The organism is Streptomyces gardneri (genome assembly GCF_006539185.1).
Lineage (GTDB): Bacteria > Actinomycetota > Actinomycetes > Streptomycetales > Streptomycetaceae > Streptomyces > Streptomyces gardneri.
Window position 1 is genome coordinate 111,904 of the sequence record NZ_BJMN01000027.1, and the last position, 45,400, is coordinate 157,303.

Here is a 45,400-nt window from a genome sequence, read left to right on the forward strand (position 1 = left end):
CTTGGCGCCGAGGGCGTCCAGCTCGTCGAGGAAGACGACGCACGGGGCCTGGCGGCGGGCCGTCTCGAAGATGTCGTGGATGTTCTTCTCGGAGGCCCCGATCCACATGTCGAGGACGTCGGAGAGCGAGACGGTGAGGAAGTTCGCGCCGAGCTCGCCCGCGACGGCCCGGGCGATGAAGGTCTTGCCGCAGCCGGGCGGACCGTACAGGAGCAGACCGCCGCGCAGCGACTTGCCGTACAGCCTGCGCAGTTCGGGATTGCGCATGGGGGCGAGGAAGGCGGCCTCCAGGCGGTCCCTGACCTCCTCCATGCCGCCGACGTCGGCGAGCCGTACGGCACCGGGGGCGTCCACGTCCCAGGCCGCGGCGTCCCCGGCGGCGCCCTCGCCGCCCTCGGCCTGCGGGTCCTCCAGGAAGCGGGGCCCTACGAGGTCCTGGACCTGCTGCTCGGCGGCGGCCCAGTCGAAGGCGGGGGCGGGGTCGGACGGGGCGGGGGCCTCGGTCGGGGCGGGGGCCTGGGTCGGGGCCTCGGGCTTCTCGACCACAGGCGGCTGCACCGGCGCGGGGCCCGGCTCCGGAGTTGATGTCGAAGGCACGCCCATCGCCCGCATCATCAGCGCGCGGGCGGCCGCGTCCCCGGGCGCGTGCTGGAGGGCGACGGCCGCCTCCGCGACGGCCTCCTCGTTGCGCCCCTCGGAAAGGAGCAGCTCGGCGAAGTGGAGGCGCAGGGGTACGTCACCGGGCGCGGCGGCAACGGCGGTGCGCAGACTGCTGATCAGAGGGGACTCGTCGGCCATGCGGCCACCCTATGAAGGACCCGGGGGCGGCCGTCCACCGGGTTCCGGCAAAAATCGGCGTCCCCCGACATCGCCGTCCACCGAGATCGCCGTCCACCGAGATCTCCGTCCGTACACTGCGCCGGATGAGACGGGACGGCGCACTGCGCCAACTGACGGTGGACGGCACGGTGTGGCTCTGGAACGTCCGCCACCGCCACCCCGACTGCCGGACGGTCCTCACCCTGCGCCGCGCGGAGACCCGGCACGCCCAGCTCCGGCTGGTCTTCCGGGACGGCCCCGGCCGCATCGTGGCCGGATACCCCTTCGGCCTGGGTGACGTGGCGTCGACCGGCGGCGACATCCTGAACCTCAACAAGCCGGGCGTCGTACGCCGCTTCCTGGAGGAGGCCGGAGCCCGCGGCCTCCTCCCCACTGCCCACGGCATCCGGGAGGAGGACGCCTGGCCGCTCTACGACACGCTGGCGGAGCCGGCCGAGACCTAGCCCCAGCGGCCGTCAGCTCCAGCGGCCGGTGCGCGCCAGGACGAGGGCCGTCGCCGCCGTACCCGCCGTGGAGGTGCGCAGGACGCTGCGGCCCAGCCGGTACGGCTTCGCCCCGGCCGCCTCGAAGGCCGCGAGCTCGTCCGGGGAGACACCGCCCTCGGGGCCGACGACCAGCACGATCGAGCCCTTCGCGGGCAGTTCGACGGTGGCCAGCGCGTCACTGCCGTGCTCGCGGTCCTCGTGCAGGACGCCGGCGAAGTCGGCGCCCGCGAGGAGAGCGGCGACCTGCTTGGTCGTCATCAGCTCGGCGACCTCGGGGAAACGGGTGCGGCGCGACTGCTTGCCCGACTCGCGGGCGGTGGAGCGCCACTTGGCGAGCGCCTTGAGACCCCGGTCGCCCTTCCACTGGGTGATGCAGCGGGAGGCGGCCCAGGGCACGATCGCGTCGACACCGGTCTCCGTCATGGTCTCGACGGCGAGTTCGCCCCGATCGCCCTTGGGCAGCGCCTGGACGACGGTGACGTGCGGCTCCTCCGCGGGGTCCTCGTACACGGTGGAGAGCTCCACCGTCAGCCGGTCCTTGCCCTCCACGGCCGACACGACGCAGTCGGCCCAGCGGCCCCGGCCGTCGGTCAGGACGACGTCCTCCCCCGGGTTCAGCCGCTTCACGGAGACGGCGTGCCGGCCCTCGGGCCCGTCCAGGACGAAGAGAGGGGTGTCGGGGATCGTGTCGACGACGAAGACGGGTGCGGTCATGAGGCGCTCCTGTGAGCCAGGTCGGAGAGTGCGGTGTCGAGTTCGGCGGCCAGGACCTCGACGAGCTGCCCGGCGGGGAGTTCGCGGGCGAGACGGTGACCCTGCCCGGCCCACAGGGCCATGCCCTGGGCGTCGCCGGAGGCGGCGGCGGCCTTGCGGAGCGGGGTGGTGAGGTGGTGGACCTCGGGGTAGGCGGCGGGGGCGTACGGCCCGTGCTCGCGCACGAAGCGGTTGACGAGCCCGCGCGCCGGACGTCCGGAGAAGGCCCGGGTGAAGGCGGTCCGGGTGAAGAGCGGATCGGTCAGGGCCCGCTTGTGCAGCGGGTGCGCGCCGGACTCGGGGCAGCCGAGGAAGGCGGTGCCGAGCTGGGCGGCGTCGGCCCCGGCGGCGAGGGCCGCGGCGATCTGCGCGCCCCGCATGATCCCGCCCGTGGCGACGATCGGCAGCGCGACGCTCTCGCGGACCTGGGTGACGAGGGCGAGGAGCCCGGTCCCCGGGGTGCCGTCGTCGGCCGGGTCGTCGCGGTACGTGCTCTGGTGGCCACCGGCCTCGACGCCCTGGACGCAGACGGCGTCGGCACCGGCCTGCTCGGCGGCGACGGCGTCCTCGGCGGAGGTGACGGTGACGAGCGTGAACGTTCCGGCACGGGCGAAGGCGGCGAGCGTCTCGGGGGTCGGGCAGCCGAAGGTGAAGGAGACGACGCGGACCGGGTCCTCCAGGAGGATCGCCAGTTTGGCGTCGTAGCCGTCGTCGCGGCAGTCGTCGGCCTCGCCGAGGGAGGTCTCGTACCAGGTCGCCTCGCCCGCGAGCTGGTGCCGGTAGACCTCGACGGCGGCGGGGTCGGCGTGCGGGCCGCCCTGCGGCATGAAGAGGTTGACGCCGAAGGGCCGCGAGGTGAGCCCGCGTACCCGCTTGATCTCCTGGTACAGGCCTCCGGCGGTCTTGTACCCGCCGGCCAGGAAGCCGAGCGCACCGGCCTTGCAGACGGCTCCGACGAGCTCGGGACAGGAAGCGCCACCCGCCATGGGGGCCTGCACGATCGGAAACCGAAAGAGATCGTTCAGTGCGGTGGTGGACATACGGGCATCGTTTCATGACCGTGTCGGCGGGCCGAATCGGTAGGCGGGACGGGGAAAGGGCGGTACCCGCGAATCACGGATACCGCCCTTGTCCACCGGCTGGGAGCCGAGCGCCTACCGCCCGTTGAAGGCATCCTTCAGACGCGAGAACAGCCCCTGCTGCCCCGGCTGGAACTGCCCGGTGGGGCGCTCCTCGCCGCGCAGCTTGGCGAGCTCGCGCAGGAGCCGCTCCTGCTCCGCGTCGAGCTTGCCCGGGGTCTGCACCTCGACGTGCACGATCAGGTCGCCCCGGCCGTTGCCCCGCAGGTGCGTGACGCCGCGGCCGTGCAGCGGGACCGACTGGCCGGACTGCGTGCCCGGGCGGATGTCGATCTCCTCGATGCCGTCGAGGGTCTGCAGCGGCACCTTCGTGCCGAGCGCGCCCGCCGTCATCGGGATGGTCACCGTGCAGTGCAGGTCGTCGCCGCGCCGCTGGAACGTCTCGTGCGGGATCTCGTGGATCTCGACGTACAGGTCGCCGGCGGGGCCGCCGCCGGGGCCGACCTCGCCCTCGCCCGCGAGCTGGATCCGGGTGCCGTTGTCGACACCGGCCGGGATCTTGACGGTGAGCGTGCGACGGGACCGGACCCGGCCGTCGCCCGCGCACTCGGGGCACGGGGTCGGGACGACGGTGCCGAAGCCCTGGCACTGCGGGCAGGGCCGGGAAGTCATGACCTGGCCCAGGAAGGACCGCGTGACCTGGGAGACCTCGCCGCGGCCGCGGCACATGTCACAGGTCTGCGCGGAGGTGCCGGGCGCGGCGCCCTCACCCGAACAGGTGGTGCAGACGACGGCCGTGTCGACCTGGATGTCCTTGGTGGTGCCGAAGGCCGCCTCGTTGAGGTCGATCTCCAGGCGGATCATGGCGTCCTGGCCGCGGCGCGTCCGCGAGCGCGGTCCGCGCTGCGAGGCCGTGCCGAAGAAGGCGTCCATGATGTCGGAGAAGTTGCCGAAGCCACCCGCGCCGAAGCCACCCGCGCCACCGCCGCCGGAGGCCGAGAGCGGGTCGCCGCCGAGGTCGTAGACCTGCTTCTTCTGCGGGTCCGAGAGGACCTCGTAGGCGGCGTTGATCTCCTTGAAGCGTTCCTGCGTCTTCGGATCGGGATTGACGTCCGGGTGCAGCTCGCGCGCGAGCCTCCGGAAGGCCTTCTTGATCTCGTCCTGGGAAGCGTCGCGGCGCACGCCGAGTACGGCGTAGTAGTCCGTGGCCACTTACGACTCCGCCAGGATCTGTCCGACGTAACGTGCCACTGCGCGTACCGCTCCCATCGTTCCGGGGTAGTCCATGCGGGTCGGTCCGACCACGCCGAGTTTGGCGACTGCTTCGCCGCCCGAACCGTAGCCGACCGAGACGACCGAGGTGGAGCTCAGCCCCTCGTGGGCGTTCTCGTGCCCGATGCGTACGGTCATGCCCGATTCCTTGGCCTCGCCGAGCAGCTTGAGGAGCACGACCTGCTCCTCGAGGGCTTCCAGGACGGGCCTGATCATCAGGGGGAAGTCGTGTCCGAAGCGGGTGAGATTGGCGGTGCCGCCGATCATCAGCCGCTCCTCGTGCTCCTCCACGAGCGTTTCGAGGAGGGTCGCGAGCACGGTCGAGACCGTGGCGCGGTCCTCGATCTCCTCGAAGGACTCGGGGAGGTCCTGCACCAGCTGCGGCACGTCGGCGAACCGGCGGCCGACGACCCGGCTGTTGAGCCGGGCCCGCAGGTCGGCGAGGGAGGTCTCGCCGAAGGGCGCGGGGCAGTCGATGACGCGCTGCTCGACCCGGCCGGTGTCCGTGATGAGCACGAGCATCAGGCGGGCCGGGGCCAGCGCGAGCAGCTCCACGTGCCGGACGGTCGAACGGGTCAGCGAGGGGTACTGGACGACGGCGACCTGACGGGTCAGCTGCGCGAGCAGCCGCACCGTACGGCCGACGACGTCGTCGAGGTCGACCGCGCCGTCGAGGAAGTTGTGGATGGCCCGCCGCTCGGGCGTCGACAGCGGCTTGACGCCGGCCAGCCGGTCGACGAAGAGCCGGTAGCCCTTGTCGGTCGGGATGCGCCCGGCGCTGGTGTGGGGCTGGGCGATGTACCCCTCCTCCTCCAGCACCGCCATGTCGTTGCGGACGGTGGCGGGCGAGACGCCGAGCTTGTGGCGCTCGGTGAGCGCCTTCGAGCCGACGGGCTCCTCCGTCCCGACGTAGTCCTGGACGATGGCGCGCAGGACCTCGAGTCTGCGTTCGCTGAGCATTCGTGCGCACCTCCAGCTGTCGTCGTCGTTCCGGTTGCTCCGCTTTTGGCACTCACCCTGCCCGAGTGCCAGCAATCCCCCGGCCAGTGTACGGCGGCGGACAACGCTCCTGGCAAGGAGGCGGGCGCGCACCGGTTAGCGTCGCCCCATGGACGTCGATTGGGAAGCGTACGGGTGGGAGCGGCTGGCGCGCGGAGTCGGGAGGCTCCGACTGCCCGGCTGGGACGCCACGGTGGGCCTGGTTCTGGGCGAGGAGGCGCTGCTGCTGTACGACACGGGCTCGTCGCTCGCGGAGGGCGCCGAGCTCCGGGCACGGATCTCGGCCTTGACGGACGGCCGAAGAGTGACGCACATCGCACTCAGCCACCCGCACTTCGACCACGTCTTCGGCACGGCGGCGTTCGCGGGCGCGGAGGTCTTCGGCGCGGTGGGATCGGACGACCTCCTGGCCCGGGCGCGGGACCGGGAGGCGCTGCGCGCGGACGCGGTACGCCACGGGCTCGACGCCGCGGCGGCGGCGGAGGCGGTGGACGTCCTGGTGGCCCCGCGGCACGTGGTCTCCGGCGAGTGGACGCTCGACCTGGGCGGCCGACAGGTGCTCCTGGCGAACCTCGGCCCCGGCCACACGGGCCACGACCTGGCGCTCTTCGTCCCCGGGGAGCGGGAGGTCGTCTTCTGCGGCGACCTGGTGGAGGAGTCGGGCGAGCCGCAGGCGGGCCCGGACGCGATCCCGTCCCGCTGGCCGGACGCGCTGGACCGGCTCCTCTCCCTGGGCGGCGAGGACGCGGTGTACGTGCCGGGCCACGGGGCGGTGGTGGACGCCACGTTCGTCCGGACACAGCGCGAGGAGCTGGCACGGCGCTTCGCGGTGTCATAACGTCGCCCGAATGCGCAGCTACAACCCGGACCTGACGCCGCCTTGGAAGAAATCGGCCCCCGTCCCGGAGATCCCGGCGGACCCCGACCTGGTCGTGGAGGAGGTGTCGACGGGCTTCTGCGGGGCGGTGATCCGCTGCGAGGCGGGCACGGTGACCCTGGAGGACCGCTTCGGCAAGCACCGGGTCTTCCCGATGGAGCCGCGGGGCTTCCTCCTGGAGGGCAGGGTCGTGACCCTGGTCCGCCCGACCTCGGCGGCCCCGGTACGCCCCACCCGTACGGCCTCCGGTTCGGTCGCCGTCCCGGGCGCGCGGGCGCGCGTGGCGCGGGCGGGCCGGATCTACGTGGAGGGCCGGCACGACGCCGAACTCGTCGAGCGGGTCTGGGGCGACGACCTGCGGATCGAGGGCGTGGTCGTCGAGTACCTGGAAGGCATCGACGACCTTCCGTCGATCGTGGCGGAGTTCGGCCCGGCACCGGACGCCCGGCTGGGCGTCCTGGTCGACCACCTGGTCCCGGGCTCGAAGGAGTCCAGGATCGCCGCGCAGGTGACGTCCCCGGACGTCCTGGTGGTCGGCCACCCCTACATCGACGTCTGGGAAGCGGTGAAGCCGTCCTCCGTCGGCATCAGGGCCTGGCCGACGGTCCCACGCGGCCAGGACTGGAAGACGGGCGTGTGCCGGTCCCTGGGCTGGCCGGAGAACACGGGCGCGGCCTGGCAGCACATCCTGTCGAAGGTCACGTCCTACAAGGACCTGGAACCGGAGCTCCTGGGCCGAGTAGAAGAACTGATCGACTTCGTGACGGCCCCGTAGCGCCCTCTCTGGGGGAGGCTGGGCACACGGGACGCCTCCCGGGCCCGGACCTCAGTCCACCAGGTCCCGCACCACCGCGTCGGCCAGCAGCCGACCCCGCAGGGTCAGAACCGCGCGCCCGGCCTCGTAGGACGCGGGGTCGAGGAGCCCGTCCCCCAGGGCCTTCCGTGAGGCCGCAAGCCCCGCCGGCTTGAGGATCGACAGCTCGACCCCCTCCCGCAGCCGCAGCTCCAGCAGGATCCGCTCGACCCGCCGGTCCTCCTCGGCAAGGAGCTCCCGCCCGGCACCGGGCGACTTCCCGGCCCCCAGCGCCGCCGCGTACGCCCCCGGATGCTTCACGTTCCACCACCGCACCCCGCCCACGTGCGAGTGCGCACCCGGCCCGGCGCCCCACCAGTCGGCGCCGCGCCAGTACAGCTCGTTGTGGAGGCAGCGCCCGGCCTCGGAGGTGGCCCAGTTGGACACCTCGTACCAGGAGAACCCGGCCTCCTCGAAGGCCGCGTCCGCGATCAGGTACCGGTCGGCGTGCACGTCGTCGTCGGTCATCGGCACCTCGCCACGCCGGATGCGGCGCGCGAGCTGCGTCCCCTCCTCGACGATCAGGGCGTACGCGCTGACGTGGTCGGGCCCGGCGCCGATGGCCGCGTCGAGGGACGCCCGCCAGTCGTCGTCGGTCTCCCCGGGCGTGCCGTAGATCAGGTCGAGGTTGACGTGCTCGAAGCCGGCGGCCCGCGCCTCGGCGACGCAGGCCTCGGGGCGACCGGGGGTGTGGGTCCGGTCGAGGATCTTCAGGACGTGCTGCTTGGCGCTCTGCATGCCGAAGGAGATCCGGTTGAACCCGCCCTCCCGCAGCTCGGCCAGATACGCCGGGTTCACCGACTCCGGGTTCGCCTCCGTCGTCACCTCGGCGTCGTCCGCGAGCCCGAACTCGTCGCGGACGGCCCCCAGCATCCGTACGAGGTCGCCGGCGTCGAGCAGCGTGGGCGTACCGCCGCCGACGAAGACCGTCCGCACCGGCCTGGGGTCGTCCCCGAGCACCTTCCGGGCGAGCCGGATCTCCTCGGCGACCTGATCGGCGTAGTTGTCCCGGGAGGCGAGCACGCCACCGGCACCGCGCAGCTCGCTGGCGGTGTACGTGTTGAAGTCGCAGTAGCCGCAGCGCGTCGCGCAGTACGGCACGTGCAGGTAGAACCCGAGGGGCCGGTCCCCCGCCCCCTCCAGGGCGTGCGGGGGCAGAGCCCCGTCGTCGGGGACGTTCTCACCATCGGGCAGTACGGAAGGCATGAGCCCATTGTCCCGTACCGCCCGAGGTGAACCTCCGGCCTGTGGAAAACCACCGCCACCACCGCGACCGCCACCGTCACCACAGCCGTGCGACGACGACGGCAACGGCGGCGGTCACCGCGGCTACGCCTCGCGCGAGCCCTCGTACATCGCGTCGATCAGGTGCTGGTACGTGCGCTCCACGACCGGCCGCTTCATCTTCAGCGACGGGGTCAGCTCGCCGTGCTCGACGTCGAGGTCGCGCGGCAGCAGACGGAACTTCTTGATCGTCTGCCAGCGCTGGAGACCCTCGTTGAGGCGGTCGACGTAGCCCTGGACCAGCTTCTCGGTCTCCGGCGCGGCGACGACCTCCGCGTACGTCTTGCCTGCGAGGCCCTGCTCGGCGGCCCAGCCGAGGATGGCGGGCTCGTCGAGGGCGATGAGCGCGGAGCAGTAGTTCCGGTCGGCGCCGAGCACCACGATGTTGGAGACGAACGGGCAGACGGCCTTGAACTGGCCCTCGACCTCGGTCGGGGCGATGTACTTGCCGCCGGAGGTCTTGAACAGGTCCTTCTTGCGGTCGGTGATCCGCAGGTACCCGTCGGCGGACAGTTCACCGATGTCGCCGGTGTGGAACCAGCCGTCCGGCTCCAGGACCTCGGCCGTCTTCTCCGGCAGGCGGTGGTAGCCCTCCATGATGCCGGGGCCGCGCAGCAGGATCTCGCCGTCGTCGGCGATCCGGACCTCGGTGCCGGGGAGCGGCTTGCCGACGGTGCCGGTGCGGTAGGCCTCGCCCGGGTTGACGAAGGAGGCGGCGCTGGACTCCGTGAGGCCGTAGCCCTCCAGGATGTGGATGCCGGCGCCGGAGAAGAAGTAGCCGATGTCGGGCGCCAGGGCGACGGAGCCGGAGACGGCGGCGCGCAGGCGCCCGCCGAAGGCCTCGCGGAGCTTCTTGTAGACCAGCGCGTCGGCGACCTTGTGCTTGGCCGTGAGGCCGAAGGGGGCCGAGGCCGTGCCGGTGCGGCGGAAGTTGTCCTGGGTGACCTTGGCGTAGTCGCGGGCGACTCCGGCCGACCACTGGAAGATCTTGTACTTGGCGCCGCCGGCCTCGCGGGCCTTGGCGGCGACCCCGTTGTAGACCTTCTCGAAGATCCGCGGGACGGCCGCCATGTAGGTCGGCTGGACGATCGGCAGGTTCACGATGATCTTGTCGATCCGCCCGTCGAGGGCCGTGACGTGTCCGACCTCGATCTGGCCGGAGGTCAGTACCTTGCCGAAGACGTGGGCGAGCGGCAGCCACAGGTACTGGACGTCGTCCTTGGTGACCAGGCCGGTGGCGGCGATGGCCTTGGCCATGTACGACCAGTTGTCGTGCGGGAGGCGGACGCCCTTGGGGCGGCCCGTGGTGCCCGAGGTGTAGATGAGGGTGGCGAGCTGCTCGGCGGTGATCGCCGCGACCCGCTCCTTGACGGCCTCGGCGTTCTTCTCCAGGTACGCCTTGCCGCGCGCCTCCAGGTCGGCGAGCGTGAGGACCCAGTCGTCGGTCTCGACGCCCGCGGGGTCGAGGACCACGACGTGGTGGAGGTCGGGCAGCTCGGCACGGCGCTCGCGGGCCTTGGCCACCTGTGCCGCGTCCTCCGCGATCAGGACCTTGGACTCGGAGTCCGAAAGGATGAACGCCGACTCCTCGGCGTTCGTCTGCGGGTAGATGGTGGTCGTCGCGGCACCCGCGCACATCACACCGAGGTCGGCGAGGACCCACTCGACCCGGGTGGAGGAGGCGAGCGCGACCCGCTCCTCGGGCAGCACGCCGAGGTCGATCAGGCCGGCGGCGATCGCGTAGACCCGCTCGGCGGCCTGCCCCCAACTGAGCGACTTCCAGTCGTCGGGACCGGCACCGGACGCGGCGGGGACCGGGTACCGGTAGGCCTCCGCGTCGGGAGTCCGCTCGACGCGCTCAAGGAAGAGGGTCGCCACGGAGGGCGGCCGGTTCTCGATCAGGGTCTGTGTGTCGCTCACGACGTCCTCCGGGCGGCGGCGGTGCCTGCTGGCGGTGCGTAACTACGTAACTAACTGGCGAGTAACCTTCAAGTCGGGATCAGAGTAAAGGGCCGAGGACTGGCGCGTAAGGGCTTGCAAGCCGCCGCTTCATAACGAACGGGTCCACGCGCCATCGGCACGTGGACCCGTTCGATGCACAAGGCACCTACCTCTGACGTTCCCGGCTACTTCTTCTTGCCGGAGGACTCGTCGCTCGAGAGGACGGCGATGAAGGCCTCCTGCGGCACCTCGACCGAGCCGACCATCTTCATGCGCTTCTTGCCTTCCTTCTGCTTCTCCAGCAGCTTCCGCTTACGGGAGATGTCACCGCCGTAGCACTTGGCGAGGACGTCCTTGCGGATGGCGCGGATGGTCTCGCGGGCGATGACGCGGGAGCCGATCGCGGCCTGGATCGGCACCTCGAAGGCCTGGCGCGGGATGAGCTCGCGCAGCTTGGCGACGAGCCGCACACCGTAGGCGTAGGCGGCGTCCTTGTGGGTGACGGCGGAGAAGGCGTCGACCTTGTCGCCGTGCAGCAGGATGTCGACCTTGACGAGGCTGGAGGCCTGCTCGCCCGTGGGCTCGTAGTCGAGCGAGGCGTAACCGCGCGTCTTGGACTTCAGCTGGTCGAAGAAGTCGAAGACGATCTCGGCGAGGGGCAGGGTGTAGCGGATCTCGACCCGGTCCTCGGAGAGGTAGTCCATGCCGATCAGCGTGCCGCGACGGGTCTGGCACAGCTCCATGATCGCGCCGATGAACTCGCTGGGGGCGAGGATCGTGGCGCGCACGACGGGCTCGTACACGTCGTCGATCTTGCCCTCGGGGAACTCGCTCGGGTTCGTGACCGTGTGCTCGCTGCCGTCCTCCATGACCACGCGGTAGACCACGTTGGGGGCGGTGGCGATGAGGTCGAGCCCGAACTCGCGCTCGAGCCGCTCACGAATGACGTCGAGGTGGAGAAGACCCAGGAAGCCCACGCGGAAGCCGAAGCCGAGCGCGGCGGAGGTCTCCGGCTCGTAGACGAGCGCGGCGTCGTTGAGCTGGAGCTTGTCGAGGGCCTCGCGGAGGTCCGGGTACTCCGAGCCGTCCAGCGGGTAGAGACCCGAGAACACCATCGGCTTGGGGTCCTTGTAACCGCCGAGCGCCTCGGTCGCGCCCTTGTTCAGGGAGGTGATCGTGTCACCGACCTTGGACTGACGGACGTCCTTCACACCGGTGATGAGGTAGCCCACCTCACCGACGCCGAGCCCGTCGGACGCGGTCATCTCGGGAGACGAGACGCCGATCTCCAGCAGCTCGTGGGTGGCGCCCGTCGACATCATCTTGATGCGCTCACGCTTGTTGAGCTGCCCGTCGACGACACGGACGTACGTCACGACACCGCGGTACGAGTCGTAGACGGAGTCGAAGATCATCGCGCGGGCGGGCGCGTCGGCGACACCGACCGGCGCCGGGACGTCCCGGACGACGCGGTCGAGCAGCGCCTCGACGCCCATGCCGGTCTTCGCGGAGACCTTGAGGACGTCCTCCGGCTGGCAGCCGATGAGGTTGGCCAGCTCCTCGGAGAACTTCTCCGGCTGGGCGGCCGGCAGGTCGATCTTGTTCAGTACCGGAACGATCGTGAGGTCGTTCTCCATCGCCAGGTAGAGGTTGGCGAGGGTCTGCGCCTCGATGCCCTGCGCCGCGTCGACCAGCAGGACCGTGCCCTCACAGGCCGCCAGCGAGCGCGAGACCTCGTACGTGAAGTCGACGTGCCCGGGCGTGTCGATCATGTTCAGGATGTGCGTCCTGCCCTCACCCTGCCCGTCGGTGGGCGCCCACGGCAGTCGGACCGCCTGGGACTTGATCGTGATGCCGCGCTCCCGCTCGATGTCCATCCGGTCGAGATACTGGGCACGCATCTGCCGCTGGTCGACCACACCGGTGAGCTGGAGCATCCGGTCGGCGAGCGTGGACTTGCCGTGGTCGATGTGCGCGATGATGCAGAAGTTGCGGATCAGAGCCGGGTCGGTACGGCTCGGCTCGGGCACGTTGGTAGGAGTCGCGGGCACGCAGGGTCTCGTCTCGGGGCGATGTCGGATCGATACGTAGGCTCCATGGTCCCATGCCCGCCGCCCTGCGCCCGGTTTGGGCGGCCCCGAGGGTGACTGATACTGTGGACAGCTGTGCCTCGTGTGCCCTCTCAGCTGCGAGTCACACTCCAGAAGGAACATCGAACCTGTAAAGGCTCTTTTCGTGGCGAACATCAAGTCCCAGATCAAGCGGAACAAGACCAACGAGAAGGCGCGCCTGCGTAACAAGGCCGTCAAGTCGTCGCTCAAGACCGCGATCCGCAAGGCCCGTGAGGCTGTCGCCGCCGGCGACCTCGAGAAGGCCACCGTTGCCACTCGCGCCGCCTCGCGTCAGCTCGACAAGGCTGTCTCGAAGGGTGTCATCCACAAGAACGCCGCCGCCAACAAGAAGTCGGCGCTGGCCACCAAGGTTGCCACCCTCCAGGGCTGAGCTCTGATGTAACCGGTCGCACGGGACCCAGCGGGCCCTCTCTCCCGCTCCCGCCCGACCACCAGGACTCGCACGCGGACGCGTTCGCCACGCGGGTGCGAGCCCACCAAGCTGTAACGCCGAAGGCCCCGCCGCCTCCTACCCCAGGAGCCGCCGGGGCCTTCGCCGCGTCCACGCCCTGCCCGGGCCGGCACGAGGGACTGCCCAGGGGCTGGGCACCCCGTACGCACGGGGCCGGGGGACCCGTACGCACACGGGGGCAGGGCGACCCGTACGCACACGGGGGCAGGGCGACCCGGCAGGGGTGTGGTGCTGCCGGAGAGGGCTCGGTGCAGCGCCCGGGCCGCCGCGGGGTCGGGCGCAGCCCGATGGGGTGGGCCCGGCCGAGCCGCTGCGGGGGTCGGGGCGACGCCCCGATCCGGCATGGCGACGCCGTCACAGGGGGCGCAGCCCAGCGGGGTGCAGGCCCCTGGGGTCCGCTCCGCCCCCGGCGGGGTTTCGGGAAGGGGTGGGGTGGGGGAACCGACCGCCCCGGCCCACTACCGCCGCAGCCGCGCCGCCCGAGCCACCGCCACCACTGCCTTCTCCAGGGCGTACTCCGGGTCGTCGCCCCCGCCCTTCACCCCCGCGTCCGCCTCCGCGATCGCCCGCAGCGCGAGGGACACCCCGTCCGGGGTCCAGCCCCGCATCTGCTGGCGCACGCGGTCGATCTTCCAGGGCGGCATGCCCAGCTCCCGGGCCAGATCCGCCGGCCGCCCGCCCCGCGCGGAAGAGAGCTTGCCGATCGCCCGTACGCCCTGCGCCAGCGCGCTGGTGATGAGCACCGGCGCCACCCCGGTCGAGAGCGACCAGCGCAGCGCCTCCAGGGCCTCCGCCGCGCGCCCCTCCACGGCCCTGTCGGCCACGTTGAAGGACGAGGCCTCCGCGCGGCCGGTGTAGTAGCGCCCGACGACCGCCTCGTCGATCGTTCCGTCGACGTCCGCCGTCAGCTGCGCGCACGCGGACGCCAGCTCCCGCAGGTCGCTGCCGATCGAGTCCACCAGCGCCTGGCACGCCTCCGGAGTCGCCGCGCGCCCGAGCGCCCGGAACTCCTGCCGGACGAAGGTCAGCCGCTCCGCCGGCTTCGTCGTCTTCGGGCAGGCCACCTCCCGCGCGCCCGCCTTCCGCGCCGCGTCGAGCAGGCCCTTGCCCTTCGCGCCGCCGGCGTGGAGCAGGACGAGCGAGATGTCCTCGATCGGGTCGTCGAGGTAGGCCTTGACGTCCTTGATCGTGTCGGCGGAGAGGTCCTGCGCGTTCCGCACGACCAGGACCTTGCGCTCGGCGAAGAGCGAGGGGCTGGTCAGCTCCGCCAGCGACCCGGGCTGGAGCTGGTCGGAGGTGAGGTCGCGCACGTCCGTGTCGGCGTCGGCAGCCCTGGCGGCCGCCACCACCTCCTGGACGACGCGGTCGAGGAGCAGGTCCTCCTGCCCCACGGCAAGCGTCACGGGGCCGAGGAGGTCTTCGGGGGAAGTCTTTCTGGTGGCCATCGCGATCCAGCATCCCACGGGCCACTGACAGCCGTGCCCGACAGCCATGCCCGAGAATGACCGGGTGAGCGAACGACGACATGTACTGGTACTCCCCGACCGCGACGCCGCCGAGGAGGTCGCCGAGGAACTCCCCGACCGATTCGGCGTGGCCGAGACACCGCAGCTCTTCCGGGACGCCCTGGCCGGCGAGGACGACGCCGAGGACGCCCAGTGGCTGGTGGTCGTCGAGGACCCGGACGGAAGGCTCGACGCGGCGGCGCTCGACGAGTTCGCCGCCGAGCACGAGGGCTGGCTGGAGGCCCCGTAACCCGTCCCGCCCGCCTCAGCCCAGTCCAAGCCCAGCCCGGCCCAGCCCAGCCCGGCCCAGCCCGGCCCAGCCCAGCCCAGCCCTACCCCTACGCGGTCTTGCGGACGATCTGGATGTCGAGGTCGATGCTGATGCTGGACCCGACGGCCGCGATCCCGCGCGCGAGCAGCGTCTGCCACGTGAGGGTGAAGTCCTCCCGGTGCAGCTCGGTGGTGGCCCGGCAGGCCCCCCGCGTCTCGCCCTCGAGCCCGCTCCCGATGCCCAGGTACTGGGTGTCGAGCGTCACCGTGCGGCTGACCCCGTGGAGGGTGAGCGCACCGGTGACGGCCCAGCGGCTGCCGCCCCGGTGGACGAAGCGCTCGCTGTAGAACTCCAGCGTCGGGTACGCGCCGACGTCGAGGAAGTCCCCCGAGCACAGGTGGTCGTCGCGCATCCGCACCCCGGTGTCGATGGAGGCCGCGTCGATGACGACGTGCATCGCCGACTGCTCCATGCGGTCGGCGATGCGCACCGCGCCGGCGAAGCTGTTGAACCGGCCGTGGATGCGTGCGAGCCCGATGTGGCGGGCGGTGAAGCCGATCTGCGAGTGCGTCGGGTCGATCTCCCAGTCGCCCGGCTCCGGGAGCTGGGGCTGCGGCGCGATCTGGAGCAGGACGTCGCCGACGCCCGCGTGTCCGCCCTCGGTGACGACGACACTGCCGTGGTGCGGCGTGTACCCCTCGGCGGTGACGGCGAGCCGGTACTCCCCCGCCGGCACCGTCGCGAGCGCCGTGCCGTACGGGTCGGTCTCCCCGCCCAGCACCTTGCGGCCCGCCGCGTCACTGAGCACGAACTCGGCCTGTCGGACCGGTTCGTGTACGGGGTCGATGACCCGACAGGTCAGCACCCCGGCCGAGGCGGGCACCGCGAGACCGGCGAGCGGGCCGCCCCGCGCCGCGCCCGCCGCCCTCTTCCCGAAGAGTCGATCGAACATTCTTCACGCACCCCCGCATGACTCGTTCACTATGCAACGAAGATGCATTCGATCACTGGTGAGGCGTTCGAGGCAAACGAACCAAGTGTTACCGGGAGTCCGAATTGAGGATTCCGCTCAGCGGCTCACCGGTTCCTCTCGACGGCGTCGTGCGCGACGACCGGCAGCTCGTCGAGCACGATGCCGAACAGCTCCCGGTACGCGCCGCGCACCTCCTCGTCCCCGTCGAGCACCCGCTCGACGCGCTCCCCGTGGGTGCGGGTGATCAGCTTCCGGCCGCTGAGGGTGATCCGCCCCTCCTCGGTGAGCAGGGAGCAGATGAGGGAGCGCGGAAAGTGCGAGTCGGGCGAGGTCCGGTGGTACCAGGCACCGGCCGTGAAGTCCGCGAGCCCACGGGGCCGCACCTCCAGCCGGTACTGCGGCTTCCCGTCCCGCAGCACCTCGAGATCGCCGTCGGCGAGCTCCTGGACACGGAAGCGGCCGCCCGGGTCCTCCTGGTCCCCGCGCTCGTCGAGGGCGAGCGGGTAGTGGCTGTGGTCGCCGAAGCCGACGTCGGCCAGCCACCGCTCCTCGTCGGCCGTCTCCACGAGCAGCGCCATGTGGTCGTACGGGATCCCGAGCCTCCCCTCCGGGTCGACGACGCGCGCCTGGAGCAGCGACACCCGGTAGCCGAGCGCCCGCAGCAGGACCGCGAACGTGGTGTTGATCTCGTAGCAGAAGCCACCTCTGCGGTCGCCGACCACCTTGTCGACCAGCGCCTTCTCGTCCAGGACGATGTCCTCGCCGAGATGGATCGAGAGGTTCTCGAAGGGCACGCTCAGCAGGTGCCGCACATGCAGCTCACGCAAGGCGGCGGCGTCCGCGCGCACGGGCCGCCGCGCGCCGATCCGCGCCAGGTAGGCATCGACATCCGGGAGGAAGGGCGCCGCCGGGGCGGAATCCGTCGGGTCGGAATCCGTCGGGTCGGGTGCATCCATCACATCGTCACTCATGCGGGAAGTCTCCCTCTTCTCGGTCGGTCACGACGCCCCGACGGGGGTCGACTCCTCTTCCCTCGTGGGCAGTTCACGCATGCGCGGCAGCGGCGAGGGCAGCAGCCAGAGCACGGCGAGGACGGCTCCGCCGGTGGCGATCCACAGCGTCGGGCGCAGCCCGATCGCCGTGCCGAGCAGGCCTCCGGCGAGCGCGCCGAGAGGGCGGAAGCCGTGGTTGAGCGTGCGGTAAGCGCCCATGACCCGGGCCCGTACGGCGTCGGGGATCACCGCCATCTGGAACGATCCCGCGGCGATGTCCGCGATCATCACGCCGACGCAGGAGAGGAACTCGGCCGCGAACATCACGGCCACCACCAGCGGAAGCGGCCCGTCGGCCAGGGGTATCAGGAGCAGGGGCAGCGTGAACCCGAGGAAGCCGAGGACGAGCGACGCGCCGACGCCGATCCGCCGGACGACGGCCCCGCTGCACGCGGCGCCGATGAGACCGCCCACCGCTCCGGCTCCGAGGATCAGGCCGAGCAGCCCGGCGCTGATGCCGAGTTCAGCGGTCGCGTAGAGCACGAAGAGCGTGTGGAACATGTAGTTGAACAGCTGGATCGTGCCGGAGGCGGCGAAGAGCGCGCGCATGGACGGGTCGCGGACCACCCAGCGCAGCCCTTCGGTGAAGTGCCCCTTGGCCACGGGGGCCGGCGGGGGTTCGACCGCCTTGATCCGGGCCAGGTACCCGGCCGACACCACATAGGTGAGGGCGTCGGCGACCAGGGCGAAGGGCGCGGTGAGGACCTGCACGAGGACGCCTCCGATGCCGGGGCCCGCGAGCCAGGACATCGAACGGCTGCCGTTGACCAGTGCGTTCGCCTGTATGTACCGGTCGGTGGGGACGAGCGCGACGAGGAGCGTGGTGTTGCAGACCTCGAAGAGCACGGTGAGCGCGCCGATCCCGAAGGCCACCGCGTACAACTGGCCGAGCGTCAGCGCGTCGAGCGCGTAGGCCACGGGGAGCGTCAGCATGAGCGCGGCCCTCCCGAGGTCCGCCGCGATCATGGCGTGTCTGCGGCGGGCGTGCCGGTCGGCCCAGGCGCCGAGCGGCAGGTTGAGCAGGAGGGCGGGGAGGAGTTCGGCGGTCTTGAGCCAGCCCATCTCGGCGGCGTCGGCGCCGAGGATCAGGACGGCGGCGAGCGGGATGGCGATGAGCGAGATCTGGTCCCCGACGAGCGAGACGGTCTGCCCGGTCCAGTAGCGGCGGAAGGTCCGCTCGCGCAGCAGTTCCGGTACGCGTTCCACGAGGGCCATCTCGCTTACTCCGCTTCTTTGTTGTGGGGGATGTCCTGTTCCAGATAGGCGATCCGCAGGACGCTGACGGCCCGGGCGCCCTCGGGCGCGAGGGAAGGGTCGGATTCGCGCCCCTCGAAGGGGCGGAGCAGGGCGCCCATCTGCTCGCCGAGGCCGGTCAACTCCTCGGGGGTGAGGAAGAGCAGGGAGTCGCTGAACTGCTCGGCCTCCCGCCACTTCCTCGGGAGCGTGTGCCGGCGCTCCATGGCCCGGGTGACCCGCTCGAAGTAGCGCTCGGCGATGGCGGCCATCAACGCGTCGGCGGCCTCCGCGACCGTCGCGTCCTCGCTGTACTCCGGCCACTCGGTGTACCGGGCGGTGGCCCGCCAGGGCTTCTCCCGGCCCTTGCCGCCCGGCGCCTCCTCCACGAGGCCGTACTTGGCGAGTATCCGCAGGTGGTACGAGCAGCTGGCCACGGACTCGCCGGTCAGCTCGGCAGCCTTGGTGGCGGTGAAGGGGCCGCTGCTGCGCAGCAGTCCCACCAGGGACATCCGCAGGGGGTGAGCGTAGGCCCGCAGAGCGCGCGGGTCGGTGAGGCGGATACTGCGGGGCTGCTCACCCTCGGGTCGCGGTTCGCTGATCTCCGGCATGATGAAAAGGTATCTTTAGAAAGACTTCTTTACAAGGGTTTCTTTACATCGACTCGCCCCTTCACCCCTTCGGCTCACCCTCCCCTCGCCACGGCCATGAGCCCGCGCCCCGCACCCACCACCGCGACGGCCCCGTCCAGATCGGTCCGCAGCACCCGCGCCCCACCCGCCCGCAACGCCTCCACGGTCCGGGGCGACGGGTGTCCGTACGGGTTGTCACGTCCCGCCGACACCAGCGCGAGACGCGGCCGCACCGCCTGTATCAGCCCCGGATCCTGGTGCGCGGACCCGTGGTGGGCGACCTTGAGCACGTCCACCGGACCCAGCTCCGGACCGCTCCTCAGGAGCGCGCGCTGAGCCGGTGGTTCGAGGTCGCCCAGGAGCAGCAGACTCAGCCCACCGGCGGCCCGGACGAGGAGGGTGACACTGGCGTCGTTCGCCCCTCCGGCAGACCCGCTGACCACGCCGCCGACCGACCCGCCCGGACCGGCCGGCGGCCACACCACCCGCCACTCCAGCGCCCCGACCCTCCGATGCTCCCCCGCCCCCGCCCGGACCAGCGGCACCCCAGCGGCGGCCGCCGTCCGCCGCACGAACGCGGCCTGGGCGGGCGGTTCTTCGAGACCCGTGGTCTGGATCGCCCCCACCGACCGCCCCCGCAGCACCCCCGCCAGCCCGGCCACATGGTCGGCATGGAAGTGCGTGAGCACCAGCAACGGCACCCGCCGCACCCCGAGCTCCCGCAGACAACGATCCACCGGTGCGGGGTCGGGGCCGGCGTCCACCACGACGGCCGCGTCGCCGCCCGCCGCGAGCACCGTCGCGTCCCCCTGCCCCACCTGGCACATCGCGAACACCCAGCCCGGCGGCGGCCACCCGGTCGCCCACCGCGTCAACGGCACCGGCCGAACGGCCACGAGGAGAAGCAGCGCGGCGACGAACCCGGCGATCCACCCCCGGTACGGCAGCCTGCGCGCCCCGAGGACCACGAGACCCGTGAGCAGCGCGAGGACCAGTCCACCCCACCACCCGCCGGGCCAGGCCAGCTGGGCCCCCGGCAGCTCCCCACCCGCACGGGCCACCCCCGCGATCCACCCGGCCGGCCACCCCGCCACCCACGCGACCCCCGCCGCGGCCGGCTCCCACACCTGCGCCAGGGCGAGCGCGGCGAAGCCGAGCACCGTCGCGGGCGCGACCGCCAGTTCGGCGAAGAGGTTCGCCGGGATCGCGACCAGACTCACCCGGCCGGCGAAGACCACCACGACCGGCGCGCACACCGCCTGCGCCGCGAGGGCCGCCGCCAGCGCCTCCGCGAGCCGCCCAGGCACCCGACGCCGCCGCAGCACCTCGCTCCACCGCGGGGCGACCGTCAGCAGGGCCCCGGTGGCGAGCACCGAGAGCAGGAACCCGTAACTCCGCGCCAGCCAGGGGTCGTAGAGCACCAGGAGCAGGACGGCGGTCGCCAGCGCGGGGATCAGCGATCTCCGGCGCCCGGTGCCGATCGCCAGAAGGACGACGAGCCCGCAGGCCGCGGCGCGCAGCACACTCGGATCGGGCCGGCAGACGACCACGAAGGCCAGCGTCAACGCTCCCCCGGCCACCGCGGTCGCCCGCAGCGACAGCCCGAGCCGGGGAGCGAGCCCGCCCCGCTCCACCTGATGCGCCCTCCCGGGACGCCCGATGAGCAGGAGCAGGACGACGGAGAGGTTGCTGCCGGAGACCGCGAGGAGATGCGTGAGGTCGGTGGCCTCGAAGGCGTCCCGCAGTTCGGGACCGATCCTGGAGGTGTCCCCGACGACCAGCCCCGGCAGCAGGGCCCGCGCGTCCGGCGCCAGCCCCTCGGTCGCTCTCCGCAGCCCGGCGCGCAGCTCGCCCGCCGTGCACTGCGGCGCGCTCGGCGGACCGACGATCCGTGGTGGACCCGCCCCGTCGACCTTGAGGACCGCGGCGAAAGGCTCACCGGAACGCAGCGGCAGCGCCAGCCGAGCTCCGACCCGCAGCCGGGTCGAGGGCAGGAGCCGCAGCCACTCCTCCCTGCCCTCCCCCGGCGGCACGATCAGCAGCACCGGCGCTCGCGTCCGGTGCGCCGCGCCGCCCGGCCGCTCGACGCGGGTCACCTCTCCGTCGAGGACGACCGAGACAGGCGCCATGGCGTTGCCCCGCACCTGGGGCCGGGTGAGCCGTGGATCGGAGGTGACCGTGACCTCCATCTGCGCCCGGACGTACTCCCGGGCAAGCGCCGGTACGGGACCGCGCCGCAGGTCCGCCGCGTGCAGCCCCGCCGAGGCCGCCCCGGCCGCCGCGCACAGCAGGACCCCCGCGCACGCGGTCGCCCGCAACCGCCACCCCGGCGTCGCCGGAGAGGCCACCGGCGCGTCCGGTCCCCCTCCCTCGGCGTCCCGGGACCCGTCCGCGCCGCCGAGCCGCCGGGCCAGGACCGGAGCCAGCAGAGCGAACGCCCCGACCAGGCAGACCATGACACCGGCCACCGTCCACCACCCGGTGACGCCCACCGCCCAGGCCGCCGCCGCCCAGGCCGCCAGCGCGAGAGGGACGAGCCGCAGGTCGACCGGCCCCTCCTCCGTCCCCCCGACCCGGTTCACGGCCGGACCAGCGGTTCGAGGTCGGCGAACCGGCGCTCCCCGATGCCGTTGACCTCCCGCAGCTCGGCCACCGACCGGAAGCCGCCCTGCTCCGCGCGATGGTCGACGATGTGCCGCGCAAGGACCGGGCCGACGCCCGGCAGGGTGTCGAGCTGTTCCACCGTGGCCGCGTTGAGACTCAGCGGAGCCCCCAGCCCACCGGCCCCGGCGCCGCCTCCAGGACCGGAGCCGACGACCGGCACCCCCGGCAGCCCGACCAGGACCTGCTCGCCGTCCATGAGCACACGGGCCCGGTTGATCCCGGTCAGATCGGCCCCTGGTTCCGCCCCGCCCGCGGCCCGCAGGGCGTCCGCCACCCGCGAGCCCCCGGGCAGGGTCAGCACCCCGGGCCGGCGCACCTTGCCGCCGACGTCGACGACCACCTTCGCCCCACCCGCCCCGGGCGCCGGCCCCTGTTCGCTCCCCGGCCCGGCCCGAGGAACGGATGCGGCGGGCGTGGCCGCCACAGGGGCGGAACGGACGATCTCGGGGGCCCGTACCGGCTCAGGCCGCCCCGTCCAGAAGTACCCGCCCGCGAGGCCGGCGGCCACGAGCAGAATCACGGTCAACGCGGCCAGCGCCCGAGGTTCGAGCCCGCACCGCGTCTGCACCCATAGCGGGGTCCGCTCCCGCAAAGCCGCCGCCAGCCGCCCCCGCGCGGTCTGCGTCGGAGAGCCCCGCTCCGGCGCCTCAGGCGCCTCCGCTGTCTCGGGCTCCGTCGGCGGGAACAGTGCGTCGCCCCGTCGCCGCACACCGGCCCCGGCTACCTCGGAGACCCGGCGCACCCGGGTGCGCCTCCGCGCCCGCCCAGGAGGCGCACCGCGCCCTCCCGGGCGGCTGCGTCCGTCCGAACCCGGCGCCCTGCCGGGCCCGCTCGTCGGAGCCCCCGGCCTGTCCTCGACTCCGGTGGTGATCGATGCGATACGTGTACGAAGTGCCATGCTCGTGACGGTAGAGATCACGACGGCCCTGTGCGGGACTCACCCAAGTCCCGTGGAAAAGACTCCGGTTGTGGATAACTCCGTCACTCGTAAGGGGAAGGTGGCGGCACTCAGCGCGGCGAGACGACGACCGCGAGGAGCCCCGGTCCCGTGTGCGCGCCGATGACCGCCCCCACCTCGCTGACGTGCAGTTCCTCGATGCCCGGGATCCGCTCCCTGAGCCGGTCGGCGAGCACGGCGGCCCGTTCCGGTGCGGAGAGGTGGTGCACGGCGATGTCGACGGCGCCGGAGCCGGCCCGCTCCACGGCGATCTCCTCCAGCCGCGCGATGGCCTTCGAAGCCGTCCGCACCTTCTCCCGCAGCTCGATGCGCCCGCCGTCGAGTTCGAGGAGCGGCTTCACCGCGAGCGCGGAGCCGAGCAGCGCCTGCGCGGCGCCGATGCGCCCGCCCCTGCGCAGATAGTCGAGCGTGTCGACGTAGAAGTAGGCGGAGGTTCCCGCGACGCGCTTCTCCGCCGCCGCGACCACCTCGTCGAGAGAGCCGCCCGCCTCCGCGACCTCCGCCGCGGCCAGCGCGCAGAAGCCCAGCGCCATGCCGACCATGCGGGTGTCCACCACGCGCACCGGCACAGGGGCGTCCTTCGCCGCGAGCACGGCGGCGTCGTACGTGCCGGAGACCTCGGCGGACAGATGGAGCGAGACGATTCCCCGCGCCCCCGCCTCCGCCGCCTCGCGGTAGGCGGCGGCGAAGATCTCGGGGCTCGGCCGCGAGGTGGTGACGGGCCGCCGCTTCTGCAGGGCCTCGGCCAGGGACTTGGCCGAGATCTCCGTACCCTCCTCCAACGCGCGGTCACCGATGACGACGGTCAGCGGGACCGTCGTGATGGCGTGCCGCTCCCTCGTCTGGGGTGGCAGGTAGGCCGTGGAATCGGTGACGATCGCGACATGCCGGGACATGAGCGGGAGGTTACCTGCCACAGCCGCGGCGCTGCAGCCCGGCCCCCCGCCCGACGCCTCTGACGTCCCTTCCCGCACCACCAGGCACCACAAGCACTCCGGGCCAAGCCAAGCGCCAAGCCAAGCCAAGCCGCGTCGGGTCGGGTCGGGTCGGGTCGGGTCAGGTCAGGTCAGGTCAGGTCAGGTCAGGTCGTGGTCTCCGGGCGGGCCGACTTCTCCCACGGATAGGCGGTCCGCCGGGGATCAGGCGCCGTGATCGCGGGCGGCTCGTCCCCGGCCGCCGGACCCGCCGTCCCGGTGGGGCTCCCCCACGCGTCCGCCGCCGTCGGATCCGGCGCCGTCTCCGGGCTGTCCCAGTGGCGCAGGGCGCCCGCCTCGACGTCGATCTGAGCGCTCAGCGAGGACAGATCGTCCTCCGCGAACTTCAGCGCCCGGTCCCGGGCCGCCCGGCGCAGCGCCTCGGCCGACCCCGTGATCTGCTCCGTCCGCCGCGTGAGCTCGGGAAGCTGTCCGGCCACCCACGCCTTGTCCGGCTCCCGCTCCATGCGCTTGAGGTCCTCGTCCAGTTCGAGCCCGTGCGCACTGAGCCGGTGGAACAGGTCGAGCGACTCCTTCAGCGAGGCGTCCTCGGCGACGCCCGCCCTCAACGCCTCCTGCGTGGCCCGCATCGAGGTGCGCAGCGAGAGCCGCAGCCGGGCCAGCTCGCCCGCGACCCCGGCCTGGCCGAAGCTCTTGGCACGCAGCGTGGTGTCCTCCACCGTGCGCCGGGCCTGGTCCAGGGTGCGGTCCACCCCGCGCTTGGCCGCCTTGGCCACCTTCACGGTGGCGTAGACCCCGAGCGCCACGAAGGCCAAGAAGAGCAGCGCCATGATCGTGATAATCGCGGCTTCCATGTCCGCCCCTCCGGCATCCGTCGAGTCCCCACGGCTGTGGTCCCTCCACCGTAAACGGAACAGGCAGGCCGGGGGTTCCATCAGAACCCCCAACCTGCCCGTAGGGGAAACCCCCCATGCCTCCGTCGGCATCCGACAATCGACAACCGACAGTTGTCAGCCGTCAGTCAGTTGCCAGCCGTCAGCTGTCAGCTGTCATTCGTCAGCCGGCGACGATGTTGACCAGCTTCGGCGCGCGCACGATCACCTTGCGGATCTCCGCGCCGCCCAGCGCCCCGACCACGTGCGGGTCGGCCAGTGCCAGCGTCTCCAGCTCCGCGTCCGTGATCGACGGGGAGACCTCCAGGCGGGCCTTGACCTTGCCCTTGATCTGCACGACGCAGGTCACGGTCTCGTCGACGACGTACGCCGGATCGGCGACCGGGAAGCCCTGGTGGACGACCGACTCGGTGTGGCCCAGCTTGCGCCACAGCTCCTCGGCGATGTGCGGGGCCAGCGGGGCGACCAGCAGCACCAGCTGCTCGGCGACCTGCCGGGACAGCGCGCCACCGGTCTTCGTCAGGTGGTTGTTCAGCTCGGTGACCTTGGCGATGGCCGTGTTGAAGCGCATCGCCGCCATGTCCTGCGCGACACCGTCGATCGCCTTGTGCAGGGCACGCAGCGTGTCCTCGTCGGCCGCAGTGTCGACGACGGAGACCTCGCCGGTCGCCTCGTCGACGATGTTGCGCCACAGCCGCTGCAGCAGCCGGTACTGGCCGACCACGGCGCGCGTGTCCCAGGGTCGCGAGACGTCCAGCGGGCCCATCGCCATCTCGTACAGGCGCAGGGTGTCGGCGCCGTACTCGGAGCAGATCTCGTCCGGCGTCACCGCGTTCTTCAGGGACTTGCCCATCTTGCCCAGGACGCGGCTGACCTTCTCGCCCTCGTACCAGAAGGCGCCGTCCCGCTCCTCGACCTCGGCCGCCGGCACGGCGATGCCGCGGGCGTCCCGGTAGACGAAGGCCTGGATCATGCCCTGGTTGTACAGCTTGTGGAACGGCTCGGCCGACGAGACGTGGCCCAGGTCGAACAGCATCTTGGACCAGAAGCGCGCGTACAGCAGGTGCAGCACGGCGTGCTCGGCACCGCCGACGTACAGGTCGACGCCACCGGTGGGCATGCCCTCGCGCGGGCCCATCCAGTACTGCTCGACGGCCGGGTCGACCAGCTTCTCGGAGTTGCGCGGGTCCAGGTAGCGCAGCTCGTACCAGCAGGAGCCGGCCCAGTTGGGCATGGTGTTGGTCTCGCGGCGGTAGCTCCGCGGACCCGCGCCGTCGCCCAGGTCCAGGGTGACGTTGACCCAGTCCTCGTTGCGGGACAGCGGGGTCTCCGGCTGGGTGTCCGCGTCGTCCGGGTCGAAGGTGCGCGGCGAGTAGTCCTCGACCTCCGGCAGCTCCAGCGGCAGCATCGACTCGGGCAGCGAGTGCGCGACGCCGTCCTCGTCGTAGACGATCGGGAAGGGCTCGCCCCAGTAGCGCTGACGGCTGAACAGCCAGTCGCGCAGCCGGAAGTTGACGGTGCCCTCGCCGATGCCGCGGTCGGCCAGCCAGGAGGTGATCTTCGCCTTGGCGTCGACGACGCCCAGACCGTCCAGCGAGATCTCGTCGTTGGCGGAGTTGACCAGCTTCGCCTCGTAGGAGCCGAAGGCGTCGTCCCACGTGGCCGGGTCGGTGCCGCGGTCGTCCGACGGCTCGACGACGCAGCGCATCGGCAGCTCGAAGGCGCGCGCGAAGGCGAAGTCGCGGGTGTCGTGCGCCGGGACGGCCATGATGGCGCCGGTGCCGTAGCCCATCAGGACGTAGTCGGCGATGAAGACGGGGACCTGCTCGCCGCTGACGGGGTTGGTCGCGTACGCGCCGGTGAAGACGCCGGTCTTGTCCTTGGCCTCGGCCTGCCGCTCGACGTCGGACTTGGAGGCGGCCTGCTTGCGGTAGGCGTCGACGGCCTCGGACGGCGTGGCGTGCCCGCCGGTCCAGACGTCGTGGGTGCCCTCGGGCCAGACGGCCGGGACGATCTTCTCGACCAGATCGTGCTCGGGCGCCAGGACCATGTAGGTGGCGCCGAACAGGGTGTCCTGGCGGGTCGTGAAGACGGTGATCGCGCCGGTGTCGCCGACCTGGAAGTCGACGCGGGCGCCCTCGGAGCGGCCGATCCAGTTCCGCTGCTGCAGCTTGATGGCCTCGGGCCAGTCCAGCGCGTCCAGGTCGTCCAGCAGGCGGTCCGCGTAGGCGGTGATCCGCATGTTCCACTGACGCAGCTTGGACTTGAAGACGGGGAAGTTGCCGCGCTCGGAGCGACCGTCGGCGGTGACCTCCTCGTTGGCCAGGACCGTGCCCAGGCCGGGGCACCAGTTGACGGGCGCGTCGGAGGCGTACGCCAGGCGGTACTCGCTCAGGACGTCGGAGCGCTCGGCGGCGGTCAGCTCGCTCCACGCGCGCGTGGAGCCGGGAACCTCACGCGTGCCGTTCTCGAACTGCTCGATCAGCTCGGCGATCGGACGGGCCTTGCCGGCCTCGACGTCGTACCAGGAGTTGAAGATCTGCAGGAAGATCCACTGGGTCCACTTGTAGTACTCCGGGTCGATCGTGGCGAACGACCGGCGCTTGTCGTGGCCCAGACCCAGCCGGCGCAGCTGGACCTTCATGTTCTCCATGTTGGCCTCGGTGGACACGCGCGGGTGCGTGCCCGTCTGCACGGCGTACTGCTCGGCCGGCAGGCCGAAGGCGTCGAAGCCCAGGGTGTGCAGCACGTTGTGACCGGTCATACGCGCGTGGCGGGCGTAGACGTCCGTGGCGATGTAGCCGAGCGGGTGGCCGACGTGCAGGCCCGCACCCGAGGGGTACGGGAACATGTCCATGATGAACTTCTTGGGCCGGGCGGCGACCTCGGGGTCGCCCGCCAGGTCACCGGAGGGGTTCGGCGCCTCGTACGTGCCCTCGGCGTCCCAGAAGTCCTGCCAGCGTGCCTCGATGTCGGCGGCCATGGCCGCCGTGTAGCGATGCGGGGCCGCCGTCTCGGCGGTCGTATTGATCTCGGTCATGGTCCTTGAAGCTCCATCGATCGTCTCTGCCCACTGCCACGAACTGCCGCGAAATGAAAAATCCCCTCGCACAGGAGGGGACGCCGCGCCGACTCCGGCGGGATGACGGTCGACAGGACGACGGTCATGCGCCGGGACTGATCAGCGCGGCTCGATAAGCAGGAGGCGTACGGCACGCATGGCGCCAGGGTACCGCAGGGCCCGCGCGGGCCGCACCGGCGTTCCACGCGTGGGCGGACGAAGAAGGCGTACGGGCACACGCAGGAAGACGCACGGGCACACGCAGAGGACGGTCCCGGCACACGCGACGCCCGGACACACGAAGAAGCGGGCCACCCGATCCGGGTGACCCGCTTCTTTTCTGTGGAGCTAAGGAGAATTGAACTCCTGACCTCCTGCATGCCATGCAGGCGCTCTACCAACTGAGCTATAGCCCCTTGCTTCTTTCCCGTCTCCGTTTCGGTTTCCCTCGCGGCGACAGACAGAACATTAACCGGCTCCCGGGCAGATCTCCAAATCGATTCTCCGAGCCCCTCCGACCTGCCCGGTAGGGTCGCCGACTGTGTCCGTCTCCGTGCTCTCCAAAACCCGCGTCCGGCCGTGGCCCCTGGCCACCGCCGCGGCGGTCTGCCTGCTCTCCTTCGCGTCCTTCTGGGTGGCGCAACGCCTCGCCCACGTGAACATGCTCGACGTGATGGTCTACCGGGCGGAGGGCGAGACGCTGCGGGCCGGCGGAGACCTCTACGCGATGCGCGCCACCTCGGCGAACCTCGCCATGACCTATCCGCCGTTCGCGGCGGTGCTGTTCGTCCCGCTGACCCTGGTGAGCGTCCCCCTGATGCGGACGCTCGCGACCGCCGGGAACCTGCTCCTGGTGATCGCCCTGGTCCAGCTGTCGCTCCAGCTGGTCCGCCCGGCGCTGTCCCGGACGGACCTGTGGCGCACGACACTGTTCGTCGCCGCGGCCGTGGTCTGGTGCGAGCCGGTGTGGACGACGCTGCGGTACGGCCAGATCAATCTGCTCATAGCGGTGGCGGTCCTCTGGGACCTGACGCGCCGCGAGGGCAGCCGCTGGGCCGGTCTGGGCATCGGTCTCGCGACGGCGGTGAAGCTCACACCGGGGCTCTTCGTGGTCCTGCTGTTCGCCGCCGGTCTGCTGCTGTGGCGCCGGGACCGCCGCTGGAACCAGTGGCTTCGCACGGGAGCGACGGCGACCGGGGTGTTCCTGGCGACGACGCTGACCGTGGCGCTGGCCCTGCCGGCGGACTCGAAGAAGTTCTGGACGGAGACGCTCTTCGCGACCGGCCGGGTCGGCTTCGCCGAGGAGACCGCCAACCAGTCGATCAGCGGCGTCCTGGCCCGCCTGATGCACACGGACTCCCCGGGCGTCTGGTGGCTGCTGACCGCCGCCGCCATGGGCGGTGCGGCGATGTACCTCGCGGTACGGGCCGCCGTCCGCGGCGACAAGGCGGTGGCCGTGATCATCTGCGCGTTCACGGCGCTGATGATCAGCCCGATCTCCTGGTCCCACCACTGGGTCTGGTGCGTGCCCCTGCTGATCCTGCTCGCGGACCGCGCCACGCGCGCGTGGCCGGTGACCGGTGTGGTGGCCTTGGCCTTCACGTCGTTCGCGCTGTGGTGGGTGCCGCACGACCCGGGCCGTCCCGAACTGGACCAGAACGCGGGCCAGATGCTGCTGTCCGCCGTCTATCCGCTGACGGCGACGGCGCTGCTCGTGGCCTATGTACTGAGGGAGCGGCGTCAGGCTCTGGCGAAGGAGTAGAACCGCTTGAGGGTGCAGTGCTCGTCGAGGAGCCGGCCGTAGATCGGCTCCCCCTCCAGCTCGCGGTACGTCTCGATGGGGTCGCCTTTTATGATCAGCGCCCGCGCGCACTCCTCGCACCAGTACTGGAAGTCGGGGTTGACGGGGTCCATGTCGCGCACGATGGGCGTACCGCTGCCGCACCAGTCGCACTTCCGCCTGTGTGCACCCATCAGTCAGCTCCAGCTGTGGCCGCAGGCCGCGCACCCATAGGACACCCTGCCGTTGTCGCCGAGCACTTGGGTCACCCTCCCGTCCGGATTCTCGTCCCCCTCCGGCCGTCCGATTCTGCCATGGCCCCGCAAGGGGGTCAGCGCGCTCGCCGGGGCAGCCCGGCCACGGCGCCCAGGACCGCCGCGGCGGCCAGGGCGAGGGCGGTCGTCCAGAACGCGTCCGCGGACGCCTGCGCTCCGCCGGCTGCCGGCCGGCCCAGGAAGAGCGTGCCGAAAGCGGCGACCCCGATGAGCTGACCGAGCTGGGTGACGGTGGCGAGGAGTCCGCTGGCGTCGGCGGCGTCCTCGGGCCGTACGGTGGCCAGCGCGCCGGTCAGGGCAGGGCTGAAGGCCAGCGCGATACCCACGCCCACACCGCACAGGGCCGGGTAGAGACTCCAGCCTCCCGTGCCGCCGTCCGCGAGGGACCGGCCGAGGGCGATTGTGGCGCCCGCCGCGATCAGGAATCCGCCGGGGACCAGCGCGCGTTGCGTCCATGCGGGCCAGCGCCGCCAGGTCAGTCCGACGACGCCGAACGCGACGGCGGCGGGACCGAAGGTCAGTCCGGCGCGCAGGGCGCTGTGGCCGAGCCCACCCTGCAGATGCAGGGTGAGGGTGAACAGGAACCCGGCGTTGACGCCCATCGCCACGGCGATCCGGACGACCGCCCGCCGCATGCCGGGAACCCGCAGGACGCGCGGGGCGATGAGAGGCGCGCCACCGCGCCGGGCGAGCCCCGACTCGTACGCGCCGAACACGGCGAGGAACACCAGGGAGCCGCCGAGCGAGAGCCACGACCACAGCGGCCAGTCCTGTTCCTCGCCGAGGACCAGGGGGACGGTCAGCAGGGACACGGCAGCCGCGAGGAGGAGCAGCCCGGGCAGGTCGAGGCCGCGGGTCCGTTCCGGGCCGGTGGAGGCGTCGCGCGGGAGGACCCGGGCGCCGAGGGCGAGCAGGGCGAGCCCGATCGGGACGTTGACCAGGAAGACCGGCCGCCAGCCCGTGCCGAACAGGTCGGCGCTGACGAGGACGCCGCCGGCGACCTGGCCCGCGGCGGCGCCGGTGGCCAGGACGGCGGAGTACGCGCCGAGTGCCCGGACCCGGTTCTCGCCGGTGAAGTTCCGCTGGATGAGGCTGAGCACCTGCGGGATCATCAGGGCGGAGCCGGCGCCCTGGGCCATCCGGAAGGCGATCAACTGTCCTGTTCCGGCGGCGAGTCCGCAGGCGAGGGAGGCCGCGGTGAAGAGGGCGAGGCCGCCGAGGTACATCCGTCGGTGACCGAGCAGCTCGCCGAGTCGGGCCCCGGTGATGAGCAGCACCGCGTAGGTGATGGTGTATCCGGCGACGACGAGTTGAAGTCCGGCTCCGGACGCGGAGAGTTCGGCGCGGATGGTGGGGGCGGCGACGTTGACGATGAAGACGTCGAGGAGCGCCATGAACTGGGCGGCCAGCACCACGCCGAGCAGCGTTCCGGGTCGATTGTCGGTGCCACCGTCTTTACTGAGTACGGGACGTGTTGTGGTCGAGGGCATGCAAGGAGCGTGCCCGCGGTCCGATACGGGTAACGAGAGCCCGCTGATGCTGGTACTGACAGCACCTGGCAACAGCGGCACGGGGACTCGACCATGGGGGTGTGACGACTGTGGCAGCTGTACCGATCCAGCCGCGCCGACGGCCTGAGCTGGCCGCGTTCCTGCGCGGTCGCAGAGCCCGGGTGACCCCGGAGGACGTGGGCATGCCGCCGGGGCTGCGCCGGCGCACACCGGGGCTGCGCCGCGAGGAGGTGGCCCAGCTCTCCGGGGTCGGTGTGACCTGGTACACGTGGTTGGAGCAGGGCCGTCCGATCAACGCCTCGGCGCAGGTGCTCGACGCCGTCGCCCGGACCCTCCGCCTCGACCGGCCCGAGCGGGAGCACCTCTACCACTTGGCCGAGGTGCCGTACACGCCGGAGCGCGCCACCCCGGACGTCGAGGTCGTCAGCCCGGAGATCCAGGGGATCCTCGACGCCCTGAACCCGCACCCGGCGGTGCTCTACAACGCGCGGTACGACGTGCTGGCGACCAACACCACGTACGAGCGGCTCTTCCTGTGGGAAGGAAGCGGCCTGGACACGGGCCCGTTCGGTTTACGCAACGTGCTGTGGGCGCTCTTCACCGCGCCGGAGCCGACGTGCCCCCTGGTCGACCGGGAGCAGGAGCTGCCGCTGATGGTGGCCCAGCTGCGGGGCGCGTACGGACGTCATGTGGGCGAGCCCGCCTGGGAGGCGTTCGTACGACGCCTGGCGGAGGCCAGCCCCGATTTCGCGCGGCTCTGGCGGAGCGGCGACGTCGTGCCGCCGGGGACCCGGGTGAAGACCTTCCGTCACGAGGCGGTCGGCGAGATGCGGATGACCTCGGTCTCCCTCTCCGTCAACGGGATGCCGGAGTGCCGGATCGTGACGTACACACCGAACGACGAGGAGAGCCGCCGCGCGATCAGGACGCTGGGCGGAAACGACGAATCCCGCCCCCTGTTGGGGACGGGATTCGGTGACTGTGGAGCTAAGGAGAATTGAACTCCTGACCTCCTGCATGCCATGCAGGCGCTCTACCAACTGAGCTATAGCCCCTCGTGTTCTTCGCGCTCTCTGCGCTGCGAACAAGATGAACTTTAGCCTGTGACCTGCCGGAAAGTGAAATCCGGGCCCGGCAGGCCGCTCACGCGCCTCAGTCGTCGTCGCCGAGGACCGGCTCGGGCAGCGTGCCGGCGTTGTGCTCCAGCAGGCGCCAGCCACGGGCGCCCTCGCCGAGGACGGACCAGCAGCAGTTGGAGAGCCCGCCCAGGCTCTCCCAGTGCCGGGCCTCCAGGCCCAGGAGCCGGCCGATGGTGGTGCGGATCGTGCCGCCGTGGCTCACGACGACGAGCGTGCCGTCCTCGGGAAGCTTGTCGGCGTGCTCCAGGACGACCGGAGCGGCCCGGTCGGCCACCTCGGTCTCCAGTTCGCCGCCGCCCCGGCGCACGGGCTCGCCGCGCTTCCAGGCGGCGTACTGCTCGCCGTAGCGGGCGACGATCTCGTCGTGGGTGAGACCCTGCCACTCCCCCGCGTACGTCTCGCGCAGCGCGGAGTCGTGGGCGACGGCGTGGCCCGTGAGCGCGGCCAGCTCGGCGGCGGTGGCCGCTGCCCGCTTCAGGTCGGAGGACACGACGGCGTCCGGCTTCAGCGCGGCGAGCAGCCGGGCGGCCCGGCGCGCCTGGGCGACGCCGGTCTCCGTCAGCTCGATGTCCGTGGACCCCTGGAACCGGCGCTCCAGGTTCCAGGAGGTCTGGCCGTGACGCCAGAGCACGATACGGCGGCCGCTGCCGCCCTTGGTGGTGCTCAGCTCAGCTCACCGTCCGGTCCCTCGGGCAGGCCGGAGCCGGCCTCGATGTCGGCACCGGTCAGGGCGGCGTGCTCAGCCGCCTTGCCGCGGGTCTTCAGGGCTTCCTCGGGCAGCGGGAGCTCGGGGCAGTCCTTCCACAGGCGCTCGAGGGCGTAGAAGACACGCTCCTCGCTGTGCTGGACGTGGACGACGATGTCGACGTAGTCCAGGAGGATCCAGCGGGCGTCGCGGTCGCCCTCGCGGCGAACCGGCTTGGCGCCGAGGTCCTTGTTGAGCCGCTCCTCGATCTCGTCGACGATCGACTTGACCTGGCGGTCGTTGGGGGCGGAGGCGAGCAGGAAGGCGTCGGTGATCGACAGCACATCGCTGACGTCGTACGCGATGATGTCGTGAGCGAGCCGGTCGGCGGCCGCCAGAGCGGCGGCGTTGACGAGCTCGATGGAGCGATCCGTAGCGGTCACAAGCAGGCTTTCGTCGGCGGTCCAGTACCCCTCCAGGGTCTCACGGACCGCCGACGACGCCGCCAACGTTTGTCCCAGGGCCTCTAGCGGGCCCCCGGGACCTTGTAGTCCTGGCCCAGGACGACGGTCACCGCGGCCGTTCCCGAGGGCTTGCCCTTGCTGACCGAGCCGGCCGGGAGGCCCAGGGTCTTGGCGACCTCGGCCGCCGTCACCTTCTGGGCGTCGTCACCGTAGATGACCTGCGACTTCTCCTGGGTTTCCGCCTCGGCGCCGCCGATGAAGGCATAGCCGCCGTTGGTCAGGACCACCCGGGTCGCCTCGGTCGCGTCCTTGCCGGATCCGTCCCGCACGGAGACCCGCGGCACGTCGCCGGCGTCGGGGGCGGAGACCTTGCCGCCGAGGATGTCCTTCACCACGCTGTCGCTGGCGCCCTCGGTCAGCGTGCCGTCCTGTCCGACGGGCAGCAGGGCCGTCTTGTGGGCGCCGATCTTGGCGTGCTCGGCGAGCTTCGCGAGGGAGGCGCCGAGGTCCTTCTCGGGGAGCGACGGGTCGAGGATCTGGACCAAGGACTCGACGGTGACCGTCGCCGCCTTGGGGTCGTCGGAGATCTTCCGCAGCACCCCGTACATGACCTGGCCGAAGCGCTGGAGCTGCTTGGCCTCGGCCTCGCCGGGCGCCCGGTAGGTCGCGTAGGCGACGGCCGCGCGGCCGTTCAGGGTCTGCTTCTCGCCCTTCTCGACGAGCGGCCCCGCGCCCTTCTTCGTGTCGGGCACGGCCGTGTCCGTGTCGACCTCGATGCCGCTGACCAGCTCGACCAGGTTCTCCAGGAACGGGGTGTCGAGCCGCCAGGTGCCAGTGATCTTGGTGCCGAGGAGGTTGCCGATCGCCTCGCGGGTGCCGCCCGAACCGTCGTCCTCGACCGACTTGCCGAGGGTGGTCGCGGAACCCTCGCCGTCGGCGACGGTGAGGTTGTTGGGGAGCAGGATCGTGGTGCCCTGCTTGGTGGTGGTGTTGTCGACGAGCAGAGCGGTGGAGGTTCCTCCGCCCTTCGTGTTGTGGAGGTGGACGACGATCGTGTCGCGCTTCTGCGGGCCGGTCGCCGTGTTCTGCCGCTGCTCAGGGTCGGAGGTGCCGGGGAGCATCCCGGCGGACCAGAGGTAGCCGACACCGCCCACGGTGGCGAGCACGAGGACGACGACGAGCGCGACGATCCGGTTGCGGCCGCGCCGCCTGGCCTCCTCGCGCCGCTCCGAGCGGCTCTCGGTGAACGCGAGCCAGTCGATGACGTCCTCGGAGTCCTCGTCGGGCTCCTCGATGAACGAGAACTGCTCGGTGCGGTAGTCCCGGTCGTCGTCGCCCTGGCGGGCCGGACCGGGCCGCTCGGGCGCGGGCCGCTGGCCGGGGACACCGGCCGGAGCCGCGACGGGAGCCGCGGGTGCGGCCTGGGCCGTCTGCGCGGCCGGCATCGCCTGTGTGGCCTGTACGGGGGCGGGCTCGGCCTGCGCGGCCCACTGCTGCCCGGTGTCCGTGTCGTACGAGGGGTAGGCGTAGCCCTGCTGCCCGTACGGGTCGTACTGCGGCTGCTGGACGGGCTGCTGCTGGGCGTAGGGGTCGTAGCCGTACGCCTGCTGCTGCTGCGGCTGCGACTGCTGCTGCTGACCGCCGTACGGGTCGTAGTGCTGCTGACCGGGCTGCTGCGGTGGCTGCGGCTGCTGGTACACCGGCTGTCCGTACTCGTCGTAGCCGATGATCTGCGGCTGCGGATAGTACGGATCGTACGGATTCTGCTGGTCGTTCACCGGTGGCCCTCCCCGAAGCTCACTCGCCGCGGTACAACTGGCGCTTGTCGATGTAGCGCACCACACCGTCCGGGACGAGATACCAGACGGGGTCGCCCTGGGCGACCCGCGCCCGGCAGTCGGTGGACGAGATCGCGAGCGCGGGTACCTCGACCAGCGAGACGCCGCCCTTGGGCAGTCCGTCGTCGGTGAGGTCGTGGCCCGGCCGGGTGACGCCGATGAAGTGCGCGAGCGAGAAGAGCTCCTCGGCGTCGCGCCAGGTGAGGATCTGCGACAGCGCGTCGGCCCCGGTGATGAAGAAGAGGTCCGAGTCGCTGTTGAGAGAGCGCAGGTCCCTCAGCGTGTCGATGGTGTAGGTCGCGCCGGGTCGGTCGATGTCGATCCGGCTGACCGAGAACTGCGGGTTGGACGCGGTGGCGATGACCGTCATCAGATAGCGGTCCTCCGCCGCGGACACGGCCTTGTGCCCCTTCTGCCAGGGCTCGCCGGTCGGCACGAACACCACCTCGTCGAGGTGGAACAGGGCGGCCACCTCGCTGGCGGCCACCAGGTGACCGTGGTGGATCGGGTCGAACGTTCCGCCCATCACGCCGAGTCGGCGTTTGCCGCGGCCGCCGGTAGACACTTCCTGCTCTCCCATGCGTGCAGAGCCTACTGGCACCGCGGCGGACGCCGGATCAGCGGTCGTCGGATCAGCGGTCGCGGTTGAAGCGCGTGGTGATCCACAGCAGCAGGAGCAGCGCACCGAAGGCGCCGAAGCCGGTGAGGTAGGGGTTGAGGCTGTCGTGGTTGCCGCCGTGCTCGGCGGCGCCCTCGGCGAGCGTGACCAGGTTGGCGGCGGTGCTGTGGAGGCTCATCGTCAACAGGACCTATCGATCGGGAATGGGAGCGGAGACTTCGCGGACATCGTATGCGGGCCGTCCGGACAGTCTCACGCCGACTCAGGCGTTGGCGTTGTCGTCGCTGTTGGCGTCGGTTCCGGTGCCGGTGTCGGCATCGCCGTCGGTGCGCGTGGCGGTGTCGTCCGTGCGGTAGCCGCGCAGCAGGAACCAGGCCAGCAGGGCGGCTCCCACGATCGAGACGAGCAGCACGATCCGGAGGGTGTTCCCCGGGCCTTCCGGTGCGGCGGCCGCGAGCAGGGCCGCGGTCGCGTCGATGGTGTCCGGCATGTCGGTCGTGCTCCTCGCTGGTCCGCTGTGCCCGAGTTATCCACAGGCTCCGGCACACGGTAGCGCCACCGCCTAGGCTGGGGTCCGTCAGGGGGACGAGCACCGACTCGTACGAACAGGGGGCATCCATGACCGAGAACCACCAGGGGAACGTGCCGAGCAGGCAGCGAAAGCGGTTCCCCGGCATCTCCTCGCGGGCCTACGAACACCCGGCCGACCGCTCGGCGCTGGTCGCGCTGCGGAAGCTCAGCGGCTTCGACACGGCCTTCAAGGCACTCAGCGGACTCCTCCCCGAGCGCAGCCTGAGACTGCTGTTCCTCTCGGACTCCGTCCGGGTGAGCGACGCGCAGTTCAGTCAGCTCAACGACATGCTGAGGGACGCCTGTTACATCCTGGACCTGGAGAAGGTCCCGTCGATGTACGTCACGCAGGACCCCAAGCCCAACGCGATGTGCATCGGCATGGACGAGCCGATCATCGTCGTCACCACCGGACTGGTGGAGCTGCTCGACGAGGAGGAGATGCGGGCGGTCATCGGCCACGAGGTGGGCCACGCGCTCTCCGGCCACTCCGTGTACCGCACGATCCTCCTCTTCCTCACCAACCTCGCGCTCAAGATCGCCTGGGTGCCGCTGGGGACGGTGGCGATCACGGCCATCGTGACGGCGCTGCGCGAGTGGTTCCGCAAGTCGGAACTCTCCGCCGACCGGGCCGGGCTCCTCGTCGGGCAGGACGTGCAGGCCTCGATGCGCGGTCTGATGAAGATCGCCGGCGGCAACCACCTCCACGAGATGAACGTGGACGCGTTCCTCGCCCAGGCCGACGAGTACGAGAAGGCCGGTGACCTGCGGGACTCGGTCCTGAAGATCCTGAACGTGCTGCCCCGCTCGCACCCCTTCACCACCGTGCGGGCCGCGGAGCTGAAGAAGTGGTCGGAGAGCCGCGACTTCCAGCGGATCATGGACGGGCACTACCCGAAGCGCTCGGAGGACAAGGACACCTCGGTCACGGACTCCTTCCGGGAGTCGGCCGCGCACTACTCCGAGACGGTGCGGACCAGCAAGGATCCCCTGATGAAGCTGGTCGGGGACATAGCCGGGGGCGCCGGTGACCTCGCGGGCGACCTGGGCGGGCGGCTGCGCAACCGCTTCGCCGGCCAGGCGAACGGCCAGAGCAACGGCCAGGGCAGCGACCCGAGCGCCGGGCAGGGTGGCGGCCAGAGCACCAAGGAGGCCGACGGCAAGGCCGCGGACGGTCAGAGCGAGGGCTGAGCGCTCGGCGCCAGCGCGCCGCACAGGGACGGGGCCGCGGGCCTGGTCGTGGCGTACGGGTCGGTGACCGCCGGCCCGTCCGCCTCCGGGACCCGCGCTCCGGCCAGGAGCGGCTTCAGGGCGCCGGTGGAGCCGGGGCCGCAGGCCTGCGGTCCGGCCTCCACCGTGCTGGCCAGCAGCTCGACCCGGTGCATGCGCAGGTCCTCGCGGTCGAAGCGGAAGTGCACCACGCGGTGGACGGTGAAGAGCGAGGCCGCGGCTGCCGGTCCCACGCCGCCGGCAGCCGGGCGCAGGGCGTAGGTGAACGTGTGGTCGGCGGTGACGTCCAGCGTGTCCGGGCCCGTCTCCTCGAAGCGGAGCGTGCCCTGCACGCGGGTGGCGGGGTCGGCGAGCACGACCTGCCGCGGGTCGAAGCGGACGAGCCAGCCGGCGAGGGCGTGCTGTCCGTCGTCGGCCGGTGACTCCATGCTCCGGTCGAACTGCTCCAGCTGATCGGGGTCGAGCAGCAGCCGGACGGGCCGCACGGTCGTCCCGGCGAGGATGTCGGGCTCCAGGGACGAGGCGACGAGGTAGTCCTTGGCGATGCTGAGGGCGGAGACGACCTGGCTCTCGGCGAAGTGGGACGTGCGTCCGACGACGGGCAGGTTGATGCCGGCGGCTCCCGTGCGGTACTCGGCGACGGGGCTGTTGGCGAAGAGCTGGTCGGGCTGCCCGCCCGGGACGGCGCCCTGCGGGGCGAGGGGGACCACGGTGGTCCGCAGGGGTTCGGCCCGCTGGTCGGCGGGGGGCTGGTACGGGTTGCGGACGCCGAGGTAGATGGCGGTGCCGAAGGCGAGAAGGATCAGCAGGACCAGCAGCACGGCCTGGCGGGATCCGGTTCTGCCCTCCCGGGCGACCCGGGACCGGACGGGCTGGGCGTACTCCCCCATCCGCTCCTGGGCGGAGAACTCCTGGAGGCGGGCAGCGCGGACGAACGACTCGTCGAAGACGACGGATCGGTACTCGTCCTCACCACCGCCGGGGAGACCCTCGGGTGTCCCCTCAGGCGGGTCGCCACGCCCTGCCATACCTTCAGGGTAGGTCGGCGGAGGCGTCGGTAAACGCCGAGATGTACGACAACTTCGGAAGGGTGCCGCCGTCAGGGTGTACGGGGCGCGACGGAGACCCGCGGCGGTGCGTACTCGGCGGGCGGGGCCGGGGCCGGGTTGGGGGTGTCCACGCCGGTCATGGCCGGCGGAGGGACCCGGTCCTGGCGGTTGGCGACGGCGCCGCGGTAGACGGCGCTGAAGGCGAGGGCGACCATGCCGATGCCCATGAGAAGGGCCAGGAGCCAGGCGACGGGCCGGTGCCAGCGGGCGCTGCCCCGGTAGGGGCGCAGTGCGCCGCCGTGGCGGCCGTAGGGGCTGGCGTCGTCCCCGATGTCGTCGGGCTCGTAGGTGAGGCCCGCGGGGTCGTAACCGTCCTCGTAGGGGTCGTCGTCCCCCGATCCGACAGCGGCGCGGGTCCGGGCGGATTCGGCCTCCGCGCGGGCCTGGGCGGCGGCGAGGAGTCGCTCGACCGCGCTCGGCTCGTGGACCGTGGCGGCCCGTACGAAGGCCTCGTCGAAGACCACGGTGGCGTAGTCCTCGTCGGCGCCTCCGCGGTCGACAGAGTCCTCAGGGTCCCCGCCGTCCGGAAACGGCATGCCCCCCACGTCGTCCGGCACGGTTTCAGAGTAGACCCGGGAGGTGGTTTTGGGCAGGGAGTGTGCGAACCCTCCCCGCCCGTACCGAAAGGAGCCGGTTATCGAACGTGACCGTCGCCGGTGACGATGTACTTGGTCGAGGTCAGTTCGGGAAGGCCCATGGGGCCTCGGGCGTGGAGCTTCTGCGTGGAGATGCCGATCTCGGCGCCGAATCCGAACTGACCGCCGTCCGTGAACCGGGTGGAGGCGTTCACGGCCACCGTGGTGGAGTCGACCAGCTGGGTGAAACGGCGCGCCGCGGCCTGCGAGGTGGTGACGATCGCCTCGGTGTGGCCGGAGGACCACATGCGGATGTGCTCCACGGCCTTGTCGAGGGAGTCGACGACGGCGGCGGCGATGTCGTACGAGAGGTACTCGGTCTCCCAGTCCTCGGGCGTGGCCGGTACGACGGTGGCCTTGGAGGCCGGGGCGTGGGTGAGGACCCGCTCGTCGGCGTGGACGGTGACGCCGGCCTCGGCGAGGGCGTCGAGGGCCCGGGGCAGGAAGGCCTCGGCGATGTCCTGGTGGACGAGGAGGGTCTCGGCGGCGTTGCAGACGCTGGGCCGCTGGGCCTTGGAGTTGATCAGGATGTCCACGGCCATGTCGAGGTCGGCGTTGGCGTCGACGTAGACGTGGCAGTTGCCGGTGCCGGTCTCGATGACCGGGACGGTGGACTCCTCGACGACGGTGCGGATCAGGGAGGCGCCGCCGCGCGGGATGAGGACGTCGACGAGGCCGCGGGCGCGCATCAGCTCGCGGACCGATTCGCGGGACTCGCCGGGGACGAGCTGGATGGCGTCGGCGGGCAGTCCGGCGCCGCCGACGGCGTCGCGCAGGACCTTCACGAGGGCGTTGTTGGAGGCGTACGCGGAGGACGAGCCGCGGAGCAGGACGGCGTTGCCGGACTTGAGGCAGAGGGCGGCGGCGTCGACGGTGACGTTGGGGCGGGCCTCGTAGATGATGCCGACGACGCCGAGCGGGACGCGGACCTGGCGGAGGTCGATGCCGTTGGGGAGGGTCGAGCCGCGGACGACCTCGCCGACGGGGTCGGGCAGCGCGGCGACGTGGCGGACGTCGGCGGCGATGGCCCGGACGCGCTCCGGGGTGAGGGTGAGGCGGTCGATGATGCCCTCGTCGGTGCCGGCCTCGCGGGCCTTGGCGATGTCCTCGGCGTTGGCCTCGACGATCTCGGCGGTACGGACTTCGAGGGCGTCCGCGATCGCCAGCAAGGCGTCGTCCTTGGCCGAGCGCGGGAGTGGCGCGATTTCGGCGGCGGCGCCACGGGCCCGGTAGGCGGCCCGGGTGACCGGGGAGAGGTTGTCGAGGGGCGTGAGCGAGGTCATGCCCGCAGGGTACTGGCACCCCTGCGGACATCCCTCACGTATCCCGCACTCCGAGACACGCTCGGTCCGAGAAGTGCTCGGTCCGAGACGCCCTCAGTAGGGGTGGACGCCGACCGGGGCCGCCGGTGGCGGGCCGTACCCCTCGGCGATCCGCAGGTGGTAGGTCTCGCGGTCGATGACCTCGAGGCCGACGATCTCCCAGGGCGGCAGCTTGGCGGTCTGCCGGTGCTCGCCCCACAGGCGCAGGGCGACGGCCGCGGCGTCGTGCAGGTCGCGGGCCTCCTCCCAGTACCGGATCTCGGCGTGGTCGTTGGCATAGCGGCTGGTCAGCAGGAAGGGGTGGTCATGGGCCAGCTGTTCGAGCCCGCGCCGCACCTCCTTCAGCGGTGCCTCCGCCCCGGAGACGCTGAGGGTGATGTGCCAGAGTCTGGACACGGGCCGCTCCTCGGCGCGTGATTCCCGTGTCTCGGTGGTGGTCTCGGTCTTCCTGTCCGTGGACCTGTCCCGTGCCTCGTCGAAGTCGGCTCCGGCCTCGACACTGGTCAGGGCGCGTTCGGCAGTCCCGCGGGGCGGTGCCCCAGGGCGCGCTCGTCTCACCGGCGGCCTCCTGTGTGATGCGTGTGGTGCTGTACCCCGCCTTGCTCTTACCCCCGAGACAAAGTTGACCAGCCCGAGGCGGCAGATGGGGCGGTTTTGGTAAACGTCCCTTCCGGATGGCCGTACTTTCAGCCGTTTCAGCGGATGACGACCAGGTCGTCGCGGTGGACGACCTCGCGCTCGTACTCAGGGCCGAGTTCCCGGGCGAGCTCGGGGGTGGAGCGGCCGAGCAGCTGGGGGATCTCCTTGGCGTCGAAGTTGACGAGGCCGCGGGCGACGGCCCTGCCCTCCGCGTCGCGGAGTTCGACGGGGTCGCCGGCCACGAAGTCGCCCTCGACGCCGGCGATACCGGCCGCGAGCAGGGATTTCTTGCCCTGGACGACGGCTCGTACGGCTCCGTCGTCCAGGGTCAGGGAGCCCTGCGGGGTGGAGGCGTGGGCGAGCCAGAGGAGCCGGTCGGCGGAGCGGCGGCCGGTGGGGTGGAAGTACGTGCCGGTGTCACGGCCCGCGAGGGCGTCGGCGGCGCGGCTCGCGGAGGTGAGGACCACGGGGGTGCCGGCGGCTGCGGCGATCCGGGCGGCCTCGACCTTGGTGACCATCCCGCCGGTGCCGACGCCGGCCTTGCCGGCCGCGCCGATCTCGACGTGGGCGATGTCCTGGGGGCCGGTGACCTGCGCGATCCTCGACGTGCCGGGCTTGGCCGGGTCGCCGTCGTACAGCCCGTCGACGTCGGAGAGCAGGACGAGCAGGTCCGCCCGGACGAGGTGGGCGACGAGGGCGGCGAGCCGGTCGTTGTCGCCGAAGCGGATCTCGTCCGTGGCGACGGTGTCGTTCTCGTTGACGACGGGCAGCGCGCCCATGGCGAGGAGCTGGTCGAGCGTCCGGTAGGCGTTGCGGTAGTGGGCGCGGCGGCTGGTGTCGTCCGTGGTGAGGAGGACCTGGCCGACGCGGACGCCGTAGCGGGCGAAGGAGGCGGTGTAGCGGGCGACGAGGAGGCCCTGGCCGACGCTGGCGGCGGCCTGCTGGCGGGCGAGGTCCTTGGGGCGGCGGGTGAGGCCGAGCGGTGCGAGACCTGCCGCGATGGCTCCGGAGGAGACGAGGACGATCTCCTTCTCGCCGCCGCTGCGGACCTTGGCGAGGACGTCCACGAGGGCGTCGACGCGGTCGGCGTCGAGGCCTCCGGAGGCGGTGGTGAGCGAGGAGGAGCCGACCTTGACGACGATCCTGCGGGCCTCCGTCACGTACTGCCTTGCCACGTCCGTCTGTCCCGTCACGTGCGTCGTCACCTGCGTCGTCCTCACTCGGCTGTCCCACGCGCCGCGCGTGCCCCGCCGCGGCTGCCTGGCAATCTACGCGAGGCGGGAGGGCTGCCGCTCGTCCATTCCGTTCTCTGGACCGGGCCCTTCCGGGCCCTCCGGACCGTCCGATCCCCCGGCCGCCTTGCCGCGGGGCACCAGGATCCGCTGGGAGATCAGATAGGTGAACGGGATCGCGACGACGGCCGCGACGAGGGGCGCGATCCTGTCGTCCATACCGGCCCAGGTGACGAGCGCGTACAGCCCGACGCTCTGCACGAGGTAGTTGGTGACGTTGGTGAGGGGGAAGAGGGCGAACTTCTTCCAGGTCGGCTTGGTGCGGTAGGTGAAGTAGGTGTTGAGGAAGAAGGAGCCGACCATGCTGAGGACGAAGGCGAGGGAGTACGCGGCGAAGTACGGCATCCAGGGGTGGAGGAGCAGGTAACACCCGAAGAACGTGCAGGTGTTGACGCCGCCGACCAGCGCGAACCGGAAGATCTCGGCCAACCGTGCCCGCCGTGCCCGTCGCGCGCTCCCCTCGCCGCCGGACGCCATCAGCGGTCCCGGTCGGTGGCCACGACGCGGATGCGCTCGGCGGCGGCGAGCTCGGCGGCCCCGCGCCCGAAGGAGCGGTGGGTCTCCTTCACGAGGAAGTGCGGCCGCCGTTTCGTCTCGTAGTAGATCCGGCCGATGTACTCGCCGATCAGTCCCAGCATCACCATCTGCACTCCCCCGAGCCCGACGATGATCGCGACCAGGGTGACGTATCCGGGTGCGGTGACGCCCTGGGTGATCGCGGCGACGGCCACCCAGGCCGCGTACAGGACGGCGAGGCCGCTGAGCATCATCCCCAGCCACAGCGCGATGCGCAGCGGGCGGTTGTTGAAGGAGATCAGCCCGTCCATGCCGTAGTTGAGCAGGGAGCTGAACTTCCACTTCGTCTCACCGCCCTCGCGCGCGGCGTTCTCGTAGTCGAAGGTGACGGTGTCGAAGCCGATCCAGGAGAAGAGACCCTTGGAGAAGCGGTTGTACTCGGGCAGCGAGAGCAGGGCGTCGACGGCGGGGCGGGACAGCAGGCGGAAGTCCCCGACCCCGTCGGTGAGTTCCACGTCGACCCAGCGGTTGACGGCCCGGTAGTACACCCGGCTGAGCGCCGAGCGGAGCTTCTTGTCCCCTTCGCGGGTCCGTCTCGCCATGACCTGGTCGTGGCCCTGGTGGTAGAGGTCCAGCATGCGCGCCAGGAGTTCGGGCGGGTGCTGGAGGTCGGCGTCCATGATCACCACGGCGTCGCCGGTGGACTTGCGCAGGCCCGCGAGCATGGCGGCCTCCTTGCCGAAGTTGCGGCTGAAGGAGGCGTACTGGGTGCGGTGCGGGTGCCTGGCGGCGATCGCGCGCAGCTTGCCGAGGGTGCCGTCGGAGCTGCCGTCGTCCACGTAACAGATCTCGTAGCCGACCGGGAGGCCGTCGAGCACCTGGCGCATGCGCGCGTCGAACCGTTCGACGACGTCCTCTTCGTTGTAGCAGGGGACGACGACGGAAAGCCTGGTCATGGAACGGTCACTCCAGAGGGATGAGCGAGAGTACGTCCTGAGGGACCGCCACCGAACTCTCCTTCGAGCAGCGCGGCCAAGGTACTGAGCGGCGGTGACCGCTGGGCGTCGCCCGGGTGACCTCTCCTGGTCGGCATGTCGTCCATGCAGCAAAGCATGCGGGGAAGATATTCATATACGGGGCATCCTTACCCATTTGTCACCCATTGAGACGCCGTGCCACGAATCTTGACCACCTGGAGCGATGACCGGTGAGTAGGACGACCACCCCAGAGCACGGCAGCGCGCTGACAGGCAAAGGCAAGGGCAAAGGCGAGGACGACAGCGAGGACGAGACGAGGGACACGGAGCACGGGGACGGCACGCGGCGGGCGCTGGCCTGGACGGGGCTCGTCGTCGCCGCCGGCGCCGGCGCGCTCCTCTCGGTCGGCGCCTTCCTCGGGCTCTACGTCCGCCCCACCTCGGACGACTGGTGCGCCCTGTGGAAGGCCCGGGACATGGGCGTCCTGGGGATCACCGCGGACTTCTACCGCACACAGAACGGACGCGTCACCAACGCCTTCCTGACCGGCCTGATCTACTCCGACGACATGCGGGGGCCGAAACTGCTGCCCGCCCTCCTCGTGGTCGCGCTCGGCGCCGCGCTCTTCCTCCTCGCCCGCGCGGCGCTGCGCGCCCTGCACGTGCCCCCGCCCTCCCGGGTCCTGCTCGCCGCGGCCGCTGCGCTCCTCTCGGCGCTGCTGTTCTTCGCGGGCACCCGCTCCTACCAGGTGCTGCTCTGGGCCCCGGCGACCATCTCCCACACCCTCCCGAGCGTGATCGCCCTCTGGGCCGTACTCGGCGCCGTCCGCGCGGCCCGCGGCGGGCGCGGGTGGGAGCGGTCGGCGGCGGTGGTCGGGGTGCTGCTGCTCGGAACGGCGCTCGGCATGCTCAGCGAGCCCTTCGCCCTGGTGGCCGGGGTGTTCGCGGTCGCGGCCGGCCTCCTCTGCCTGCCCCGGCTCGGCTGGGCGAAGGACCGGTACGCGTCGACCTGGTGCGCGGCGGCCTGCCTGGGCCTCGCCGCCGGCCTCGTCCTGCTCACCACGTCACCGGGGGCGCGGTGGCGGCGCGCCCAGCATCCGCCGGAGCCGTTGTCGTTCTCGCTCCTGAGAGAAACGTTCCGCGACTGGTGGCACGTGTGGGAGACGATCGGCGGCCAGTGGGCGTACGCGGGCGCCGCCGCCGTCGGAGTGCTGCTGGGCCTGGGGCTCTCCCGCACGACGAGGAAGAACGCCCCCGCCACCGGGCTCCCCCCGCGCCGGCTGTTCCGGATCGCGGTACTGCTTCCGCTGCCCCTGATCGCCCTCGCGAGCCTGGCCGTCACCTACGGGCTGCGCACCGGCTACGGGGACGTGGGCTGGACCTACGGGCGCACCTGGACGAGCTTCCTGCTCCCCCTGCTCCTCGCCCTCTGCGCGTACGGCACGTGGGGCGGGTACCGGCTGGGGCTCGCGCTCCGGGCGGCGGGCCGGCCCGCCGCACGCGCCGCGGTGCTGGTCACGGTGGGTGCGATCGCCGTCGGGAGCACGGCCGCCCTGGTGCGGCCGGTGTACGACCTGACCACGAGCACGGTGGTACGCGCGACCGCCTGGGACCGGCAGAACGCCCGGATCCGGGCGGAGGTCGCGGCGGGCGCCC

General features: G+C 71.7%; 42 protein-coding genes and 2 tRNA genes (1 of these 44 cut by a window edge). 9 read left to right on the top strand and 35 right to left on the bottom strand.

The features are described 5' to 3' along the window. Nucleotides 1–798, bottom strand: the 5' portion of a protein-coding gene (locus SGA01_RS21180; RefSeq protein WP_141298001.1) for an ATP-binding protein. Its footprint begins 525 nt before the window's first position; only the first 798 of its 1,323 coding nucleotides appear in the window; its start codon is at nucleotides 796–798; its stop codon lies off the left edge, out of view. A gap of 125 nt (nucleotides 799–923) precedes the next feature. Here SGA01_RS21180 and SGA01_RS21185 point away from each other — a divergent pair, with 125 nt between their 5' ends. Beyond that, nucleotides 924–1,283: a hypothetical protein gene (locus SGA01_RS21185; RefSeq protein ID WP_229917528.1), complete on the top strand. Its 360-nt coding sequence runs from the start codon at nucleotides 924–926 to the stop codon at nucleotides 1,281–1,283. 12 nt (nucleotides 1,284–1,295) lie between these two features. On the opposite strand, the gene SGA01_RS21190 is transcribed toward SGA01_RS21185, so the two are convergent. The 4 genes from SGA01_RS21190 to hrcA all read right to left on the bottom strand — a co-directional run bounded on the left by SGA01_RS21190 (nucleotide 1,296) and on the right by hrcA (nucleotide 5,389). Then, nucleotides 1,296–2,039 (bottom strand): 16S rRNA (uracil(1498)-N(3))-methyltransferase, encoded by a 744-nt coding sequence (locus tag SGA01_RS21190; RefSeq protein WP_141298002.1) that lies wholly within the window; start codon nucleotides 2,037–2,039, stop codon nucleotides 1,296–1,298. Beyond that, nucleotides 2,036–3,118 carry a nitronate monooxygenase gene (locus tag SGA01_RS21195; RefSeq protein ID WP_141298003.1) on the bottom strand — a complete coding sequence of 361 codons (1,083 nt, stop codon included), beginning with the start codon at nucleotides 3,116–3,118 and terminating at the stop codon, nucleotides 2,036–2,038. Before SGA01_RS21195 ends, SGA01_RS21190 begins: the two co-directional genes overlap by 4 nt. Nucleotides 3,119–3,232: 114 nt before the next feature. After that, on the bottom strand, nucleotides 3,233–4,369 hold the full coding sequence (gene dnaJ, locus SGA01_RS21200; protein WP_056640391.1) for a molecular chaperone DnaJ: 1,137 nt from the start codon (nucleotides 4,367–4,369) through the stop codon (nucleotides 3,233–3,235). Next, nucleotides 4,370–5,389: a heat-inducible transcriptional repressor HrcA gene (hrcA, locus tag SGA01_RS21205; RefSeq protein WP_055643517.1), complete on the bottom strand. Its 1,020-nt coding sequence runs from the start codon at nucleotides 5,387–5,389 to the stop codon at nucleotides 4,370–4,372. It abuts the gene before it with no gap. 148 nt (nucleotides 5,390–5,537) lie between these two features. On the opposite strand from hrcA, the gene SGA01_RS21210 reads away from it, so the two are divergent. Continuing rightward, nucleotides 5,538–6,266 (top strand): MBL fold metallo-hydrolase, encoded by a 729-nt coding sequence (locus SGA01_RS21210; protein ID WP_141298004.1) that lies wholly within the window; start codon nucleotides 5,538–5,540, stop codon nucleotides 6,264–6,266. Nucleotides 6,267–6,276: 10 nt separating this feature from the next. Then, nucleotides 6,277–7,080 carry a DUF3097 domain-containing protein gene (locus SGA01_RS21215; RefSeq protein WP_141298005.1) on the top strand — a complete coding sequence of 268 codons (804 nt, stop codon included), beginning with the start codon at nucleotides 6,277–6,279 and terminating at the stop codon, nucleotides 7,078–7,080. A 51-nt stretch (nucleotides 7,081–7,131) separates the two neighbouring features. Here SGA01_RS21215 and hemW read toward each other — a convergent pair whose 3' ends face one another. The 3 genes from hemW to lepA all read right to left on the bottom strand — a co-directional run bounded on the left by hemW (nucleotide 7,132) and on the right by lepA (nucleotide 12,434). Further along, on the bottom strand, nucleotides 7,132–8,364 hold the full coding sequence (hemW, locus tag SGA01_RS21220) for a radical SAM family heme chaperone HemW (protein WP_141298006.1): 1,233 nt from the start codon (nucleotides 8,362–8,364) through the stop codon (nucleotides 7,132–7,134). 123 nt (nucleotides 8,365–8,487) lie between these two features. Continuing rightward, nucleotides 8,488–10,362 (bottom strand): AMP-dependent synthetase/ligase, encoded by a 1,875-nt coding sequence (locus SGA01_RS21225; protein WP_141298007.1) that lies wholly within the window; start codon nucleotides 10,360–10,362, stop codon nucleotides 8,488–8,490. A 206-nt stretch (nucleotides 10,363–10,568) separates the two neighbouring features. Beyond that, nucleotides 10,569–12,434 carry a translation elongation factor 4 gene (gene lepA / locus SGA01_RS21230; RefSeq protein ID WP_141298008.1) on the bottom strand — a complete coding sequence of 622 codons (1,866 nt, stop codon included), beginning with the start codon at nucleotides 12,432–12,434 and terminating at the stop codon, nucleotides 10,569–10,571. Between the two features lie 184 nt (nucleotides 12,435–12,618). On the opposite strand from lepA, the gene rpsT reads away from it, so the two are divergent. After that, nucleotides 12,619–12,885 carry a 30S ribosomal protein S20 gene (gene rpsT / locus SGA01_RS21235; RefSeq protein WP_141298009.1) on the top strand — a complete coding sequence of 89 codons (267 nt, stop codon included), beginning with the start codon at nucleotides 12,619–12,621 and terminating at the stop codon, nucleotides 12,883–12,885. 539 nt (nucleotides 12,886–13,424) lie between these two features. Here rpsT and holA read toward each other — a convergent pair. Beyond that, nucleotides 13,425–14,411 (bottom strand): DNA polymerase III subunit delta, encoded by a 987-nt coding sequence (gene holA / locus SGA01_RS21240; RefSeq protein WP_141298010.1) that lies wholly within the window; start codon nucleotides 14,409–14,411, stop codon nucleotides 13,425–13,427. A gap of 46 nt (nucleotides 14,412–14,457) precedes the next feature. Here holA and SGA01_RS21245 point away from each other — a divergent pair, with 46 nt between their 5' ends. Then, nucleotides 14,458–14,721 carry a hypothetical protein gene (locus SGA01_RS21245; protein WP_141298011.1) on the top strand — a complete coding sequence of 88 codons (264 nt, stop codon included), beginning with the start codon at nucleotides 14,458–14,460 and terminating at the stop codon, nucleotides 14,719–14,721. Nucleotides 14,722–14,809: 88 nt separating this feature from the next. On the opposite strand, the gene SGA01_RS21250 is transcribed toward SGA01_RS21245, so the two are convergent. The 10 genes from SGA01_RS21250 to SGA01_RS21295 all read right to left on the bottom strand — a co-directional run bounded on the left by SGA01_RS21250 (nucleotide 14,810) and on the right by SGA01_RS21295 (nucleotide 27,559). Then, nucleotides 14,810–15,694, bottom strand: a complete 885-nt coding sequence (locus tag SGA01_RS21250) for a YceI family protein (RefSeq protein WP_141298012.1) — start codon at nucleotides 15,692–15,694, stop codon at nucleotides 14,810–14,812. A gap of 125 nt (nucleotides 15,695–15,819) precedes the next feature. Continuing rightward, complete coding sequence (locus tag SGA01_RS21255; RefSeq protein ID WP_141298047.1) at nucleotides 15,820–16,671, bottom strand: arylamine N-acetyltransferase family protein; 852 nt, start codon at nucleotides 16,669–16,671, stop codon at nucleotides 15,820–15,822. Between the two features lie 42 nt (nucleotides 16,672–16,713). Beyond that, complete coding sequence (locus SGA01_RS21260) at nucleotides 16,714–17,982, bottom strand: MFS transporter (protein ID WP_141298013.1); 1,269 nt, start codon at nucleotides 17,980–17,982, stop codon at nucleotides 16,714–16,716. A gap of 5 nt (nucleotides 17,983–17,987) precedes the next feature. Next, the gene (locus SGA01_RS21265; RefSeq protein WP_141298014.1) at nucleotides 17,988–18,611 is read right to left on the bottom strand and encodes a winged helix-turn-helix domain-containing protein; all 624 of its coding nucleotides are present in this window, start codon (nucleotides 18,609–18,611) and stop codon (nucleotides 17,988–17,990) included. A gap of 74 nt (nucleotides 18,612–18,685) precedes the next feature. Beyond that, nucleotides 18,686–21,214 (bottom strand): ComEC/Rec2 family competence protein, encoded by a 2,529-nt coding sequence (locus SGA01_RS21270; protein ID WP_141298015.1) that lies wholly within the window; start codon nucleotides 21,212–21,214, stop codon nucleotides 18,686–18,688. Next, a complete protein-coding gene (locus tag SGA01_RS42950; protein WP_359357841.1) occupies nucleotides 21,211–21,816 on the bottom strand; it encodes a ComEA family DNA-binding protein in 606 nt (201 codons plus the stop codon). The genes SGA01_RS21270 and SGA01_RS42950 overlap by 4 nt, the downstream gene beginning before the upstream one ends. A 488-nt stretch (nucleotides 21,817–22,304) precedes the next feature. Next, nucleotides 22,305–23,150 carry a DegV family protein gene (locus SGA01_RS21280; RefSeq protein WP_055643504.1) on the bottom strand — a complete coding sequence of 282 codons (846 nt, stop codon included), beginning with the start codon at nucleotides 23,148–23,150 and terminating at the stop codon, nucleotides 22,305–22,307. Nucleotides 23,151–23,335: 185 nt separating this feature from the next. Beyond that, complete coding sequence (locus SGA01_RS21285; RefSeq protein ID WP_141298017.1) at nucleotides 23,336–24,043, bottom strand: hypothetical protein; 708 nt, start codon at nucleotides 24,041–24,043, stop codon at nucleotides 23,336–23,338. Between the two features lie 202 nt (nucleotides 24,044–24,245). Further along, nucleotides 24,246–27,122 (bottom strand): leucine--tRNA ligase, encoded by a 2,877-nt coding sequence (leuS, locus tag SGA01_RS21290; RefSeq protein ID WP_141298018.1) that lies wholly within the window; start codon nucleotides 27,120–27,122, stop codon nucleotides 24,246–24,248. A gap of 364 nt (nucleotides 27,123–27,486) precedes the next feature. Then, nucleotides 27,487–27,559, bottom strand: a tRNA-Ala gene (locus SGA01_RS21295). Between the two features lie 125 nt (nucleotides 27,560–27,684). Here SGA01_RS21295 and SGA01_RS21300 point away from each other — a divergent pair. Next, a complete protein-coding gene (locus tag SGA01_RS21300; RefSeq protein WP_141298019.1) occupies nucleotides 27,685–28,905 on the top strand; it encodes a glycosyltransferase 87 family protein in 1,221 nt (406 codons plus the stop codon). On the opposite strand, the gene SGA01_RS21305 is transcribed toward SGA01_RS21300, so the two are convergent. Continuing rightward, the gene (locus SGA01_RS21305; RefSeq protein WP_055643500.1) at nucleotides 28,884–29,117 is read right to left on the bottom strand and encodes a hypothetical protein; all 234 of its coding nucleotides are present in this window, start codon (nucleotides 29,115–29,117) and stop codon (nucleotides 28,884–28,886) included. The genes SGA01_RS21300 and SGA01_RS21305 overlap by 22 nt on opposite strands. Nucleotides 29,118–29,254: 137 nt before the next feature. Continuing rightward, nucleotides 29,255–30,688, bottom strand: coding sequence for an MFS transporter (locus SGA01_RS21310; RefSeq protein ID WP_174867410.1), 1,434 nt, complete (start codon nucleotides 30,686–30,688; stop codon nucleotides 29,255–29,257). 101 nt (nucleotides 30,689–30,789) lie between these two features. Between SGA01_RS21310 and SGA01_RS21315 the strand changes: the two genes are divergently transcribed. Continuing rightward, complete coding sequence (locus SGA01_RS21315; protein WP_141298020.1) at nucleotides 30,790–31,710, top strand: helix-turn-helix transcriptional regulator; 921 nt, start codon at nucleotides 30,790–30,792, stop codon at nucleotides 31,708–31,710. Here SGA01_RS21315 and SGA01_RS21320 read toward each other — a convergent pair. From SGA01_RS21320 to SGA01_RS21345, 7 genes are all read right to left on the bottom strand, one after another. Beyond that, nucleotides 31,692–31,764, bottom strand: a tRNA-Ala gene (locus SGA01_RS21320). The two genes, SGA01_RS21315 and SGA01_RS21320, sit on opposite strands and share 19 nt — an antisense overlap. Before the next feature lie 97 nt (nucleotides 31,765–31,861). Further along, complete coding sequence (locus SGA01_RS21325; protein WP_141298021.1) at nucleotides 31,862–32,515, bottom strand: histidine phosphatase family protein; 654 nt, start codon at nucleotides 32,513–32,515, stop codon at nucleotides 31,862–31,864. Continuing rightward, complete coding sequence (gene rsfS / locus SGA01_RS21330) at nucleotides 32,512–32,976, bottom strand: ribosome silencing factor (protein ID WP_055646289.1); 465 nt, start codon at nucleotides 32,974–32,976, stop codon at nucleotides 32,512–32,514. Before rsfS ends, SGA01_RS21325 begins: the two co-directional genes overlap by 4 nt. Nucleotides 32,977–33,059: 83 nt before the next feature. After that, a complete protein-coding gene (locus tag SGA01_RS21335; protein ID WP_141298022.1) occupies nucleotides 33,060–34,775 on the bottom strand; it encodes an LCP family protein in 1,716 nt (571 codons plus the stop codon). Between the two features lie 19 nt (nucleotides 34,776–34,794). After that, nucleotides 34,795–35,415 carry a nicotinate-nucleotide adenylyltransferase gene (nadD, locus tag SGA01_RS21340; protein WP_141298023.1) on the bottom strand — a complete coding sequence of 207 codons (621 nt, stop codon included), beginning with the start codon at nucleotides 35,413–35,415 and terminating at the stop codon, nucleotides 34,795–34,797. 52 nt (nucleotides 35,416–35,467) lie between these two features. Beyond that, a complete protein-coding gene (locus tag SGA01_RS41135) occupies nucleotides 35,468–35,632 on the bottom strand; it encodes a hypothetical protein (protein ID WP_099054282.1) in 165 nt (54 codons plus the stop codon). Between the two features lie 84 nt (nucleotides 35,633–35,716). Then, nucleotides 35,717–35,944 carry a hypothetical protein gene (locus tag SGA01_RS21345; protein ID WP_141298024.1) on the bottom strand — a complete coding sequence of 76 codons (228 nt, stop codon included), beginning with the start codon at nucleotides 35,942–35,944 and terminating at the stop codon, nucleotides 35,717–35,719. Nucleotides 35,945–36,072: 128 nt separating this feature from the next. Between SGA01_RS21345 and SGA01_RS21350 the strand changes: the two genes are divergently transcribed. Continuing rightward, the gene (locus SGA01_RS21350) at nucleotides 36,073–37,215 is read left to right on the top strand and encodes a M48 family metallopeptidase (RefSeq protein WP_229917526.1); all 1,143 of its coding nucleotides are present in this window, start codon (nucleotides 36,073–36,075) and stop codon (nucleotides 37,213–37,215) included. Here SGA01_RS21350 and SGA01_RS21355 read toward each other — a convergent pair. The 7 genes from SGA01_RS21355 to SGA01_RS21385 form a co-directional block, all read right to left on the bottom strand. Continuing rightward, entirely contained in the window at nucleotides 37,200–38,282 is a 1,083-nt protein-coding gene (locus tag SGA01_RS21355) for an SCO2583 family membrane protein (RefSeq protein WP_141298025.1), read from the bottom strand. The genes SGA01_RS21350 and SGA01_RS21355 overlap by 16 nt on opposite strands. A 71-nt stretch (nucleotides 38,283–38,353) precedes the next feature. Further along, nucleotides 38,354–38,920 (bottom strand): SCO2584 family spore wall biosynthesis protein, encoded by a 567-nt coding sequence (locus tag SGA01_RS21360; protein WP_141298026.1) that lies wholly within the window; start codon nucleotides 38,918–38,920, stop codon nucleotides 38,354–38,356. 77 nt (nucleotides 38,921–38,997) lie between these two features. Beyond that, complete coding sequence (locus SGA01_RS21365; protein WP_141298027.1) at nucleotides 38,998–40,281, bottom strand: glutamate-5-semialdehyde dehydrogenase; 1,284 nt, start codon at nucleotides 40,279–40,281, stop codon at nucleotides 38,998–39,000. Nucleotides 40,282–40,374: 93 nt separating this feature from the next. Further along, on the bottom strand, nucleotides 40,375–40,878 hold the full coding sequence (locus tag SGA01_RS21370) for a DUF8830 family protein (RefSeq protein WP_141298028.1): 504 nt from the start codon (nucleotides 40,876–40,878) through the stop codon (nucleotides 40,375–40,377). A 137-nt stretch (nucleotides 40,879–41,015) separates the two neighbouring features. Next, nucleotides 41,016–42,119, bottom strand: coding sequence for a glutamate 5-kinase (proB, locus tag SGA01_RS21375; protein WP_057950597.1), 1,104 nt, complete (start codon nucleotides 42,117–42,119; stop codon nucleotides 41,016–41,018). 108 nt (nucleotides 42,120–42,227) lie between these two features. Next, a complete protein-coding gene (locus SGA01_RS21380) occupies nucleotides 42,228–42,728 on the bottom strand; it encodes a GtrA family protein (protein ID WP_141298029.1) in 501 nt (166 codons plus the stop codon). Beyond that, on the bottom strand, nucleotides 42,728–43,723 hold the full coding sequence (locus tag SGA01_RS21385; protein WP_141298030.1) for a glycosyltransferase family 2 protein: 996 nt from the start codon (nucleotides 43,721–43,723) through the stop codon (nucleotides 42,728–42,730). Before SGA01_RS21385 ends, SGA01_RS21380 begins: the two co-directional genes overlap by 1 nt. 251 nt (nucleotides 43,724–43,974) lie before the next feature. On the opposite strand from SGA01_RS21385, the gene SGA01_RS21390 reads away from it, so the two are divergent. After that, the coding region (locus tag SGA01_RS21390) for a hypothetical protein (RefSeq protein WP_174867412.1) at nucleotides 43,975–45,400 on the top strand (1,426 nt) is incomplete at its 3' end.

Excerpts from the sequence above, each read along its gene's own strand:
- SGA01_RS21185 (WP_229917528.1), top strand. The coding sequence starts at position 924 with ATGAGACGGGACGGCGCACTGCGCCAACTGACGGTGGACGGCACGGTG.
- SGA01_RS21190 (WP_141298002.1), bottom strand. The coding sequence starts at position 2,039 with ATGACCGCACCCGTCTTCGTCGTCGACACGATCCCCGACACCCCTCTC.
- SGA01_RS21195 (WP_141298003.1), bottom strand. The coding sequence starts at position 3,118 with ATGTCCACCACCGCACTGAACGATCTCTTTCGGTTTCCGATCGTGCAG.
- hrcA (WP_055643517.1), bottom strand. The coding sequence starts at position 5,389 with ATGCTCAGCGAACGCAGACTCGAGGTCCTGCGCGCCATCGTCCAGGAC.
- SGA01_RS21210 (WP_141298004.1), top strand. The coding sequence starts at position 5,538 with ATGGACGTCGATTGGGAAGCGTACGGGTGGGAGCGGCTGGCGCGCGGA.
- SGA01_RS21215 (WP_141298005.1), top strand. The coding sequence starts at position 6,277 with ATGCGCAGCTACAACCCGGACCTGACGCCGCCTTGGAAGAAATCGGCC.
- hemW (WP_141298006.1), bottom strand. The coding sequence starts at position 8,364 with ATGCCTTCCGTACTGCCCGATGGTGAGAACGTCCCCGACGACGGGGCT.
- holA (WP_141298010.1), bottom strand. The coding sequence starts at position 14,411 with ATGGCCACCAGAAAGACTTCCCCCGAAGACCTCCTCGGCCCCGTGACG.
- SGA01_RS21245 (WP_141298011.1), top strand. The coding sequence starts at position 14,458 with ATGCCCGAGAATGACCGGGTGAGCGAACGACGACATGTACTGGTACTC.
- SGA01_RS21250 (WP_141298012.1), bottom strand. The coding sequence starts at position 15,694 with ATGTTCGATCGACTCTTCGGGAAGAGGGCGGCGGGCGCGGCGCGGGGC.
- SGA01_RS21255 (WP_141298047.1), bottom strand. The coding sequence starts at position 16,671 with ATGGATGCACCCGACCCGACGGATTCCGACCCGACGGATTCCGCCCCG.
- SGA01_RS21260 (WP_141298013.1), bottom strand. The coding sequence starts at position 17,982 with ATGGCCCTCGTGGAACGCGTACCGGAACTGCTGCGCGAGCGGACCTTC.
- SGA01_RS21265 (WP_141298014.1), bottom strand. The coding sequence starts at position 18,611 with ATGCCGGAGATCAGCGAACCGCGACCCGAGGGTGAGCAGCCCCGCAGT.
- SGA01_RS21280 (WP_055643504.1), bottom strand. The coding sequence starts at position 23,150 with ATGTCCCGGCATGTCGCGATCGTCACCGATTCCACGGCCTACCTGCCA.
- SGA01_RS21285 (WP_141298017.1), bottom strand. The coding sequence starts at position 24,043 with ATGGAAGCCGCGATTATCACGATCATGGCGCTGCTCTTCTTGGCCTTC.
- leuS (WP_141298018.1), bottom strand. The coding sequence starts at position 27,122 with ATGACCGAGATCAATACGACCGCCGAGACGGCGGCCCCGCATCGCTAC.
- SGA01_RS21305 (WP_055643500.1), bottom strand. The coding sequence starts at position 29,117 with ATGGGTGCACACAGGCGGAAGTGCGACTGGTGCGGCAGCGGTACGCCC.
- SGA01_RS21310 (WP_174867410.1), bottom strand. The coding sequence starts at position 30,688 with ATGCCCTCGACCACAACACGTCCCGTACTCAGTAAAGACGGTGGCACC.
- nadD (WP_141298023.1), bottom strand. The coding sequence starts at position 35,415 with ATGGGAGAGCAGGAAGTGTCTACCGGCGGCCGCGGCAAACGCCGACTC.
- SGA01_RS41135 (WP_099054282.1), bottom strand. The coding sequence starts at position 35,632 with ATGAGCCTCCACAGCACCGCCGCCAACCTGGTCACGCTCGCCGAGGGC.
- SGA01_RS21345 (WP_141298024.1), bottom strand. The coding sequence starts at position 35,944 with ATGCCGGACACCATCGACGCGACCGCGGCCCTGCTCGCGGCCGCCGCA.
- SGA01_RS21350 (WP_229917526.1), top strand. The coding sequence starts at position 36,073 with ATGACCGAGAACCACCAGGGGAACGTGCCGAGCAGGCAGCGAAAGCGG.
- SGA01_RS21355 (WP_141298025.1), bottom strand. The coding sequence starts at position 38,282 with ATGGCAGGGCGTGGCGACCCGCCTGAGGGGACACCCGAGGGTCTCCCC.
- SGA01_RS21365 (WP_141298027.1), bottom strand. The coding sequence starts at position 40,281 with ATGACCTCGCTCACGCCCCTCGACAACCTCTCCCCGGTCACCCGGGCC.
- SGA01_RS21380 (WP_141298029.1), bottom strand. The coding sequence starts at position 42,728 with ATGGCGTCCGGCGGCGAGGGGAGCGCGCGACGGGCACGGCGGGCACGG.
- SGA01_RS21385 (WP_141298030.1), bottom strand. The coding sequence starts at position 43,723 with ATGACCAGGCTTTCCGTCGTCGTCCCCTGCTACAACGAAGAGGACGTC.